This is a genomic window from Flavobacterium sp. LC2016-01, assembly GCF_009711135.1.
In the GTDB taxonomy this organism is placed as follows: Bacteria; Bacteroidota; Bacteroidia; order Flavobacteriales; family Flavobacteriaceae; genus Flavobacterium.
This window is the reverse complement of the sequence record NZ_WMIC01000001.1, coordinates 749,731-807,401: the sequence shown is the minus strand read 5'-3', so window position 1 is coordinate 807,401 and position 57,671 is coordinate 749,731. Positions and strand designations below refer to the sequence as shown.

The following is a 57,671-nucleotide window of genomic DNA, read 5'->3' as shown; positions in this document are numbered from 1 at the left end:
TTGTTCTGGATCTGTGGACAAAACAACTTCGTCTGCTCCAAGGTCTTTCGCTGCGTCGAATTTAGATAGAGACGTTGTAAAAACTACTACATGAGCGCCCATAGCTTTTGCTAATTTGATTCCCATATGTCCTAAACCGCCAATTCCAACGATTCCAACTTTTTGTCCAGGACCAACTTTCCAATGTTTCAAAGGAGAATAAGTTGTAATTCCTGCACAAAGCAGAGGTGCAACTCCGGCTAGATCAAGTTTATCAGAAATATGTAATACATAATTTTCGTCAACAACAATACTTTCCGAATAACCTCCAAAAGTATGTCCGCCTAAATGTTTGTCTGGAGAATTGAATGTCAAAATATTTCCTTCCTCACAGTATTGCTCTAAATCATTTTTGCAGTGCTCGCATTCTCTGCAAGAATCGACCATACAGCCAACACCAGCCAATTCACCCACTTTAAAGTTTTTTACGTGATCGCCCACTTTTACAACTCTTCCCACGATTTCGTGTCCTGGAACAATTGGATACATTGTGCCATGCCATTCATTTCTAGCCGAATGTAAATCAGAGTGACAAATTCCGCAGTACAAAATCTCGATTTCTACGTCATGTGCCTGAACTGCTCTTCTTTTAATATCTAAGGTTTGTAATGGTGCTTCGGCAGCTTCTGTACCAAAGGCTTTTATGTTTTTTGTTTCCATCTTTTATATTTGTTTCAGGTTTGTTTTTTTGTTTCAGGTTTCAAGTTTCTCCCGAAGCTTCGTGATTAGGTTTAACCGCAAAGGTTTACGCAAAGGAGATTCTTCCTTCGCTCTAAAAAACTTAGCATCTCACAGCCTTAGTATCTCAGAACCTTAGTATCTTAGTAACTCAATAAAAAATACTCTCCATCGGTTACTTTGTCTAGCCAGATTCCATGACCTTTATCAGCTTCTGTGATAATGGCAACGTAAGAAAATTTTTCAAATGGAGTTGCTCCGTACCAATGTTCTACTCCTGGTAAAATCGTAACCACTTCGTTTTTTTGAAGCATTCTCACTGCACTTCCTCGTTCCTGATAATATCCTGCTCCTTCTTTTGCAATAAGCATATGCAGACCTGCGTTGATGTGCCAGTTGCTTCTTGCGCAAGCTTCAAACGTAACTTCTTTTATTACAGTGTTTTCAGGATGAATATCGCTCGTTTGTTTTTTATAAGAAACGTCGCCTGTCATAAATGTATTCGGGACTTTTCCTTCTTCAATAACTGCTGAATAATTTGTTGACATAAATTTACTTATTTTTTTGAGATTGACTTTATTAAAAATCACTTATCTAATTCATTATCAGAATTATAAACTAAATTTTAGAAAGCTAGAATCCGCTTTATGAAGTAGTAATTTAGTTTGTCCAAAACTGATAAGTTATTTCAGCATTGTGATTTCAGGGCAAAATTAGATCAACTTTGCTTTCTGGAAATAACAATATTCAAACAAAAAATTAAGAAATTGAAACAATTTACATTCTTAACGATTTTGGAACCGTTCCTGTAAGTCTTTTAAAATAATTATTGAAATAACTCGGATATTCAAATCCGAGCGAATAACCAATGTCTGAAATACTCCAATCTGTATGATGCAGCAAAGCTTTTGCTTCATTAATTATTCTTTCGGTAATATGTGCTGTTGTTGGTTTTCCTGTCACTTCTTTTACAGAACGATTCAAATGATTCACATGTACAGCAAGGCTTTGCGCATAATCCTGAGGTGTTTTTAAAGTTAAAGGCTCATTTTTAGTTTCTATTGGAAATTGTCTTTCCAATAATTCTAAGAATAAAGAAGTAATTCTGGAAGAGGCATTTTTGTGTTTGAAGAAATTCTCTGAAGGCTGCATCTTCATCGATTCATGAATAATCAAGTTGACATAACTGCGCATCAAATCGTCTTTAAAAACATAATCGGTTTCGTATTCTTTGATCATTTTTTGAAACAAGGAATCTATAAAAACCTTTTGTTCAGCGTTTAAAGAAAAAATTGGCGTTCCTCCTATTTTAAATAAAGGTGATTCATGAAGTGTTTCTGATCGGTCTTTTGCTTTCAGAAATTCTTCGGTAAAGACACAAGCATAACCTTCGTATTCACCAGAAACAGTTTCCCATGAATAGGGAATAATCGGATTACCGAAAAACAGAATTGTTCCATCGGTTTCTATACCGCGGTCAGCGTATTGTATAATACTTTTACTGGTATTGATGCAGATTTTATAAAAATCCCTACGGCTGTAAACCGGAATTTTACTTATATCTCCGTTTATTTGGTATACTTTAAAACCTTTCAGCTTTAAATCTGAAGTAAAATCGCAATTCTGAGTATCTGTCTGATTATTCATTTTGCAAAGTTATGAAAATCAAACAATATTATTTTGTTATTTTTTTGTTTCAGGTTTCTCCCGAGGCTTCGGGATCAAGTTTTAACCGCAAAGCACGCAAAGATTTACGCAAAGGGCGCAAGGGAAAAGAAACTTTGCGTCTTCGCGACTTTGCGCGATTATTTCGTCCAGCTAAAAAAAAAAAACTTGCGATCCTTGCGTAAATCTTTGCGTGCTTTGCGGTTAAACCTCTAATTCTTTAAACTTGCAGATCGAAGTCCTTTCGCAGAAGCGGATAAAATAACTTCTTTGGCATTTTCGTCTTTTTGAATGATGATTTGGGCATAGCCATTAAAAAGTTTTCTTTTCCAAGGCCCTGCAGGCGTTATGACTTGAATAATTCCGGGATCTGTATTCATAATGTCCCAATCTTTTATTTTTTGCAATGGCGTTGCGATAATATGAATTATGTTTTTTCCTTCTTTTAAAATGGCACTATCCAAAACGTATTTTTGAGAATCTTCAGAGCTTGGCTGTACTTTATTTCCGTTAATGAAAACTGCCGTTTCAACTCCAATTTTCTTGTAAAAGAAACTTACAACATTTGATTTCGAAATAGTATTCAAATCAAATTCTCCTTTATAAATATAAGATGATGCCTGATTTTTATAATCACGGTCTTTAAAGGCTGTTTTCCAATCGTTTTCTGGATAGTTTTGTAATTCTTGAGACACATTAGCTGTCGTTCTTTTTTGTTCCTTAAAATGGGTTATTGCAACTAATTGCAAATCATCAATAAACTGGTCTTTTTCCAATGAAGTTGGGTCGCCGTTTCCTACGCCCAAAATTTTTCCTCCTTCTATTGAAAAAGAAATCTCGTCATTTGAAGTCGGAACATGTAAACCTTTTTTATCTGTTAATTCAACTGAAACAACAGTTACTTTAGAATTTGGAACGTTTTCTTTGTCTCCAGAAAGTTTAATATTCTCCGCTTTTCCTGTGGTTTTCCGGGTTTCGGTCAATATCTTTTTTCCGTTTTTATAACCAATCGCTTCCAGTGTTCCGGGTGCATAATTTACTTTCCATTCTAAATGGCTGTTTTGTTGCATTTTCTTTTTGCCTAAACTCTTTTTATTTAGGAAAAGTTCCACTTCATCACAATTTGAATACGCCCAGACATCAATTTCTTTGCCTTCCATTCTGCTCCAGTTCCAGTGTGGCATAATGTGCAAAACAGGTTTATTTCCCCACCATGATTTCAAATAGAAAACATTGTCTTTCGGAAAACCGCAGACATCCATCATTCCAAAATACGAAGTTACCGACGGCCAGCCATAAGGCGTTGGTTCACCGCGATAATCAAAACCGGTCCAAATAAACATTCCGGCCAAATAAGATCTTTCAGCATAGAATTTCCAGCCTTCTTCAATACTGTAAAAAGTTGGACGCGGTTTCTTATCATAAGCGCTTTGATAATGTTTGGCATCATCCGTAAAATAAATACCTCGCGTTGCAAAAGTTGAACCTTCCTCCGTTCCCATTCCGGGCTGCTTTTTGAATTCGTTTCTATGTGCATCGATGTCTCCGTTTCCAAGATAATTGTAACCCATAATTTCAACAACCGACGAAATACCGCTTTTAAATCCGCTGCTGATTCCAACTGTAACTGGTCTTGTTGAATCGATACTTTTTGCAAAATCCTGCATCACATTTGTTATGTGTTCGCCTACAATATTTCCTTCAATATTCCATTCTTCATTTCCAACCGACCAGCAAAAAACACTCGGATGGTTACGGTCACGTTCGATCATTCGCTTTAAATCATTTAGATGATAATCATTAATTCCCATTAATCGGGTTTCGTCAATTACCAGCATTCCAAGTTCGTCACACGCTTTCAATAATTCTGGAGTTGGCGGATGATGCGAACAGCGGTAGGCATTCGAACCCATTTCTTTCAATTTTTTAATTCGGTAATACTGAATTTCATCTGGCAATGCTGTCCCAATTCCGGCATGATCCTGATGGTTATTGGTTCCTTTTAACTTTAAAGGTTTTCCATTCAGAAAAAAGCCTTTTTCAGCATCAAATCTTATTGTTCTGATTCCGAAAGGCGTTTCAAAACTGTCAATCACTTTTCCGTTTTGCTTGATCTGAGTTTCTAAACGATATAAATTTGGCGAATCAATGTCCCACAAAAGCGGATTTTTGACATTTAATTTTGAGGTAAAAAAAGTCGTTTTATAAAATTCAGGAGCATTTCCATTTTCCGAAACACTTGCGATTTGTTTTCCCGAAGCATCAAAAATTGTCTGAATAATTTCAATCGCACCTTTATAATTTCCTTTGTTTTCAATTGAAACTTCGGCAGTAATTGCTGCATCATTATTTTTTATTTCCGAGATAACATAAGTTCCGTTTGTTGCGACATGAATTGGATTTGTTTTCTGCAGATAAACATGCCTGTAAATTCCTGCGCCTTCATAAAACCATCCTTCTTCCATTGAAGCATCGGCACGAACTACGATTGTATTTTCTCCGCCATAATTTACATAAGCCGTAACATCGTACTCAAAACCGTTGTAACCGCTTTCTTCTGTTCCCAGATAATAGCCGTTAAAAAACACTTTCGAATTTCTAAAAACGCCGTCAAATTTTAAGCTGATGATTTTGTCTTTATCTGTTTCCGGAATATTGATTTTTTTTCGGTACCAGCCAATACTTTTATCCGGAAAACCTTTTCCTGCGGTTTTAAATCCGTGACTGAAACTGCCATTTTCGCTAAAATCCTGTTCAACTGCCCAATCGTGCGGCAAATCGATTTTTCGCCAGGCACGATCATCAAAATCTTTGGAGGCAGGACCATCTCCAAAACCAGTTTTAGTTAAATAAGAAAAATATCCTGTTGCATGTCCAAAATCTTTTTCGGTATCATATAAATGACCGAATGAAAAATGCCAGTCTTTATCAATCAAAATCAATTCCCGGTCTGATTTGCTTTGGGCGAAAGCCAGACTTGAAATGGCAAAAATAAAAACCGAAAAGATTTTTTTTAGAAAAGAATTTCTCATGAAAATGGTTTGGAGATAGTTATAAAATATAAAATTAGGCTTTTGAAGGCATTAATTTTAATAGTATTTTATCAAAAACATAAACTATTATCCTTGTACACCCCGTAAAAAATGACTATCAAAATTTAGAATCATTCTATTGGCTATAGTTTTTAAAATGATTTTCTTTTGGTGTAATTTTATACTAAAATAAAAAAAAACAAAGACTATTATGAGTGTTATTAAAGATGAAAAAAAGCTTCTAAGCGCCATTAAACGTATCGATGAGAAGATCGATAAGAATAATGACCAAAAGATTCTTGCCTTTTTTGAATCTCTTGGATTAACTGAAAGAGAAGATGTTCCTCAGAATTTTCTGGACTGGGAAACGATTCTTATTGTCGTACCCGACCGGCATATTTCGCATGAACTGAAATACTATAAATTCTCTATATCAAGACTTTTTTTTGTAACCAATCCGTACGCAGACAAGATTCATATTTATGATTTTGAAGAATGGAAAAATGTTACGAGAAATAAAACACAATTCCAAATTAGAGAAATGATGAAAACGAGTTTTGGAGGCGTTAAAAAGGCGAATACAGAAAACGAATAATTAAAAAAAGTCCATTAGAAATGGACTTTTTTTTGTTTCAGGTTTTCTTTGTTTCAGGTTTCAGGTTTCAGGTTAGAAATTCCACATTGATTTTCTTATTCTGTAATCTCAAAAATCCTTATAAATTTTTTCTCTAATTTTTTCTTTTTTCTATTCTCCTTCCATCTGGAATAGAAAGTTATAAAAAGTAAAAACAAATTGACAATTGTAGAAGCTCTTCTTAACCCTTTTCCAAAAAAAAGAAAAAACAAATTAATTGCTACAATCAAAACTATCGGAAAATATTCCATCCAAATCGACTGGAGTTTACTATTTGGTTCAACAACATAATCCAATTTAAGTACATTACCAACAACTTTATATTTTCCTTTTAAAACGAAAATTGTTGATGATAATTCTGAATTCAACGTTAAACGAAAACTATTATCATCAAAAAGACCGTAAAAAGGTTTTGTTCCTCCAAATTTAGGAAATAATCTAAACGTGCTTAATTTTACTTTTAGAGAACCAATTTCTGTATTGGTCTTTAATCTTATTCTGAATTCAGATAAACTTAGTTTTGATTTCATTTTACTTTAAAATGTTGTTGTTAAAATTGCTTTATTTTAAAGTCAATGTTGTTTTTTTATTTATCAATTTCTTTTTATACAATCAATATTTAATGAAATTCCACTTTCTCCCAACCTTTTCGTTTCTTGTGGATTAAATGACATTGAGCATTGTTTTTCATATTCATAAAAAAGCCAAATAGTTATATCTTCTTGATAAATATTTAAATCCTTAAGTTTTTCGAAGTTTGGTTCCAGCAAATCTAAAAACGCATTTATATAATCAAAATACTCCTCTTCTTCATAAGTTACAACTTGATAAGTCCATATTTGAAAATCTTCTTCTTTTTTAGGATTTACATCTAAGAAATTAGTTATCTTTTGATAAACTTCAAAAGAGCCTTTCGTATCTATGCATAAATTATGAAATTTCATTTAATGATCTTTACTTAGTCAACAAGCTGTTAACCATATCTTCTAAAGCTTTTCCGTGAATATTTTTAGCTAAAATGATTCCGTTTTTGTCAATTAAAAAATTCAACGGAACAGATTGCAGCATGTAGGCGCTTACAACTGGCGAACTCCAGTATTTTAAATCGCTTACGTTTGTCCAAGGCAATTTTCCTTTTGCGATTGCAGCGGTCCATAAAGGCTTTTTTGTATCCATCGAAACACCATAAATAAATAATTTCTCTGGATAAGCATTATGCAATTTTAATAAGGCTGGTTGTTCTTTGATGCAAGGTCCGCACCAAGAAGCCCAAAAGTCAACTAACACTAAAGCGCCTCTAAATGAAGAAAGGGAAACGACATTTCCTTTTGTATCTGGAAGTTCAATTTCTGGAGCAATATCGCCAACATCAACACCTACCACTTGCGCTTTTGAACTGGTGATTACACAACATAAGAAGCCTAAAATAAGTAATGTTTTTTTCATAATTAAGTTTATTTAGATAAAATGGGGTCTTTTTCTTTGTAAGCAAATATAAATTTTCTTTAGTGAAATCTCCAATTTCTCCACCTTCAATCACAAAATTATCCTAAATATTTTTCTTTAAATTGGTATATCGGGAAAAGTCGATATATTTGCACCATGGAAAATATAGAACTTTTTAAAGCACTTTCTAACAAATCCAGGCTGCAAATGCTGGAATGGCTGAAAGAACCCGAAATCAACTTTCCAAGTCAGCTCGAACATGGCGGATTTGAACACGGTGTATGCGTGGGGCAAATTCAAGCCAAAGCCGGACTTACACAATCTACAGTATCTGAATACTTGTCTATTTTGCAGCGCGCTGGTTTTATCGAGGCCAAACGTGTTGGACAGTGGACTTATTATAAACGCAACGAAGGTGCCTTTGAAGCACTCAGTAAATTAATTCAATCTAATTTGTAAATTACTATGAGTACAAACAACCTTTTTTCGGAATTTAACTTAAAATCGTTAAACCTGAAAAACCGAATCGTAATGGCGCCTATGACGCGCTCTTTTTCTCCAAATGGAGTTCCAACTGATAATGTCGCTTCTTATTACCAAAAAAGAGCTGAAGGCGAAGTTGGCCTAATATTATCTGAAGGTACTGTGATTGACAGACCTTCATCATCAAATGATGCTAATGTACCGCATTTTTACGGCGACGCTTCTCTAAACGGATGGAAAAAAGTAATTGATGAAGTTCATACTGCTGGCGGAAAAATGGGCCCGCAGATCTGGCATATGGGAATTATGGATAATCATCATTCTGGATGGGTTCCTCCTGTTCCGTTTGAAGGTCCATCTGGATTAAATCGTCCAGATTTTAGAAATGGTGTTACCATGACCGAAAAAGATATTGAAGATACCATTCTTGCTTTTGGTAAAGCTGCTGCTGATGCTAAAAGATTAGGTTTTGACACTATCGAAATTCATGGCGCGCACGGTTATTTGATTGACCAATTTTTTAGAGCCGAAACAAACTTACGAGAAGATATTTACGGAGGAAAAACGTTGCCAGAACGTAACCGTTTTGCTATTGAAGTGGTAAAAGAAGTTAGAAAACAAGTTGGAAATGATTTCGCAGTTATCATGCGTTTTTCTCAATTCAAACCTTCTGATTACAATTATAAACTAGCTAAAAATCCACAGGAATTAGAAGCTTGGCTTACTCCACTTGTTGATGCCGGAGTTGATATTATACACGCTTCACAACGCAGATTTTGGGAACCAGAATTTGAAGATTCTGATTTGAACTTTGCTGGATGGGCTAAAAAAGTAACTGGAGCACCAACTATAACTGTTGGTTCTGTTGGGCTTTCTAGCGATTTCTTTGGTGCTTTTTCCGGAGAAAGTTCTGAGCCTACTTCTTTAGAAGAATTAAACAGACGTTTCGATAGAGGTGATTTTGATTTGGTTGCCGTTGGAAGACCTCTTTTATCAGATCCAAATTGGGTTACTAAAATTAAAGCTGGACAAACAGATCAATTGAAAGGTTTCAGCAAAGAGGCTTTAGGAGCTTTGGTTTTGGAATAATCTTTAAGATTCTGAGATGCTGAGATGCTAAGTTTTTCTATTCTTTACTTTTATCTTAGAATATCTTTAAATACAAAAGGGATGAAACTTTACGGTTTCATCCCTTTTTTCGAATATCTAAAACTAACAAATTAGAAATTCAATATTTTTATTTAAGTGTCAAAGTTGCAGAGTTACAAAGTGACAAAGGTTTTTCTCTAAACCTTTGTCACTTTGTTTCTTTGTCACTTAACTCAAAACTTTTTTCTTTTGAAACTTATTCTGAAGCCAGTTTCTAACCGGTTCATCGTATAATTTTAAACATACGAAAGCCAAAACAATACTTGCTACTAAAAGTGCAATTCCAGGAAGTAATCCGTCTGCCAACGAAACTTTATTGTTTACAACCCACGCTGTATACCAGTAAATCAGCGGGTAATGCGTGATGTAAATTGGATATGAAATATCGCCTAAAAGCTTGCAAATTTTAGCCGAAAAAGCACTTTTAATCTGTCCGCCAGCTCCGATAGCAACAATCAGCGGGAAAACTAAAATAATACAGAAAGATTCATACAAACCGTTCATCCATAATGAGTTTTCGTCTCCAAATCTTGGCAAACCCAAAACAATTATGATCAAAATACTGCAAATCCAGAAAGCGCCTTTCAGATGAATTAATTTCCCTAAACGGCAAAGTAAAACTCCAGCAAAAAACGGATACAATAATCGAGTAAATCCAATATTCATTTGCTCCAAATTCAATGACCAGCCTCCTATTACATCGCCTTTTGGACCAAAAACAGTATAATTAATTAACAGTCCGGCAAATACCAGTACGAAAACTGACAATACTTTGTTCGAAAATTTGCGAAAAAACAAGGCGTACAAGATATTCGCAATATATTCGAAAAAAAGTGACCATGCCGGACCATCTAAAGGATGCATTTCGCCCCAGCCTCTAATTTCTAATGAAGGCGGAATTGGCAATAAGGTAAAACCAATTACCATTGTTACAATCACTTTCCAAACCTCCATTCCTGCAATCTGAGGAAATAATATATCTGAAGCTTGAAAGTAGTAAAATATAGCGCCAATGATCATTCCCATAATTACCATGGGCTGTAAACGAATTAATCGGCGTTTGTAAAATTCCCATTGTGTCATTTTTCCCCAACGATCGTCATACGCGTAGGCAACAACAAAACCAGATAAAAGAAAAAAGAAATCTACGGCCAAATAGCCATGATTGATAATTTGTTTAAAACGGTTACCGCCAGCAAAAGTTTCAAAAATGTGAAACGTAACGACTAAAATAGCGGCAACGCCACGCAAGCCGTCCAAGATTTCGTAATGTTTTTTTGGTTTAATATCGGTCATATAATGGTTAATTGATAATTATAAATTGTGAATGGTTAATTGTGAATTTAATTAATAATTGATTAATTTATAATTCACAATTATTATTGGTGGTTTTTCAGCCATTCTAATCTTCTTTGATCTGGAAGATGTTTTACGGTGAAGTTTTCAAATTTAGCTTCAAACCCATTTCCATCAGGTGAAGCAGCCATTAATCCTACCATTACTGGTGTATTGTCCTGCAATGGCGCATTTCTCGTCATGATGTAGTTTTTATCATCAAAAGAATAAAATACTTCAACAGCATCTAATCTTCTCACTGCTTTTATCCAAATAAAAGGAGGTGATTTTTCAAGTGTAGTTACGCTCCAATCACTTTTTTCATGTGTTACAACCGTACTGATATTGAATTTTCCGTCAACAAATTCTACTCCAGTTTTAATGTAATTCTTCTCATCAATTCTAATCATCAATCCCATTTGATCAAAACGGGCGATATAATTTCCTGTAATTTTTACTTTAGCCTCAAATTCACCGCCATAAGTTGCATAGTAAAAAGGCGCATCGTCAACCGTAAAACCGTAATGTGAAATTCGCCAGTAGTCACTATTGGCAGTTACATTCATAATTAATGCATTGTTTTTAATTTCCCATTTTTCAGGTTCATTAAACCACTGCATTTTATTTAAACTCTGAGCCGATAGATTTTGAAACAAAAAAAAGGCAACAGTAAAGAGCAATAATTTTTTCATACTATTTTTATTAAAAACAAACTTCTGACAAACAACATTTTACTTCTAACTTTTTTATAAAGCAAAGCTGCAAATTTTTACACTTGCAGCTTTACAAACCAACCAATTTAGAAATAATGAAATTATTGAAGTGAGAAGCCCACTTTAGATTTAATATCTGCTGAAGATGCTCCAATTAAAGCTTCAAAAGCTCCTGGCTCAGCAACCCAGTCGTGTTTTTTATCATCAAAGAAACTTAAAGCTGTTTTATCAACTGTAAAAGTTACTGTTTTTTCTTCTCCTGCTTTCAGCGAAACTTTCTCAAAACCTTTTAATTCTTTTATAGGACGAGGCAAAGAAGATTTTAAATCGCTGATATAAAGCTGCACCGTTTCTGATCCTTCACGGCTTCCAGTGTTTTTTACAGTAACTGAGAATGTAATTTGATCTCCAGCTCCCATTTGTTTTTTGTCAGCAGTAACTTTTCCGTAAGCAAAAGTCGTATAGCTCAATCCGTGACCAAAAGGGAATAATGGTTTGATTTTTTGTTTGTCTGCCCAACGGTATCCAACAAAAATTCCTTCGTTGTAAACCACTTCGTCTCCACCTGGAAACTGACCTAATGCGTGCGCTCCGTTGTCCGTTAATTTTACTGGGAAAGTGAAAGTCAATTTTCCTGACGGATTCACATCTCCAACCAAAACATTTGCCAAAGCAGCTCCTGCCTCAGTTCCTAAAAACCATCCTTGAACAATTCCCGGTACTTCTTTTACCCACGGCATTGCCACAGCATTTCCTGAAATATTAATAAAAACAATGTTTTTATTTACTTTCGCTAATTGGCTGATTAATTCATTTTGTCCATAAGAAAGTTCCAATCCTTTACGATCGTGTCCTTCATCATCTTGATTTGGACTTTTATTTAAACCGCCAATGAAAAGAACAATATCAGCGTCTTTCGCAACTTTTAAAGCCTCAGCAGTCAATTCAGCAGGCGAACGTTTTTCTTCTAAACTTACTTTAGCTACAACTCCGTTATAGTTGCTTGTTGGATCTCCAACATAACCGCGGGCGTACACAATTTCAGCCTGATTGCCAATTCTCTTTTTTAAACCTTCAAGAGGTGTAATTTCGTATCTTGCTTTTAGAGAAGAACTTCCTCCTCCTACTGTCATCATTTTAATTGCATTTTCTCCAATAACCGCAATTTTCTTAGTTTTAGAAAGATTGATTGGCAGAATGTTATTGTTGTTTTGTAATAATACAATTCCTTCTTCGGCAATTTTACGACCTGCATCAGCGTGTTCTTGAGTTCCAAATGATCCAAAAGGACGATTTCTATCCATAGTTGTCAAGAAAGCCAAACGAAGAATACGGCGTACTTTTTCATCTAATTCTTTAGTTCCAATTTCACCTTTTCTAATCATTTCAGAATAAGGTTTTGCTAAATAATAATTATCATAAGCATTGCTCGTTCCCCAAGAAAGTCCGTTTGTCCAAGAACCAAATTCCATATCTAAACCATTATGAATAGCTTGTTTAGTATCATGAACACCGCCCCAGTCTGAAACTACAACGCCTTTGAAGCCCCATTCTTTGCGAAGAATATCGTTTAATAAATATTCATTATGACAACACTGCTGCCCTTTGTATTTATTGTAAGATCCCATAATTGCCCATGCGTCACCATCTTGCACCGCCGCTTTAAAAGCTGGAAGATAGATTTCATACAAAGCACGGTCGTCAACCACAACGTTTACAGTATTACGGTTTGTTTCCTGATTGTTTAAAGCGAAGTGCTTAACACAAGCTGCAACGCCATTTGACTGAACTCCTCTAATGTAAGGAACCACCATTTTTGAAGTTAAAAACGGATCTTCTCCCATATATTCGAAGTTTCTTCCGTTTAGTGGGCTTCTGTAAATATTTACACCAGGTCCTAATAGTACATTTTTATTACGAAAACGTGCTTCTTCTCCAATAGATTTACCATATAAAGAAGCCAATTCTTTGTTCCAAGTTGCAGAAAGTGCTGTAAGTGCCGGGAAAGCAATACAAGAATCATTTGTCCATCCGGCTTGATCCCATTCGTCCCATTTAACTTCGGTACGAATTCCGTGCGGTCCATCGGTCATCCAGTTTTCTGGAATTCCAAGACGTTTTACACCTGGAGAACTAAATTTAGACTGCGCATGAATCATGGCAATTTTCTCGTCGGTTGTCATTCTTTTAAGCGCATCTTCTACACGCTCATTAATTGGCTTTTTATCATCAAGATAAACCGGAACTTTATTTTGTGCATTCAATCCGAATGAACTCAATAAAACTAAAACAACGATTGTTTTAACGTTTTTAAACATAACTATTAATTATTTAGCATTCAATTTCAGTAAAGATACTTCTAGTAGTCATTTGTACCTTTTAATAATATTGTAAAACTAAAACGTTATAGTACATGTTATAATTTTAAACGAAAAAAAGTAGTGAATTAAAAAATCAAACAATTGATTTACAATTATATAACAAAAAATAAACAGTAAAAAAAGTAGTGATTTTAAAATATTTCTTTATGATTTCAAGGCCATTGAACCAATTTTCATTACCATTTCTTCGAAATCATTTCTAGAAACTGCCGCTTTATTTCGAGCTCTGGTTCTGTAATTGTAAATTGTGCTTAACGAGTAGCGAAGAAAAGCCGCAATCTTGACACTGTCTGTAATTCCAAGTCGGATCAAAGCAAAAATTCTTAATTCGGTATTAAGTAATTCGCTCTGCTTCAAAACAATTTGTTCCTCTGGAATCAGCAATGCATTAAAATCCTTTACGAAGGTTGGATATAAATTCAAAAAGATAATATCGAAGTTTTTATATAATTCTTCCAATTCATTATCCACTAGAGTTGTAGATTTCAGCATTTTATAAATTTCATCAAACTGTTTGGCAGCAGCTTTCTTATTTAAAATAATGCGATAGTTCTCTAATTTATTGATGTAAGTCGAACAAAGACTGAAAAAATGAGCAATATATTCTTCCTTAACATGATTTGATTCAGATAATTGTGAGTTTCTTTCCTGCAGCTGTTCATTGGTTTCGGTAATGTCTTTATTTAATTCGGCTAACTTCTGGCTAGTTTCATAGAGTTCTCCACGAATTCTCGAGACCTTTTTCATTTGTTTGTAAACGTAAATTATCGCCACAATTAAAAATACCGACAATAAACTGATGCACAGCAAATAAATCTGTAATTCCGTTTTTCGTTTTGCCTCTTTTTCCAAATAAACCGTATTGATAATCGAATAAACTTCTGACATTAAAAGCGTTCGAAACTGAACATTACAATAAAGTGCGTCTTCAATTGCTGATTGTGTGAGTTTATAAGCCATATCGACATCTCCAATTTCATAAAAAACTGAAGCTAACTCCTGAAGTGAAGCATTGTCTTTATTGGCATTTTTAAGATCTGATGTAGCCGAAAGGGCGTAGTATTTTTTTCGAAGTTCCAGATTATGAGTTGCTTCGTAAATTTTCCCTAATAGATAAGTAATAATGGCATATTGCGGATTATCTTCGGTCGTAGTTTTGAGTAAGTTTTCAAGCTTTTTCTGTGTATTGTCATATTTCTTATGAAAAATATCCTGTGTAAGCCTCGTGATTTGATAATCTAAAGTATTTGGTTTTAAGATCAGTAAAAGCGAATCACGATATTTTCCAATTTGCTGACGATACTCATCATTGTAACTGTTAGCCGCATAATGTTCGAAAAATTCGCGATGTGCAATGTAATAATTTGGCAATAAGTTTAAAGCCAATTTATTTTTGTTGATGCTTTTTAAAATAGCTTCAGATTCGCGGTATTTTCCAGAAGATGAATACAGCGTAACTAACTCTAATTGTGCTAAATTGAGAAGATTTTTATCCTGAAGCTGTTCACCAATTTTAATATTCTTTTTTACATAACGAATAGCCGAATCCGAATTGAATTTCTGATATTCTAAATATAAAGTTTTATTGTAATTGTATTCCTGTTCCGGCGTTAAGCTTTCCGATTTTATTTTTTTGAAGTTTAAAATTCGCTCTTCTTTAAGCTTTACATAATGCTGTTTATTTTTTAAGGCATCATTTAATTTAGCCAAAATAATATCTTCGCTATCCAAAGCAAATGTTGGAAAGCTAATTAAAAAAGCACAAAACAGTAAAAGGTTTTTCAATTTGGTGGTCGATAGTTTTTAGAAAAGCAAATATAAGGAGATACTAAGATTCTAAGTTGGTAAGGTTCTAAGTTTTTTTTATTCGCCACGAATTACACTAATTTCTACGCTATCTTAAATAATTATAATTCGTGGAAATTCGTGTAATTCGTGGCAAAAAAAAATTTTACAATGTTGCAATTGGCGCTGCCAAACAACTTTCTGGAATATCAAAAGCATTAACCAATGCAACCGCATCTGGACGAATATCCCAGCATAATTGATTCACAATTTTACGGATGGCTTTTGTTTTAACCGCTTCCATATAACCGTCTTCAAGATACCATGCTCTGTTTTTTTCTATCTGCGAAAGCGCAAATAACTGATATAATTTGGTCAATATTTGTTTTGAATTTTCGTCTGAAATTGCTTTTAAAGCTTCCTGAAACTGCTCTAAAACAATACGCTCCAAATACGCCTGCGCTACATCTATCATTTGATGCTGCACGACATTAAACGCATCATAAGCTTCTAATCCTCCGTCGACTAATTTCTTGATACGTCTCGCTGCCGAAGCCAAAATTGTTTTTTCTCTGTGTACAAAAGCCTGCAGATGAAATTCGGCATCAATTAAATGTTCGTCATCAGTTCTTCTGGTTGCAATTGGATTTTTTTCTGTAATGGCTGTTTTTGCATTTTCATAAACATAATTTATGATTCCGAGTGAACCCATTTCGCCAAACGATTTTCTGAATTCTGACAAGCGATTTTTGGCAACTAACTGCATTAAAACAGTATTATCGCCTTCAAAAGTGGTGTAAATTTCAGTATCATTTTTTAAAGCATCAATTCGGTTTTCAGATAAATACCCTTTTCCGCCGCATGCTTCACGGCATTCCTGTAGAATATCTCTTGTGCTCCAAGTTGAATACGATTTTAAGCCGGCCGCTAAAGCTTCAATTTCCTGCATTTCGGCTTCCGTTCGATTCAAAAATCTATTAGTAAGATATTGAAGCGCAAAATGAACGGCGTATGTTTTAGCTAAATTTGGCAATAATCTTCGCTGGTGCATTCTGTAATTTAAAATCGGAACTTCTGATCCGCCTTCTGGTCCAAATTGTCTTCTTTGATCGCTGTAACGAATCGCAATTGTCAATCCCGATTTGGCTGCTGCCAAGGCTGATCTCGGAATCCCGATTCTTCCTCCGACCAAAGTCCCTAACATTGTAAAAAATCGTCTATTATCACTCGGAATTGGACTTTCAAATTCGCCTTTATCGTTTACAGAAGCAAATCGATCGAGCATGTTTTCTTTTGGAATCACCACATTATCAAAGCTGATTGTTCCATTATCAACGCCGTTTAAACCCATTTTATGACCGCAATCGCCAATAGTAACACCATTTACAATAATTCCATTCGTATCGCGCAACGGCACAACAAAAGCATTTACACCATAATCGTGATCATCAATAATTAATTTAGCAAAAACAGTTGCCATTTGGCCGTGAACTGCTGCGTTGCCAATATATTCTTTCTGAGCGTTTTTGTTTGGTGTATGAATTGTAAAAGTTTGATTGCTGTGATTATAAGTCGCCGTTGTTTCTAAACCTTTTACATTTGATCCGTGATGCGTTTCGGTCATGGCAAAACAGCCCGGAAGTTTCAAGGAACCAATATCTTTCAAATATTTCGCATAATGTTTTTCGGTTCCCAGAGACTGAACGCTCATTCCCCAAAGTCCAAATTGAACGCCAAATTTGATTACCAAACTCAAGTCATGGTAACTCAACGTTTCCATGATCGCAAAATAATCTTCTACGTTGCCTCCTCCTCCATATTCCTTCGGATAAGCCATATTCCCTAAGTTTTCTTCAGCCAGAATTTTACACCAATTGTAAACTGTTTGACGAAAAACATTAATATCTGTTGAAGTTTCGTAAGCAAATTCAGGTCGGGAAATAATTGATTTTACTCTTTTGATGATTGGAGCTTCTTTTCCGTCTAGAAGTTCCGTTATTTTCTGAATATCAAAATTGCTTGTCGTTTGTGAATTTGCAGTAAACGAATCGGCTTTTGTTTTGAAGTTTTGAAGTGCTTCTTCGCCTAAAATTCCAAGATCATTTTCCAGTTTTTTGAAATCAGATGCTAAAACCGAAACATCAAGATCTTTTCCAGAAAGTGCCACTGCAATATCAAAAATGGATTTTATAGACGATTTATCCTGAATACTTTTTTCAATATCCAATTTCCATTGTGTGAGTTCATTTCGCGAAGGCGGATTTGAAATATCCACTTTTGAGAGAAGAAATTCTTTTTCATCTGAAGTTAATGCTGACAGCGAATTGATAAACTCTTTTAAAGTAATAAACTCTTTTTGTGTCAATAAATCATCAGACCACACTAAATAAAATAACGGAATAAAGGCTTGAAGTTTTGCTGGTTTCATATAATAGAGATTCGGTTTTATTTTTTTGCCACAGATTACACAGATTAAAAAGATTTTTTTTCATGAATTATTTAAAAAGCAAATCAAAATAATTCGTGAATTCGTAGCTGTTCTTTTTTTGCATAAAACAATTAATCCTTTTAATCTGTGTAATCTGTGGCCTATATTCAATTTACTGCATAAAAAAACAGGAACGAAAAATAATCATTCCTGTTTTAAAACCCTGTTAAGATTCTCGTAATTTTACTTTCTAAACCAATAAAAAATGTAAAATCAACTTATTGAGAATCTTTAGATGACAGGATATATTTTTGTTTTATTGCAAAAATATGATGTGAATTAAAAACTAACACCGCTATAAAAATGATGCTGTAAGCTGCAATCTGCAAAGTGCTTATTTGTTCGTTAAAAACAAAAGCAGCGAGCATAAAAGCAATCATAGGATTTATATTTAAAAGCATTCCAACAGTTGATGAAGGAAGCCCTGAAAGCGCATATAAATTCAGAAACAATGGAATTATAGTAAATGCAATTGCAATGGTTTCAATGAAGAAATAAAATTTAAATTCTGTTGGCACCGGTCCGCTGTAAGCAGGATAAAAAGGCAATAAAACCAATGCTGCCAAAGTAATATGAAACGTAAGCACGATAAATTTATCAAACCCTTTATTGATTCGCTGGCTCACCAAATAAGAAGCATATGTAAGTCCGATGATGATGCTGAAAAACATATCCATAATATCGGCATAAGACAACAGCAGACATCCCAGAATACTTAAACCAACTGCAAGCCATTGTGTTCTAGCCAGTTTTTCTTTCAATAAAAAATAGGCAAGTAAAGTGGTTAAAATTGGGCAAACCAAGTATGCGAGAGAAGTTGCTTTAACACTCACGTGATTCATTACATAAATAAAAGTAAACCAGTTTGCCATTAAAAAGAAGCTTCCGCCAATGTTCAGCAGAATTGCTTTTTTCTTTTCAGAAGAAGACAATGTTTTGAAAACCCCCACAGTTTCTTTGATTTTACTTCTTCTAAAAAGAAAAGCAATCAGAAGCATCAAAATGCTGCAGCTGAAAACTCTAAAAAATAATATATCGATAGATTGATAATCATGAATTGGCCTTAAAACCAAACTGAAAAATCCCCATACAGTATAAGCGGCGATGGCGGCGGTGTAATATTTTGTAGTCTTCATGATTTTGATCTCTTCTTTTAACTGAGACAAATTTCTTAAAAATAAAACAGCAATACAGATACAGTTTTTGTAAATTGCAGCATAACAGTTTATTTTATGAAAAGTTCCAATTACTTGTATTTACAGTTTGCAGATGTTATTGAAAAGCAGATAAAATCTGGTCTTTTAAATGTTGGTGATAAATTGCCATCCATAAGAGAAGTCTGTGCCGAAACGGGCTACAGCATGAGTACCGTGAGCAAAGCATATTATGAAGTGGAGAGCAGATCACTTATCGAATCACGTCCGCAGTCGGGTTATTATGTGAGTAATATTTCGGCAAGAGTGATTGCAGAACCTTCGGCAAGTACTCCTATTTTAAAAGTTGAAAATATTGACCGTGAAGATTTAGTTGATTTGGTTTATGGCGATATGAGAGTAAAAGATGTTACAATGCTTTCACTTGGTTTTCCTTCGAATGAACTTCTTCCTATTGCCAAATTGAATAAAGGAATGGTGCAGGCGATGCGTCAATTGCCCAATAGCGGTACAAGTTATGAGGAAATTCAGGGTAACAGCAACCTGCGTAAAGAAATTGCGCGCTGGTCTTTTACGTGGGGCGGTTCATTAACAGAAGAAGATATTATCACGACGCCCGGCTGTATTTCTGCGATTTCTGATTGTTTGCTGACTTTGACAAAACCGGGAGATACCATTATTACCGAAAGTCCCATTTATTTTGGTATTCTACAGCTGGCAAGATCTTTAGGTTTGTATGTTATGGAACTTCCCACAAATATGACTACGGGAATCGAATTAGAAGCGGTTAAAAAAACACTTAAAACCAATAAAGTAAAAGCTTGTGTTTTAATGAGCAATTTCAGCAATCCATCTGGAAGTATGATGCCGGCCGAACATAAAAAAGAAATTGTACGCTTAATGGATTTTTATAATGTTCCATTAATTGAAGATGATATTCATGGCGATTTGTATTTTGGCACAAGCCGGCCAACTAACTGCAAAACCTATGACGAAAGCGGTATTGTACTTTGCTGCAGTTCGGTTTCGAAATCATTGGCGCCTGGTTATCGCGTGGGTTGGGTTTCTCCCGGAAAATTTAAAAAAGAAATTCTACGTACTAAATTGTATCACACCATTTCGGCAACGACAATTACGCATGAAGTGGTTGGTGATTTCTTGAAAAATGGCCGATATGAAAATCATCTCCGAAAAATTCGTCAGATCTTAAATCAGAATTGTAATAATTATATCAATACTGTTTTGGAATCTTTTCCGGCTGGAACAAAGGTGAGTCAGCCTCAAGGCGGTTTTTTTCTTTGGGTTGAATTGGATAAAAAAATTGATACTGCGGCTTTTTATCATTTGGCTATGAAACACAATATCAGCATTGCGCCGGGAAGAATTTTCTCTTTTCAGGATCAATTTTCAAATTGTATGCGTTTGAGTTTTGGTCTTCCTTGGACAAATGAATTGCGCCAATCAATACAAACGCTAGGAAATTTGCTCAAAAAATATTCACTTTAAAATAAAAAACCAGACAGCGCCACTAATTAAAACGCTGCCTGGAACAAATTGAGAAACCAAGTCAATTACTTTTATAAAACATAATAGGCATCTTTGTCTGCCTTTTTTGGTACTTCGTTTAAATCAAATTCTTTCAGAATATCAAATTCGCTTTGGTACTCGTTCAGCATTTGCTTAATATTTTTTTCAATCGTATTTGCAATTGCAGTAACTGGCGTATCTGTAGGTCTGTTTTCAAACGGATCCTGCAAATGAATTGCCATTCTTTCAATCAAAAAGAAAGCGGCACCGATTGCTGTAATCAATGGAATTGCAAACCAGCTTAACACACTTGTCAGTCCAAACGGCAATAAAAGAATAAACAAACACAGCGTCAATCTGATATACATGCTGTAAGTCGTTGGGAAAATGGTATTTTTAATTCTTTCGCATTTACCCATTCCGTCACATAATCTTGACAATGTATTGTCTATTTCTACCTGCTGATACTTGTTGAATCGCTTGTCATTTTTAGCGTTTCTTAAATCTCGTCCGTGCAGCATCAAAATCGCATTTGGAATGTTTTGATGATTTTTAATGTATTTAATTTCTTCATCACTCATCAAACCTTCGAGCGGTTTTATAGCATCTTTATTTCTAAGCGCCTGCCCTAAACTATAACACCACGCAATTTGTCTTTTTGCGAAATTTTCTTTGAATTCGCTTGCTTCAACAGAAAAATCAGGATCTTTATAAAATGTCAAAACTTGACGAATTAATGTTCTGGAATCGTTCACAATAGCGCCCCAAACAATTCGAGCTTCCCACCATCTGTCGTACGCCTGATTTGACTTAAAAGCAAGCAATAATGATATAATTGTTCCAATCATTGTTGGAATTGCAATTGGAATATCTACAGGCAAATTGATAAAATAGTAATGAAAAATCTCAAATAAAATCGTGTACGCTAATACAAGTACAATTTCTACTTTAATTTTCCCGAGAACGTACTTCATTGGTATTCTTTTCTTTAATAACATATCTTCGGTTTTAATTAAATTATTTTTTAGTTTTGAGCGGCTCTTTTAAGCCAACTCTTCATACAATGAAAGAACAGGAAGTCCTAGTTTTTCATTGATACTTTCTTTTTTATTTTTTTTAAATTTGATTTTCTCGCCTTTTCGCGTTTCTACTACCAAATCAATGTCATATTTAGAAATCGCTTCAGATAAGTAAGGAGCTAGATTGTCGTAATCATCATCAATTTTAGAAGTCAGACTTACAATTTCATAGGAGAAATTTTCATTCAAAAATTGCTGTACATCTTTAACATGCATATTGGCTCTGCCATTTTCGATATAAAGTGCTTTTGTGAAATCTTCTTTTAAATTTTCATTTCCTAAATGCAGAATCGGACATTTTTGATTTCCAGCCAATTGAATTAAATATTGATGAATACGTTTTGTTTCCTGTTTATATGAATTAGTCAGAATAACTAATTTTACAGAGAAATGCTCAATAACGCGTTTGAAAATTGGAGATGAAAGTCCGTATTGGTTGTGTACTTTTATTTTGCAGTTTGGCGTATGTTCTACAATGTATCGGCAAGTTTCCAAAACTTCTTCTTGACTAATTGTAAGCCCTGTTTTCATTTCGCGCAAATAAAACGAAGAAGAAAACGAATCTGGAGTTTCGGCGGCCATAAACAAAATGATTTCACAGCCCGAATCTTTTGCTTGATTTACTGCAGATTTTACCGCGCAAATTGTGTCATCTTTTAAAGTAGTGGGTATAAGGATATTTTTCATATGTATAATCGTTTAGTTTATACATGCAAAATAACTCCCTGTAAATTAGAAGGGTCTTAATCTAAAATTAGAATTTTCTAAGATTCAACATTAGAATTTTTAATGTTGCTAATTTTTGTATTTGATTTATTAAAAATAAGGGTAACAATAGTTCCTTTATTTTGTTCCGACTGCACTTGAATTTCGCCGCCGTGCATGCGGATGATTTTTGAAGCCAAAGGAAGTCCTAAACCATAACCAATATATTTGGTTGCAATTTTTCCTCTAAAGAAAGGTTCATATAAATGCGGAATATCTTCAGGTGGAATTCCGATTCCAATATCGTTAATGGCGATTTTAATCGATTCTTTATTAGCAGAAAGCGTTACAAATACCTCATTATTATCTGAATATTTTACTCCGTTGGTAATAATATTGTTTATTGCCAATTCTAAAAGCGGTTTATTGCACGGAATTAAAAGCAAATTAGAATCTTTTGGTGCAAAATTAAGTTTGATGCTCACGCGATTATCCGGATAAATTTTATCTAAATCAGATTTTACGTCCAGCAATAATTCATCAATTCTGGCAATATCCAAAACCTGTTTTTTTCCGTCATAACCCGTTTGCGTCAATTTCAGCAGACTTTCGGTTAGATTTCCTAATCTTGACGCCTGACCATAAATATTCTGCAAAGATTCAATATACTCAGAAACCTGGCGTTCCTTTAGAAGCATAATTTCAGATTCGGCAATTATAGTCGTAATCGGTGTTTTTAATTCGTGTGAAGCATTATTTATGAAATTGGCCTGAATCTCAAAAGAGGTTTCCAGTCGGTCTAGCATATCGTTAAATGTAGCTGTAAGATCTGAGATTTCGTCTGAGTTTTTAACATCGGGCAATCTGTTATGAAGATTTGACGCACTTATTCTGTTTACTTCTTTAGTAATTCTCGCAACAGGATCGATAACTCGTTTTGCTAAAAACCGGCCTAAAAGGAAAGCTAAAAGCACGAATCCGATGCCGCCAAAAAGCAATATCTTTATAATATAAATGCTTGTCGTTTTTCCTCTTCGATCTCTCGCACCAACTATAACAATATATTTTTGATTGTCCTCAGTAAAAACCTGCCCTAAGTAATATTTACTGTTGACCTCAAAATAATCTTTTCCGGTACTTAAAATATTAGAATAAAATTCATTTGGCAAATTCAGTTTTGTATTATAATCAAAACTATTGGCGCTGTTTATTTTAAGAACATATTCTTCTTCTTCAATAAGTTCTTCCAGCCCATTTTTTTTAAGGTTGCTGTAGTATTTTATTTTTTCAGGGTCTTTTTGAAAATGAATTGAAGCTACAATTTTCGCACGATCTTCTAACCTTTTTAAGAAATGATAACGGTTATTTTCTCTAAATAAAACAAAAACAATAATACATAACAACAACGTACTAAAGGTCGATAAAGCTACATAAGTGAACGTAATTCTTTTTCTTATATCCATTTTATAGCTGTATAACATAACCTAACCCTTTCATGGTATGAATGAGTTTGGTTTTATAAGGTTTATCAATTTTCTTTCTCAAATAATTGATATAAACATCGACAACATTCGTGTTCATATCAAAATTAATATCCCAGACATTATCCAGAATTTGATCACGGGAAACAATTCGGCCTGCATTTCTGGCTAAATAATAAAGCAGCTTAAATTCTTTGGCCGTCAAAACAATTGCTTCTCCCGCCCTCTTTACAGCTTTGGCTTTACCGTCTATTTCTAAATCGCCAATTATAATTTTATCGATTTTTTCGTTATCCTGATTTGCTCTGCGATTTAAAGCATTTACTCTCGCATCAAGTTCACCAAATTTAAAAGGTTTAACCAAATAATCATCTGCTCCGGCATTTAATCCTGTTACAATATTTTCTGAAGTTCCTAGGGCCGTTAAAAGTAAAATTGGTACGAAGTTTTTGCTTGCGCGAAGTCTTCGGCAAATTTCGATTCCGTTAATATCCGGAAGCATTACATCTAAAACGACAACATCGAAATGGTAATTGTGGATCATTTCCATAGCTGTTTTGCCATCGAGTGCCACGCTTACTTCGTTGTTGTTTTCGGCAAATCCTTTGCGTAAAATGGACAAAAGATTTGGTTCGTCTTCGACTATTAGTAACTTCATCTAAATAGGGATATACAACAAAAATAGGGATTGACATTAAAAATGTAAATCAGAATAGTTAAAAATTATGATTTAATTATGAACATCCCGTTAGGTGCAAATAATTTAAACACATAGAAACATAGATTTTAAAACGGCATAAAGGCGTTTGACTTACATTAACAAACATAGAGCGCTATGTGTGAAAATCTAGATTTTCTCCAAACTCTTTTTTTAGAATTAAAATCTATGTTTCTATGTGTTGAAAAAAAATTACACCCAACCGTTTGTAAACAATAACTTTTTGCATTTAAAAATAACAGCTTGAAATTGTTAGAAAGTTTCGCCTGCATTTAAGTAAAAGCCTTTTGAATTATTTCCCCAAGCTAAATCTGCAATAAGATTGGTTCTTGTTGCTTTGTCGATTAAAATTCGAAGTCCGAAACCAAAAGCGGGCTGAACATATTGAAAAAGTTTTGTATTGGTATCTGGATTACTTGTTGTTACGAAGTTTGTAAAAACGGTTCCGCTGAACATTTGATCACAGGAAATCGGAAATCTGAATTCTGTTGCAAAATAAACCAAATTTGTTCCTCTAAATAATCCTTGTGTATATCCTTCTCCGCTTCGGCTGCGCTGATCCCAGCCAATTGCCGGTAAATTTAAATACGGAACTTTTCCTTTGGTAACAAATTGACCGTAAGTCCAAAGCGCCAGAATGTATCTTTTATCTTTTTGTGAAACGGGAATAAAATTTCGGTATTCCGCATACAAAACATTACTTACTTCTTGATTGTCAAATATTTCCGGATTAAAACGATAATTGATATTTGCAAACCATCCATGTGTTGCATTTACTTGATTATCTCTCGAATCGTAAACCAGATTAAGACTCATGCCGTTTAAAAAATATTCGGACTCATCGAATCCATATTTCTGATTATAATTATAGTGATACGTAAGTTTTCCATTTGCAACATCAAGTTCTTTATCAATAATACTCGAATACCAATCGATATTAATACCGCCGCCAACATAAAAATTTGGACGAATTTGAAAGGAAACCGACTGATGAAATTTAAAGTAATTGTAATCCATCGGTTCAGCGATAGAATCAATGCTGAAACCTGGCTCCTGATCGCGCCGAGGCGGAATAATATTTGTTCCTAAACCATAATTGGGCTGCGAAAATATATACAAACGATAATCACCGCTTAAGAATATCTTGTTATTTTTTAGCAGAATGTTGTTCTTTATATTGACAAGCCACTGTTTTTTTGTAGTGTATGTTATTCCAACATTGGCTATTGAATATTTATCTGCTTTTTCTTTTCCTTTAAAAGTATACTGTGCAACGGCGCCATAAAAAAAACCTGTAGCCGGCTGAGAACCTATTGCCGGAATAATTAAGAAAAAACTGTTTTTTATGGGTTTTACGACATAAATCGAATCCTTTTTTTTGAAGATTTCTAATATTGTTCTGGGCGGGCAAATTTTAGAACTGTCAATCTCGGTTTGAGCATTCAAATTATATTGAATAAAAAAGAGCAACCATAAGATTTTAAATTTATTCTGAAAATAATTATTTTTTAAAAATTTTACCATGTGAAAGTTTTAATTTTTTGAAACAATAATCAATTCATATGTAAATATATAGCTTATTTTCAACATTTTAGACTTAAACTTCAATAAAATTGAAATAAAAAAAACCGTCAAATAAATGACGGCTTGCTATTATATTTTTTATATGAAATCTATTTTGTGATAAATTTTGGATGGATCAAATTTTCTAATGAATAGATTTCATCCCATTTTTCTTGAGTAATCAGCTTTCTTTCTAAAACAGCAATTTGATGCACGCTTTTATTTGTTTTTAAAGCTTCTCCTGCAATACTTGCACTTTCTTCGTAACCAATAATTGGGTTTAACTGCGTTACAATTCCGATGCTGTTCATCACCATATTATAACAATGATCCACATTCGCTGTGATTCCGTTAATACATTTATCAATTAAAGTTTGAATGGCATTTGAAAGATAATCCAACGAAGTAAACATGGCAAAAGCAATAACTGGTTCCATTACATTCAGCTGTAATTGTCCCGCTTCTGCCGCCATAGTAACAGTCAAATCCTGACCAATTACATAAAAGCAAGTCTGATTTACAACTTCTGGAATTACAGGATTTACTTTCCCCGGCATAATTGATGAACCTGGCTGGCGCGCCGGAAGATTAATTTCGTTTAAACCTGTTCTTGGCCCAGAACTCAATAAACGCAAGTCATTGCAAATCTTCGAAATCTTAACTGCCGAACGCTTTAAAGTCCCCATTATCTGCACATAAGCGCCCGTATCAACTGTTGCTTCAATTAAATCTGGTGAAAGGGTTAAAGGAATCCCAACTTCTTTCGCCAAATACGCCACACAAATTTCAGGATAACCTTCAGGAGCATTTACTTTTGTTCCAATGGCTGTTGCACCCATATTAATTTCCAACAGTAATTCCTGAGCATTTTTTAAGCGCTGAATATCTTCACCAATTGTTGTGGCATAAGCTTTAAATTCTTGTCCTAAAGTCATTGGAACAGCATCTTGAAGCTGCGTTCTTCCCATTTTTAGAACTTCTTTAAACTCCTCGCCTTTTTTGGCGAAAGCGACTTCTAAACCTGCTAAAGTTTTAATAAAGCTTTCCATTTTTAAATACAAAGCAATTCTGAATGCTGATGGATAAGCATCGTTTGTTGACTGCGAACAGTTTACATGATTGTTTGGATGAAGAAAATTGTATTCGCCTTTTTTATGACCAAGATATTCCAATCCGATGTTTGCAATTACTTCATTGGCATTCATGTTTACAGAAGTTCCTGCACCGCCCTGAATCAAATCGCTGACAAATTCCTTATCAAATTTGCCCGAAATCACTTGATCGCTTCCATAACATATTGCTTCTGCAATTTTTGAATCGATTGCATTACAATCTTTATTGGCTAAAGCTGCCGCTTTTTTCACATAACCTAAAGCTTTTATGAACAAAGGTTCTTTTGAAATTGGAATTCCGGTAATATTGAAGTTTTCTACCGCTCTAAAAGTCTGAATTCCGTAGTATAAATGATTCGGAATTTCTAATTCTCCTAAAAAATCATGCTCTTTTCTTGTTGATTCCATATAATAAAATTGATATGTTTTTAGCTAAAAAAATAACAGTAAAGCTACATTATTTTTATGCGAAAGCGGATAGATTTTTAAAATGTTTTATGATTTTCGCCGAATATTTTACTGCAAATTATTACCTTTTCAGCCTCAAACAATTATCAAAATTAAGTTGAAAAAGGAAAGCGAATATTTTCTTGATAAAGAATACAATACCATTATTTACGCCAAAGACGATATTAATTTTAAGGATTTCGAATGCTGTGTCTTTAATAATTGTAATTTTTCGGCCTGTACTTTTTTAGCTGTTACTTTTATCGACTGCATTTTTAACGACTGTATTTTCAGCGAAGCCAAGATTAATTATGTTGCTTTTAGAACCGTAACCTTTAATAATTGCGAAATTAAAGAAGTGAATTTCGCCATGTGTGACAAACTAATTTTTGAAGTTCGTTTTAATGACTGTATTTTAGATTTTTCCAAATTTTATACTTTAAAAATAAAAGGAACGCCATTTACCAATTGCAGTTTAATCGCTGTAGATTTTATGTCGGCTGATTTAACGAATGTTATTTTTGACAACTGCGATTTATACCGATCTGAATTCGACAAAGCCATCGCCAACAGAACCGATTTTAAAGCAAGTTATAATTATACTATTGATCCTTCTAAAACGAAACTAAAAAAAGCTGTTTTTTCTTTAAAGGAAGTGAAAGGGCTATTGTTTAAGCATGATGTAATTGTGAGTTAAATGAAATAAAAAAGCCAGTCAAAAACTGGCTCTTATTATATTCTTGCTTTGGAGACTATCCAACTATTACATCACTTTTCATAATAAATAATTTTTAAATTAATTACATAACAATATTACAGAATATTAATACAGCTTGCAACTTATTATAGTTAAATATTATACAACTCCCAAATCATCTCCCGATTTGAATTTCTTGGTTGTAATGGCATCTTTAGAATAAAAATCTTTTACGAAAATATCTGTAAAACCAGACAGTGAATGCTTTGCTATTACTGTAAGTCTTATATAAGATGAAGCATCGCTCCAATTCATTTCAATATCTTCCACTGTTCTAACCCTCATTGCATGCAAACTATTATTATCACTCTTTCGCTTACATGGTATGTAGGAAATAAAATTATCTTTTAAAACAATATCTTTCCCCTGAATGTTCATTCCTCCAGCACCTCCAACTTGTTTATAAAAAGTAGGTTCGATTCGAATGTCAAATATTTCAGAATTTGTTTTATTAACGAATTTAAAAAAATAATTCGTCTGCCCTTCGAAAGTAACTTTACTTATATGTGCAGAAATTTCTATTTTAACTCTTTTCCTGTTTAGGAAATACATTAAAAATAGATATGATGAAATCACACCTGTAATAATACTAATTATTATACCTAAAAATACCTCTGCCATTCTTTACCTAAATTAAAAACGTAAAATTAGAACATTTTTAACAAGATAAAAACTACTTTTTAAATATTTTTCCCCATCACATAATCCTCCATCAAATACCCATTTCCAATTTCTATATCAACAGTTTCCTTTATCTCAAAACCAAGTTTTTTATAGAAATTTAAAGCCGCATTAAATCGGTTGACATTTAATAAAAGTTCCTTTGAATTATTTTCTGAAGCTAATTTTTCAATTGTTTCAAAAACAATTTTACCATAACCTTTTCCTTGAGTTTCTGGCAAAAGATAGATTTTGTGGATTTTAGTTACAGCTGTATTTTTATAATTGTGCTCAATTCCGATAAAACCAATTATGGATTCTGAATCTGAAATAAGATAAAACAATTGTTCTTTATTCTGAATTTGTTTTGAGAGCGCTTCATCAGAATAAATTAGATTCAACATATAATCTAATTGTTCTGTAGTTAAAATTTCGCCATATGTAATAGGCCAAGTTATGTTTGCAATTTCTTGAATTTTAGCAATATCTTCAATAAATGCTTCGGTAATCTTAATCATATTTATTTTTTAAAAACTTGATTTTCCTGCTCGCTTACGCGGATGAAAGTCGTTCGTTTAGTCAATTCTTTTAATCTTGAAGCTCCTACGTAAGTACACGTACTTCTGATTCCTCCTAATATATCTAAAACAGTATAAATCACTTCACCTTTAAATGGTACTTGAACTGTTTTTCCTTCGCTTGCTCGATATTCTGCAACGCCTCCAGCGTGCTTATCCATAGCGGTTTTCGAACTCATTCCGTAAAATTGTTTGAATTTTTCGCCTTTTACTTCGATTAGCTCGCCTCCGCTTTCGGTATGTCCGGCAAGCATTCCACCCAACATTACAAAATCGGCTCCAGCTCCAAAAGCTTTCGCAACATCACCCGGAGTTGCACAGCCACCATCACTGATAATATGACCGCCTAAACCATGAGCAGCATCAGCACATTCGATAATGGCAGAAAGTTGCGGATAACCAACACCCGTTTTGACACGTGTTGTACATACAGAACCCGGCCCAATTCCGACTTTCACTATATCAGCACCAGCCAATAAAAGTTCTTCAGTCATTTCTCCTGTGACTACATTTCCCGCAATAATAATTTTATCAGGATATTGTTTTCGCGTTTTCTTTAAAAACTGAACAAAATGCTCTGAATAACCATTTGCAACATCAATACAGATAAATTTCAAAAGCGGATTTGCTTCAATTATTTTTCCAATTTTATCAAAATCTTCTTTTCCTGTTCCTGTACTGACAGCAATATAATCGTAAAAATCAGGAGTTACATTTTGCAGAAAATTATTCCATTCTTCTACAGAATAATGTTTATGAATGGCTGTAAAAAGCTTTTCCTTTGCCAAAACCTGAGCCATTTCAAAAGTCCCAACCGTATCCATATTGGCACCCATAATCGGAATTCCGGTCCAAGATGCTGTGCTGTGCAAAAATTTAAAGTTTTGTTCTAGAGAAACTTCTGATCTGCTTTTGAGCGTTGATCGTTTTGGTCTAAACATTACATCTTTAAACCCTAATTTTAGGTCCATTTCTATTCTCATAATTCGAGATTTTGGTTACTCTCAAATATAAGAATTTTAGATCTTAGATTGCGGATTTTAGATTAAATCTAAACGTATAAATTATGACGCTGATAAAACTGATTCGCTATCGCAAAAACGCGGATTGAAACGGATTTTTCTGAAACTGAAATATACTGCGTGGGCTTCGACTTCGTTCAGCTTGACAAACGTAAAACTGAAAACTGCCACTGAGACTGAACACTAAAAAAAAAACCTGAACACTGAACACTAAAAAAACTACCCGTGAATCGTTTCTCCTTTTCCGTAGTTGCTAATAATTGATTCTTCAAATGCCAGCCATTCTCTCCAACGTTTTTCAACATCGATTCCTTTACCGTATTTTCTGGCGTAAGTAATAAATGTCGTGTAATGTCCCGCTTCGCTTTCCATTAATTCTCTGTAAAAAACAGCTAGTTCTTCGTCTTGAATATTTTCAGAAAGCACTTTGAAACGCTCACAGCTTCTGGCTTCAATCATAGCAGAAAACAACAATCTTTCTACAAGACCAGAAACACGGCTTCCATCACCGCTCTTCTTCATATATAAATACAACTCATTTACATAATCATCTTTACGTTCTCGGCCTAATTTTAATCCGCGCTTGATGATAATGTTGTGAACCTGCTCAAAATGATCAATTTCTTCTTTAGCTAAAGCCAATAAATCCTGAACTAAATCCTGATGTTCTGAATTATTAGTAATAATTGTAATCGCGTTTGTTGCTGCTTTTTGCTCGCACCAAGCGTGATCTGTCAAGATTTCTTCAATGTTTTTCTCAACAATATTTACCCATCTTGGGTCGGTTGGCAATTGTAATCTAAGTACGCCCATTTTTTTTAAGTCTTAAAGTTTGAAAGTCCAAAGTCTAAAGTCGAAAATAAAAAGTCTTAAAAGCAAAAATCGAAAGCCAAAAATAGACTTTTGACTTTCGACTTTAAAAACTTTAGGACTAATTTTTAGTAAGCAAAAATCGGTCTTTCGCTCATTAATTCGTTTACTTCTTCAGCAACTTCTTCAATAACGTCTTCGTTTGTATGATCAGCAAGAACTTTATCAATTAAAGCTACGATAGTTTCCATATCTTTTTCAACTAAACCACGAGTTGTGATTGCAGCTGTTCCAACACGAATTCCAGAAGTAACAAATGGTGATTTGTCATCAAAAGGAACCATGTTTTTGTTTACTGTGATTTCAGCTTTTACTAATGCATTTTCAGCTTCTTTACCAGAAATGTTTTTATTTCTTAAGTCAATAAGCATCATGTGGTTATCAGTTCCGCCAGAGATAATGTTGTAACCTCTTTTTACGAAAGCATCAGCCATTGCATTTGCATTTTTTTGCAATTGCATTGCGTAAGTAAAGAACTCATCTTTTAGTGCTTCACCAAAAGCAACTGCTTTAGCAGCAATAATGTGCATTAAAGGTCCGCCTTGATTTCCAGGGAAAACCGCTAAATCTAATAATGAAGACATCATTCTGATTTCTCCTTTTGGAGTTTTTAAACCTTGTGGGTTTTCAAAATCTTTCCCCATTAAGATCAAACCTCCACGCGGTCCTCTTAATGTTTTGTGAGTTGTTGTAGAAACAATATGACAATGTGGAATTGGATCGTTTAATAATCCTTTTGCAATAAGACCTGCAGGGTGAGAAATATCAGCAAATAAGATTGCTCCTACACTATCAGCAATTTGTCTGAAACGCTCAAAATCCATATCACGAGAATAAGCCGAAGCTCCAGCGATGATTAATTTTGGTTGTTCTTTAGTTGCAATTTCTTGGATTTTATCATAATCTAAACGGCCAGTTTCAGCATCTACACCGTAAAAAACTGGACGGTATAAACGACCTGAAAAGTTTACAGGTGAACCGTGAGTCAAGTGACCACCGTGAGATAAATCGAAACCTAAAATAGTATCACCAGGATTCAAACAAGCATGATAAACAGCAGTATTTGCCTGAGAACCTGAGTGTGGCTGTACGTTTGCGTATTCAGCACCAAATAATTCTTTAGCTCTGTCAATTGCAATCTGCTCAATAACGTCAACTACTTCGCAGCCTCCGTAATATCTTTTGCCAGGATAACCTTCAGCATATTTATTAGTTAAAACAGAACCAGCTGCCTCCATTACTTCGTCACTTACAAAATTCTCAGAAGCAATAAGTTCTAGTCCGTGAATTTGTCTTTCTTTTTCCTCTTGGATAAGATCAAAAATTTGTTCGTCGCGTTGCATTTTTTCGTTTTTCGTTAATTTGATGCAAAAATACAAAAAAACGTTTGTCATACAGTTAGATTATGATATATTTGACATGTAATTTTTCAACAAATAATTAACATCTAACATGCCGATAACCGCCAACGATACCAAAAGAAAATCATGGTTAGAAGTACCGCAAAATAGCGACTTCCCTATTCAAAATATTCCTTTCGGTGTATTTCTTACTAAAGAAAATGTCGTTACAGTAGGAACTAGAATTGGTGATTTTGCTATAGATTTAGGGGCTTTACAACAGTTAAACTATTTTGAGGGAATAGATTTAACCGATGATATGTTTATGCAGGACACGCTGAATGATTTTATTTCTGACGGAAAAAAAACATGGCGATTAGTCCGAAATCGTATCGCTGATATTTTCGACGAAAACAACCCACAGCTTAGAGATTCAACAAAAGACCGCGATATTGTTATTTTTAATATTGACGATGTCGAGATGCAATTGCCTGTTTTAATTGGCGATTATACCGATTTTTATTCAAGTAAAGAACACGCTACAAACGTAGGTAAAATGTTCCGTGATCCAGAAAATGCTTTATTGCCAAACTGGCTTCATATTCCGGTTGGATACCACGGAAGAAGTTCTACAATCGTTCCGTCTGGAATTCCGGTTCACAGACCAATGGGACAAACAATGCCTGCTGGTGGCGATTATCCTGTTTTTGGACCTTCTCGTTTAGTAGATTTTGAGCTTGAAACTGCTTTTATTACTACTGATGTAAATATTATGGGAGAAAACATCCCAACGTATGAAGCAGAAGATTATATTTTCGGAATGGTTTTATTGAATGACTGGAGTGCGCGCGATATCCAAAAATGGGAATACGTACCACTTGGACCATTCTTAGCTAAAAACTTTGCAACATCAATTTCTCCGTGGATTGTGACTATGGATGCTTTGGAACCTTTTAGAACAAAAGGACCAAAACAAGATCCGTCGCCGCTTCCTTATTTGCAGACTAAAGGAAAAAAAGCTTTTGATATTCATTTAGAAGTTTCAATAAAACCTGAAGAGGCTGAAGAAACTATTGTTTCGCAATCCAATTTTAAATATCTATACTGGTCAATGGCACAGCAATTAGCACATCATACTTCAAACGGATGTCGTGTAAATTCTGGTGACATGATGGGTTCAGGAACTATTTCAGGACCAACTCCGGATAGTTTTGGTTCGATGTTAGAATTGACTTGGGGAGGAAAAAATCCGCTTACCTTAAAAGATGGAAGCGAGCGTAAATTTATTGAAGATAACGATACGGTAATCATTAGAGGTTTCTGCGAAAATGCGGAAGTAAGAATTGGTTTTGGAGAAGTTGCAAGTCAGCTTTTACCTCCATTTATCAGACCGTGAAGAGCAAATAAAGTATCTGAAGAGATATAGAAATAAAAAAACCTTGGTTGTCGCCAAGGTTTTTTTTATGATTTATTTTGCCACAGATTAAAAGATTAAAATGATTCTCTAATCTGTGAAAATCATTTAATCTTTGGCTAATATTTTTTAAGCCGGAATCTGCTGGCTTAAGCAATGTAAAGTTCCGAATCCCCAGATGAAATCAATACAGCTTATTCCTATTACCTCTCGATCAGGGAAACATTCTGACAATATATTTAAAGCTACACGATCGTTGCTGTCGTTGAACGTTGGTACTAAAACGCAATTATTCAGAATTAAGAAATTAGCATAACTTGCCGGTAATCTTAAATCTTCAAAATCAACACGTTTTGGCATTGGTAATGCAACAATTGTTGGCGATTTTCCATCTTCTAATTTTGCGTTTTGCAAGCGTTTCAAGTTATCCTGAAGAGGTTTATAATTTGAATCGTTTTTATCTGTTTCAACAATAGTTACAATCGTATCTTCATTTACAAATCGGCATAAATCGTCGATGTGTCCGTGTGTATCATCTCCTTCGATTCCATCTCCAAGCCAGATAACATTGGTCACTCCAAGATATTCTTTAAAAACCGCTTCGTAATCTTCTTTAGTAAAACCTTGATTTCTAACCTGAATTGTCGGGTGCATTAAACATTCTTCAGAAGTCAACAAAGTTCCTCTTCCGTTTACATCAATTGCACCACCTTCGACGATTACCGGCTTTCCTTTATACATAACCTGCGTTAACGGAACATCAATAAAATCAGCCACTTTTCCCGGAACAAATTTATCTAACTGATAATTTTTATATTTTGCCCAGCCATTAAAATTGAAATTCAGCGCTTCTCTTTTTGAACCATTTTTTACAATAATCGGACCCGAATCACGCATCCAGCTTCTGTTGGTTTTGTGAATGATATAAGAAACGTTTTTGATATTTACACGAGCTCTTTCAAGCATTTCGGCAACTTTTTCTTTTAGTTTTTCATCGGCTACGACCAAAAAAACAGTTTCAAAAGTGGCTACTTTTTTAATAAATTCTACAAAAGCCCATTGAACAGCTTCATATTTTCCCGGCCAGTCATTGCCATTATGCGGAAAACACAATACAATTCCTTGCTGTTTTTCCCATTCTGCTGGAAATCTTCTATTATTTGTTGACATAAATAGGTTCTAATTTTGAAAGTGTACAAAGATAAGCATTCATTAGGATTTTGAAACATCTGCTTGAAAATCCTATGTAATTTCACAAAAAATATCTTGCAAAAATTAAGTTAAAGATTAAATAATGAAGGCTTAATATATAAAAAAGTTCTCCTATCTACTTTTGGCAGAACTAAAAACTATTAAAATGAAAAAATTAACTATCTCATTATTAACAGCTTTACTAATTATGACGAGCTGTAATAACGATGAAAATTCAAACAATGAACCTGAAGTTACTGTAAATGAAAATCCGGGAACTTTTAAAGAAATTGGTTCGATCACTATTGGCGGAGAAGCGGCGGCTGAGATTTCGGCTTACTGCGAAAAAACGAAAAGACTTTTTACAGTAAACAACAGTGGTGTAAATCAAATTGATATTATTGATATTGCTGACCCAACAAAACCAACTAAAATTGGTAAAATTGATTTAACTGCTTACGAAGGCGCTGCAAACAGTGTTTCGGTTTTTGACGGAAAATTGGCTGTTGCCTTAGAATCAACTGTTAACAAACAAGGAAACGGAAAAGTAGTAGTTTTCAACACATCAGATTATAGCTTAATAAAACAAGTTACTGTTGGTGCTTTGCCAGATATGATCACTTTTTCTGCTGACGGAAAATTTATCATGACTGCTAATGAAGGCGAACCAAATACCGACTATTCTCAAGATCCAAACGGAACAATTTCGATTATCGAAACAAGCACTTATGCGGTGACAACATTAGATTTCAGTTCTTTCAGCGGTCAGGCTGCAACTTTAGCAAAAGACGGTTTCAGAATTTCTAAAGTTGCTAAAAGCTTTGCTCAGGATATTGAACCAGAATACATTACTATTTCTGATGATTCAAAAACTGCTTGGGTAACTTTACAAGAAAATAACGGCGTTGCAAAAGTTGATTTAACTTCTAAAACTATTACAGCAATTTATCCTTTAGGTCTAAAAGATTATAATACTGCAGAAAACGCTATTGATGTGAGTGACCTTGATGACAAAATTGCTTTCAATCCGTGGAAAGTAAAAGGAATGTATATGCCAGATGCAATTAGTCATTTTACTTCTAATAACATTCCTTATTTTGTTACTGCAAATGAAGGCGATGCAAGAGAATATACAGCGAACACAGATATTAAGAGAATGAAAAGCTTTAAACTTGATGCAACAATTTTCCCAGATGCAGCTGCTTTAAAACTAGATCCTAGTTTAGGCCGATTAAATCTTGTTGCCGATATGGGAGATACTGACGGTGACGGAGATTTAGACGAAATGGTAAGTTTTGGTGCAAGATCTTTCTCAATTTGGAATGGAAATACAGGAAAAATTGTTTTTGACAGCAAAAATGATGTTGATAAAAAAACAAATGAATTAGGAACTTACGATGACAAACGAAGCGATGATAAAGGTTCTGAACCAGAAGCTGTTGTAGTTGCTAAAATGGGAAATCAAAACATTTTATTTGTAGGCCTTGAAAGATCTGATGCTTTTATGACTTATGACGTAACAAATCCTACTTCACCTCAATATTTACAAACTGTAAAAACAGGAGATGCCCCAGAAGGAGTTTTGTTTATTCCTGCTTCAAAAAGCCCTACTAAAAGAAGTTTATTAGTAGTAAGCAGCGAAGGTGACGGAAGCATAAAAATCTATCAGCCAGACTTAAAATAGATTTTACTTTAATAAAGAAGAAAAGGACAAAATATAAATTTTGTCCTTTTTTTTGCTTCATAATTTTGATTTCGTTAACGATTTTACATAATAAAAAGCCAAAAGGTGGAAATTATGTAACAGCAAATAGAACACATTCTAAAATCCACCGCATAATTTTGTCATGAGTTTAAAATGAAAACCAAACTAAATTTGAATATCATGAAAAAGAAATTATTTTCCCTGTCCTTTTTAATAGCAGCGTTTTCTGTAAGCGCCCAAAATATGACGACCACTACCGCCCCAACTGTTGATCAATCACAATACAACAAATGGTCTTTAGAATTAAATGGCGGAGTTAACAAACCAATGCGAGCAATGACGTCAGGTTATTCTACTTCAACATTAAATCCGTTTCATGCTGATTTGGGTGTTCGATATATGTTTAGTCCAAAGTTTGGTGTTAAGTTAGATGTTGGTTACGATCAGTTTAAAGAACGTGACAACACACCTGATTTTGAAAGCAGATACGTAAGAGCAAGTATCCAAGGTGTTGTAAATATTGGACGCGCTTTGAATTTTGAAACTTGGACCAATACCATTGGCGTTTTAGCACACGGAGGTTTTGGGGTTTCTCAAATCAGCACTGAAACCGGCCCAGGAGGTCAGGATTATATGGGACATGGAATTCTTGGTTTAACGGGACAAATCAAATTAAGCAATAGAGTTGCTTTGACTGGTGACCTTACCGGAATTGTAAACGGAAGACAAAACTGGAACTTTGATGGAATGGGAAATACAACTACCGGTTCATTAGACGGAGTTTTATTAAATGCTTCAGTTGGTCTGACTTTCTACTTAGGTAAAAATGAAAAACATGCTGACTGGGTTGGCGAAGAAGACAGAATCAGTGAGCTTGAAAAAAGAGTGGACTTAGTTGAAACTGGACTTTTAGACACTGACAAAGATGGTGTTGCTGATTTATATGATTTAGAGCCAAATAGTATTGCAGGCGTCGCTGTTAACACAAAAGGTCAATCTATTGATACCAATCAAAATGGTGTACCTGATGAGCTGGAAAGCTACTTAGACAAAACTTACGAAAAGAAAGGTGCTGGAACTGCTACAAACAATACAGTTGAAGAATTGATCAACGGAGGTTATGTTAATGTTTATTTCGATTTTAATTCGGCTAAACCTACGAATGCTTCATTGTCTGGAGTTGATTTCTTAGTGAAATATTTGAAAAACAATCCGGGAAAATCAGCAGATATTATTGGTTATGCGGATGAAATTGGAAGTTCAAACTACAACACTGAATTATCAAGAAAAAGAGCTGAAGCGGTGAAAAAAGTAGCTATAAATGCTGGAATCGATGCTTCTAGACTGAATGTAATTGCTAACGGAGAAGACACTTCGGTTAACAAAAATTCTAAAGAAGCACGTCAAATCGTGAGAAGAGTTACTTTCCAAGTGAAATAAACTTCATAAAAATATTTTAAAAAAGCGGTTTCAAAAATCTTGAAATCGCTTTTTTTTGATCCTAAATTTAAAATAATTGCTATCGCCTTTTTCAGATATTTTTTCACACAGAAAACAATAAAAAAACCTTTGTTTCGTTTATACCTAAAATGATTAAAATTGAGATTTTTTGTATTTTTAAAACCTTTAAAAAAAAGTGACAGTTCTGGGAAAATTGGTTCATTATCTTCTTAAAAAAGATCTTTTTAATCGAATTTTATTAATTATATGCAGCGAATAAACACCTATCGCTAGCACACTTATGTAAAAAAAGAAATATTATTCTTACCAATAAAAGCGTAAAAAAAGAAAAAAATTAACATTTTTTTCTTTTTTTTTTAAGCTATCTACCTAATTTTAACTTATTTACGTTAAAAACTACAAAAAAAAAGAAAATATATTACTTTTTTTTAAAGCTATTATTTGCTTCAACTTCTTATTTTTGCACCGACTTTAAACTAAATATAATTATAATTATAAATTTAATACGATGAAACAAAAATTAGCATCTATCTTACTTTTAGGTCTATCATTTGCAGCAAATGCGCAAAATGCTAGTACCTCAGAAAAGTCTCCTGCGACAGAAACTTATAATAAATGGTCTATTGAAGTTAATGGAGGAGCAAATAAGCCAATTAGAACATTTACTAAAGGTTACTCTACTGAAACAGTAAACTTTTTTCACGCTGACTTAGGTGCAAGATATATGTTTAATACAAAATTTGGTTTGAAATTAGATTTTGGTTACGATAAATTTCAAGAACGCAATAATACTCCTAATTTCGAAACTACTTACTTAAGAACTGACCTACAAGGAGTTATAAACTTAGGAAGAGTTTTAAATTTTGAAACTTGGACAAATAGTATTGGTTTATTAGCACATGGTGGTTTTGGAATTTCTAAATTTAATTCGAAAGACGGTTACGATCAAGACGACTATCTAGTAAATGGAATTGCAGGTTTAACTGCACAGGTTAGACTAAGCAATCGTGTAGCTTTAACTGGAGATCTTTCAGGAATTATTCACGCTTCACAAAACCAAAGCTGGGATGGAATGAGTAATGCAAGAGTTGCTACTATTGACGGAATCTTATTTAACGCATCTTTAGGTTTAACTGTTTATTTAGGTAAAAGCGAAAAGCATGCTGACTGGGCTGCTGAAGTAGATACTAAATACAATTCTCTAGAGCAAAGAGTTGCTACAATTGAAAGCGGTCTTTTAGATAGCGATAAAGATGGTGTAGCTGATTTTTACGATTTAGAGCCTAACTCTATTACAGGTGTTGCTGTAAATACAAAAGGACAATCAATTGATAACAACAAAAATGGTGTTCCTGACGAATTAGAAAGCTATCTAGAAAAAACATACGGACAAAACGGAAAAACTGTACCAAACAGCACTCTTGAAGATTTAATTAACGGAGGTTACGTAAATACATATTTCGACTCTAATTCATCTAAACCAACATATACTTCATTATCTGGTGTAGATTTCTTAGTAAAATACTTGAAAAACAACCCAAGCAAATCAGCTGATATTATTGGATATGCTGACGAAATTGGAAATACTGAATATAACCTTGAATTATCTAGAAAAAGAGCTGAGGCTGTTAAAAGCATAATTGTAAGCGCTGGAATTGATGCTTCAAGACTTAATGTAGTTGCTAACGGAGAAGATACATCTGTTAACAAAGATTCTAAAGAAGCACGTCAAATCGTGAGAAGAGTTTCTTTCAGAGTGAAATAATCTTTACAACACAAATTAAAAAGGGCGGTTTCGGAAAAATTCTGAAACTGCCCTTTATTTTTTTTTTATAGTAAAACCTAAAATGATTATCATTTGCTCTTGCAATTAAAGCACAATCATAAATTCTTATTGGCTCTGAAAAAACCAACTTAAAAATCATTTTCCTACCAATAAAACATTTACACGAGCATTTTACTATAACTAGTATATATTCGAAGCTAAGTAATCTTAAAATTAAAAAGGCGAGTTCATCAATTTGAACTCGCCTTTTTAATTTATTTAAGATAAAATTTAATTATCTATCTATTGCTCTTTTTGTAATATCTCCAAAAGCATCAATTCTTCTATCTCTAAAGAATGGCCAATTTTGACGAACATTTTCCTGTAAATCTAAATCAACTTCAGCAATTAAGATTTCTTCTTTATCGTGTGAAGCCTGAGCTAAAATTTCTCCTTGTGGTCCAGCAATAAACGATGCTCCCCAAAATTGAATTCCCTCAGTTCCTTCAAGATATTTTTCAAGACCAATTCGGTTTGCTGCTGCAACGAAAACGCCATTTGCTACTGCATGACCTTTCATTACGTTCATCCAAGCTCCATATTGGTTTTCTCCGTATTGTTCTTTTTCTTTTGGATGCCATCCAATTGCTGTTGGATAGAATAAAACTTCTGCTCCTTTTAAAGCTGTTATACGTGCCGCTTCTGGATACCATTGATCCCAGCAAATTAAAGTTCCAACAGTTCCTTTTTTAGTTTCTATTGCCTGAAAACCTAAATCACCTGGCGTAAAATAGAATTTTTCATAAAAATGTGGATCGTCTGGAATATGCATTTTACGGTATAAACCAGCTTCTGTTCCATCTGTATCGATGATATAAGCACTGTTATGGTAAATTCCAGCCATTCTTTTTTCGAAGAAAGGAACAATGATTACTACTCCTAGTTCTTTTGCCAATTCGCTGAAAGCTATAAACGAAGTGCTGTACAAAGGTTCTGCTAATGCAAAATTGTCAACATCTTCACTTTGGCAGAAATAATGGCTGCTATATAATTCAGGAAGCAAAATAACTTCAGCACCTTGGCTTGCAGCATCTCTTACCCAACTGATACATTTTTTTAAATTGTTTTCGGCAACATCATTCAGATTTAACTGAATAACCGATATTTTATATTTTCTTTTCGGCATGACATAAAATTTAGAGTGCAAAAATAATACTTTTTAAAGGATTGGCAAAGTCTATAACTTTTATATAACACAGAAGAAGCAATGCAATGAATCAAAACAAAAACCATTTCACATCAATTTAAAATTTAAACTTTTGCAAAATGGCTTTCAACCTAAAAAAATATCAACTAAGAAGGTTGTTATTCGATCACTACTTTTTGAGTAAGGAATTCAGTTTCTGATTTTCTGAATTTAATTTCGATAGTTCCTTTTGCAGTTGCTTTGAATTTGTAAACTGTCTTTTTAGGATCTGGAACTTGTTGTGTGCACAATTCAGATGGATATTTTGCTACAACTTGTAATCCTTTTGTTTCGCCAATTGTAGTTTCAGCAATTTTATCGAATTCTCCACAAGCATTATCTACTAAATACGTAACGTCATAACTCAATTCGTCGTTTACTTTTCCTGTTGCAGGACCTTCAATTTTAGTAACAAATGCCGTTTTTGTTTTAACTGTCGATTCTGCGTTGTCATCGTCGTTGCTGCAAGAAATTAATACAGTTGATAAAAATAATACTACTAAAACTGATTTTAATCTAAACCTTTTCATATAAAATAATAATTAATTGTTAATTACTATGAAGATGCGGCATAGTTGCAAAGGTTGCTTGGGCGAAATGTTAAATAGTTTTATTAAAAACTCAAACAATTGTAAATCAAAAGCTTATTCTTTGAAAATATTTTTAAAAAAGACCTATATTTCTTATGAAAATATAAATTTCTCGCTTAGCCCCGATAGCAACGACATCCTTTTATGGTGGGGTTCACCATAAAAGATATAGTGGATAGCGGGACATAAGTTGTTTTGAAAAAAGATATTTCTGCTGCAAAAAAAAAACACCAGCCTCGAGACTGGTGTTTTTATATTTTTGAATGCAATAACTAAACTGCTGGTTCTTTCTTTTTAAATATTTTTTTGAACAGATTTACGATTCCTAAAACAACAAAACCTAGAATAAGTCCGATTGCGAACTCTTTTATTATCGATGGAAAATTAGGCAGTAAATGGTGGAAAAATTCAATATTATGTACAAATAATCCTCCAGCCACTAAAATCAAAGCAATTGTCCCGATTACGGTTAAAGCTTTGATAACTTTTGGAAGCGCCTGAACTAAAATATTTCCAACAAATTTTAGAATTCCGTTTTCTTTTTTACTGATCTGTATTAGTTTAAAACCTGCTTCATCCATACGGACAATAAGTGCAACGATGCCATAAACGCCAATTGTAGCAATTACTGCGATGATTGAAACTACTATTATTTGCTGTGAAATAGGTTTTCCGATTACAGTTCCCAGCGCAATGATTACGATTTCGACAGACAGAATAAAATCGGTTAAAATTGCTGATTTAATTTTTCCTTTTTCGGCTTCTAAAATTTCTTCTTCGGTAAAAGTTTCATTTGTAATTCCTTCTGATTCTTCGTGTGAATGCGGAAAAATAAATTCATATATTTTTTCGGCTCCTTCATAAGCTAAAAATAATCCCCCAAGAACCAGAATTACCATAATTGCTATGGGAAAAAAAGCACTTAAAAGAAATGCAATTGGCAAAATAATGATTTTATTCAATAAAGATCCTTTGCTGATTGCCCACAATACAGGAAGTTCTCTAGATGATGCAAATCCAGAGGCTTTTTCGGCATTTACAGCCAAATCGTCTCCTAAGATTCCAGCTGTTTTTTTAGCTGCAACTTTACTCATTACTGCAACATCGTCCATAATTGCTGCGATATCATCTAATAGTACAAAAAACCCTGATGCCATTCTGTTTTATTCTTTTAATTTTTAGTTGTGCGAATCTAACACTTTTTATCCTAATTTCTTAGCTGAAAATTGGATTTAATTCTAATGGCATTGTCCTAATAACGCCCATATTATTACAAAAATAAGTATTGTACTGAAACAACCTCCACCTAACTTTTTTGCGCCATATCCTGCGATTAATCCTCTAAAAATATTGTTCATCGTTTTTTGATTTTAAGTTACTGTAAATTTGAGAATTATAGTTTAGATTTTATTTATAATACTTTTAAAAAAAGTTTCAATATTTATAGATGGAAACAAAAAAACACCAAATCATTTCTGACTGGTGTTTTTTGAACATTAAAATATTTAGAAATTTATTCTGCTGTGTGGTTGTGTGTCTGATTTCTGAAAACCAGATTTCCATCAAAGGCATCAATTAAAATAATGCTGTCTGTAGTTATATTTCCAGCCAGAATTTCTTTTGACAACTGATTAAGTACTTCTCTCTGAACCACACGTTTTACTGGTCTTGCTCCAAATTGAGGATCATATCCTTTGTCTGACAAATAAGCAATTGCTTCTGGAGTTGCATCCATTGTAATGCCTTGAAGCGCCAGCATTTTTGTAACGCTCTTCAATTGAAGGCTCACAATTCTTGAAATATTTTCCACAGTAAGCGGTGTAAACATCACGATTTCGTCAATACGGTTTATAAATTCCGGACGGACAGTTTGTTTTAATAATCCTAAAACTTCTGTTTTGGCCGCTTCTGTTGCTGCTTCTACTCCACCTTTTAGATTTTCAAATTTTTCCTGAATAATCTGGCTTCCCATATTAGAAGTCATGATGATAATTGTGTTTTTGAAATCGGCAAGACGACCTTTGTTGTCTGTCAATCGGCCTTCATCAAGAACCTGCAACAAAATATTGAACGTATCTGGATGCGCTTTTTCGATTTCGTCTAACAAAATAACAGAATATGGTTTTCTGCGAACGGCTTCAGTCAATTGACCGCCTTCATCGTAACCTACATATCCTGGAGGCGCACCAACTAAACGGCTCACACTGTGGCGTTCTTGGTATTCACTCATATCGATACGCGTCATGGCATTTTCATCATCAAAAAGATATTCGGCCAAAGCTTTTGCTAATTCGGTTTTACCCACTCCTGTTGTTCCTAAGAATAAGAATGTTCCAACTGGTTTTTTCATATCCTGTAAACCAGCACGGCTTCTGCGAACAGCATCACTCACCGCTTCAATTGCTTCTTCCTGACCAACTACACGTTTGTGCAATTCATCTTCCAAATGCAATAGTTTTTCTCTTTCTGTCTGAAGCATTTTCATAACCGGAATTCCTGTCCATTTTGCTACAACTTCTGCAATATCTTCTCTAGTTACTTCTTCTTTAATTAAAGAATTACCCGATTGGAATTCCTGCAGTTGTTTTTGCAAAGCGTCTTGACGTTCCTGCGCTTCTTTTATTTTTCCGTAACGAATTTCGGCAACTTTTCCATAATCACCATCACGCTCTGCACGTTCTGCTTCGTATTTAAAGTCTTCTATTTCTAGTTTTACAGCCTGAATTCCGTCAACGATATCTTTTTCAGATTTCCATCTTGCGTAGATTTCGTTGCGTTCTTCTTTTACGTTCGCCAAATCCATTCGAAGGATTTTCAGCTTGCTTTCTTCATTCTCACGTTTAATAGCTTCAATCTCGATTTCCAGCTGCATGATTTTACGATCCAAAACATCTAATTCCTCCGGTTTTGAATTGATTTCCATACGCAGTTTTGAAGCCGCTTCGTCCATTAAATCGATCGCTTTATCTGGTAAAAAACGGTTTGTAATATAACGTTGTGAAAGTTCAACAGCCGCAATAATCGCTTCGTCTTTGATCTGAACTTTATGATGCGTTTCGTACTTTTCTTTGATTCCACGCAAAATTGAAATCGCACTTTCAGTATCAGGTTCGTCGATTAGAACCTTTTGAAAACGTCTTTCAAGCGCTTTATCTTTTTCAAAATATTTTTGATATTCATCTAAAGTTGTAGCACCAATTGCTCTTAACTCACCACGAGCCAAAGCTGGTTTCAGGATATTAGCAGCATCCATTGCGCCTTCACCTCCACCCGCACCTACAAGCGTGTGAATCTCATCAATAAAAAGTACAATATCTCCTTCTGCAGATGTTACTTCTTTTACAACCGATTTTAAACGCTCTTCAAATTCTCCTTTGAATTTCGCTCCAGCAATCAAAGCTCCCATATCTAATGAGAAAACGATTTTATCTTTTAAGTTTTCTGGAACGTCTCCATCCACAATTCTGTGCGCTAAACCTTCTGCAATTGCTGTTTTACCAACTCCAGGTTCACCAATTAACATTGGATTATTTTTTGTTCTACGAGTCAAAATCTGCAATACACGTCGAATTTCTTCATCACGGCCAATAACAGGGTCCAATTTTCCTGTACGTGCTAATTCATTCAGGTTTTTAGCGTATTTGTTTAGAGAATTGTATGTTTCTTCAGCTGAAGTTGATGTTACTCTTTCGCCTTTACGTAATTCTTCTATAGCTGCTTTCAGACCTTTTCCGGTAACGCCCTGATCTTTTAAGATCTGAGAAACTTTACTTTTTGAGTCAAAAATTGCTAGAATTAAATGCTCGATCGAAACGTATTCGTCATTCATTTTCTGAGCGATAATCTCCGCTTCGTTTAAAGCTTTATTTGCATCTCTGGAAAGCAAAATATCACCTCCTGAAACTTTTGGAAAACTCTGAATTGTACTGTCTAAAATTTGCAAAAACAATGGCACATTTACATTTAATTTTTTTAAAATAAACGGCGCTACGTTTTCATCAACTTCAAAAATTGCTTTGAAAATGTGTTCATTTTCAATTTGCTGCTGGCCATTTCGCTGTGCTAATTGTTGCGACAACTGAATGGCTTCCTGCGATTTAATAGTAAATTTGTTAATATTCATATTTTTTCGATTTGATTGATTTTAATTGTTTGATATTCAATAAGATTAAAGTTACGATTTATAGAGCTACATTTTTAACTCAAATAATCTAACTTTGTAATCGAATAGACAAATTATATTCCACAGTAAAAACAAAGACAAAATGACCTGAAAATCATGATTTTTATCAGATTTAGCTGTCAAAAAGTCATAAAACAAGCCAAATATGAGTTTTTTTAATTCAATCTTCGGAAGTTCAGAGAACTCAGAAGCTCCAAAAAGTAAAATGAACTGGACAGAATTAACAGATATTCTTCAATTAATGGAAATTGAAGCGATCTCTAAGGAAAAACCAGTTGTGATTTTTAAGCACAGCACAAGATGCAGTATCAGCCGAATGGCGCTGAAACAATTTGAAAGAGAATTTGATCTTGAAGAAGTTGTTGATGCTTATTTTTTAGATTTAATCGCGCATCGTGATATTTCAAACGAAATTGCGAATCGATTTGGTGTTTATCACGAATCTCCACAATTAATTTTAATTAAAGATGGAAAAGCTGTTTACGATGTTTCACACAGCGATATTGATGCTGAAGCGTTGAAAAGCAAAGTGTAAATTATTTTGTTCCAAAATGATTTATTGTAAAATGTGAGATGCGAGTGTAAAACTATGCATCTCACATTTTACATTTATAATTCATAATTAACAATTTATAATTACTAAAAATTTCCTTCTGATCCGCCTCCGCTAAAACCTCCGCCTCCAAATTCCATTGGCGAATCTTGTGGTTTTACTTCTGGCTTCATTCCAAAAGTTGAAGCTACAACCAAAGCTTCTGCGTTTAAAAGTGCATCTGAATGATTTATTCTATCTGGTTTAAAGGTTAAACCGCTTTCTTTTTCTTTTAATTTTTTAATTGAAAAATACGCTATTGCGAATAGTACAAGTCCGCCAAGAGTCAACGCTACTTCAATTGGCAATACCGCATAATAAAATCGAATTGTATAAATAGAAAATCCAATTGCTAAAAAGCTGATCCAAAGCATAATTCTATCTTTAACTCTTAAAGCTTGCACTAAATAAATAATTGGAACAATAAAAGTAAAGGCATAAAAGAAAAACGCAAATGGAATATCTGTTCCTGGTTTTACTTCAGTTCCCAAAAGTGAAGCCGAAAGTTCTCTTACCACCAAATAATTACAGGATAGATAAAACAATATCAGACAAAAACTATTCGCTAATAAAAGCCCGTTATAATAATAACTTTTGGTTAATTTATTTATCAATTTCTTGGTCAAAAAATAACAAATCACTGCAAAAATCATCGCTGTGAATGGTAAAACAGCTTTTCCAATTTCACCAAATTCAAACATTTGAAAGAATAAAAACGCGGTAATTGAAAAACAAAAAACCAGCATTGAAAGCAAATGCAGGTATCTTAAAAACATATAGATTGAGGCTGTTGCCATAAAAAAAGCTATAACAGACTCGTAGCCGTCGGTAGTAATTCCGATAGCAAATCCAATATTTAAAATGGCACCTAAGATAAATGCATCATCTAATCCATGATTATGATAATTTTGTTTTGCCAGCAATTCTGAACCTGCAAAACCAATAGCAGCAAAAATATAACAGCATATATTAAAATAAGCATTCTCGGCATGCATTCCAAAAATAGAAATAGCACCGCAAATCGAACCATATAAAAAACTGCCTAACAAAAAGAATCCAATTCTAACTAGAATATTATCCTGGCTTTTAAATACAGGCAATTCCTTTTTTATAAATTTCTTTTGTTCATTACTTATAAAACCGCCTTTGCATAAGGCAGCAGCTTCATCGACCAAAATTTCATTATCTAACATTTTTGTATCGTACACTATCATTCTGCAATTTGTTTATGAAAGTTTTTAATTAATTTAATGAACATTACGATTGACCCTATAAAATAAATTGGTAATAAAAAGACAAATAATTCCCAAATATCAGAGAAATCAACATTCTCAAAAAGCCTTGCCAAAAATATATTAGCGCCAATATAACCGTAAACAATCATAAAAACGTAGAGAGACATTGCCTTAAATTGGTAACTAATTTTATAAAAATAAAAAGTTGAACACGCTAAAACACACGCAAAAATCATCCAAATTAAAATATCATGATGCAATAAATTACTTATTGCTGCAATACTTATTATATGCAAAGCAAAGGTCAAAAAGATTAAACTAAAATGAGTTTTAAGGGAAATTCGGTTACTGTAAATTGTCCATAGAATCAGTACAACTCCAAGCATAACTGCACAATAACTCAAACTCTCACTGGAATAAAAATCATTGTTTTTTAATAAATCCTGAGGCGTTACAGAAAGTCCGACATAAGCCGCCAATCCTGTCACAGCAATCGTTAAGACACTTTTATTATCAAAATAATAAGCACAGAAGAAACTCACTATTGTCGGCACCAAAGTGGCTAACCCATAATGCTCTCCAAAAGGTTTGTATTGAAACTGAAGATAGCCGATAAAAATACAGGTAAGAATATTAGCTGCTAATACTAAATATTCTAAAACAGGATGATCAAAAGTTGTTTCTGTTTTTTGAAAACCTTTAGCGTTTTTAAAACAGTAATAAAAGCAGACAGCAATTACAATTAAAAGAAGGGAAAGAATTGCAATATGGCCAATACTATCTATATTTTTATAGATCAATACTCCAATTCCCGAGGTGAAAAGCAAAACAGATAAATACAGGAAAAACTTCAACTCTGCATTTAAGGAAAAAATAGTCAGCCCACGATAGGCAGTTATTTCCTCATATTGATTTTCAGTAATCAGCTTCTTATCCAGAAGCTGTTTTGTATTCTCGCTGTCAAACTTATTCATGGGCAGTTATATAAAAGTACATTTCAAAAATAGTGTTTTTTTGATTCAATAAAATTATACTTGTAAAAATAATCTCGCTAAAAACAAGATCTTCCCTTTATTATAAAAGACACCTAATTTACCACGAACTTGAATTCTCTAAACAAAAAAACAGTTTAAATTTTAATTAATTACATTTATGTAATCGATTACATTTTATTATATATTTGCAATACGAAACCACCTTAACAAACCACAAAAAATGAAATCAAAATTAATTGTATTATTTCTAATAGCTAGTGTGAATCTTATTTCGGCACAAAACTATTTTATGACATCACCTGAAGGATTTGGCGCCAATGCAACCGGCGGTGGAAATGCTACTCCTGTAACCGTTTCAACTTATGCCGATTTGACTGCAAAACTCAAATTAACCACTCCACAGGTTATTTTAGTTTCGGGAACCATAAATTTTACGTACACCAGTTTATTGATTAACGACAAAACCATTATTGGCCTCCCGGGAGCAAGATTAGTGAGCACGGATCAAACCGCTGCAGGCTCTGGAATTTTAAGTATAAAACCGGGATCAAATAATATTATAATCCGAAATTTAATATTCGAAGGCCCTGGTGCTTACGACGTTGACGGCCATGATAACCTTACTTCCGAAGCGACAAATTTATGGGTTGATCACTGCGAATTTCAAGACGGCATGGACGGCAACTTCGACAACAAAGGCGCAGCAGACAATGTGACTATTTCTTGGACGAAGTTTACTTATTTAAAAGCTCCAAAATCTGGCGGTTCTGGCGGAGCCGATGATCACCGATTTACCAATCTAGTGGGTTCAAATAAAAGCGATGCACCTGCTGACGGCCATTACAGCATTACTTTTAAAAACTGTTATTGGGCAGAAGGATGCAAGGAAAGAATGCCAAGAGGCAGAAATGCCGAACTTCATATTTTAAATTGTTATTACAATACTTCAGTTTCAGGTTCTTTAGCAATTGGTTTAGGCGGAGGTGATAAAAATTCGACTTGTTACGTTGAAGGAACTGACTTCGCTAAAATTGGAACCGCTTTTAAAAACTACATCAGTACCGATGGTGGAACTGTTGGAATCACGTTTGTCAATTCTTTAAAAGCTTCAGCAGATTATGGTGATGCTGTTGCAAAACCTTCTTATAGCTACACCACAATTCCTGCTGCTGATGTTGCTGGTTATATTACTAATACCTCTTGTGGAGCCGGTGCAACGCTTTTGGTTGGTGCAGATGGAAAAATATCTTCAAGTTGTACAAATTTAGGACTGGGTGAAAAAAAAAGTCCAGACGTAAATCTTGACTATTATCCGACCGTTATAGACAGCATTTTAAATATCAAATTTTCAAGTTCAGAAAATGGAACGGCTTCTATAAATGTGTTTTCTTCGAATGGAGCAAAAGTATTTACAAAATCAAAAAGCATCACTCCTGATGAAAAGCTGGAATTAAATCTGGGAAATCTTGCAAAAGGAACTTATGTCTGTAAAATTCAAATTGAAAACAGAACAAAAACTTTTAAGATCATCAAAAATTAAATTCATAAAAAAACCGATTTGTATTTGATACAAATCGGTTTTTAAATTTTAGCAATTCTTTTTAAAAAACTGCTTTCATTTTGTCTTTAATAGCATCAAGGCATAAATTATTAATACTGCCTTCATGTGTGTGTTTTGTTTCTTTTGGCGATTTATATGTTCCTGCTTCCAATTGTTCAGCAACGGCCTTGTATGCATCTCTAAACGGCATTCCTTCAACAACCATTTCATTTAAAGTATCAACTGTAAACAAGTAATCGTATTTTTTATCTTTTAAAATATTATCTTTTACGGTAATATCTTTTACAGAGAAAATCGCAATATCCAGACAAGATTTTAAGGTTTGAATTGCCGGAAACAATCCTTCTTTTAAAAGCTGTAAATCTCTGTGATAACCGCTTGGAAGATTATTGGTAATTAAAGTGATTTCGTATGGAAGCGCCTGAATCTTATTGCATTTTCCTCTGATTAATTCGAAAACATCTGGGTTCTTTTTATGAGGCATAATGCTTGAACCTGTTGTAAGATGTGCAGGCAAGCCAATAAAATCAAAGTTTTGGCTCATATACAAACAAACGTCCATGGCGAATTTTGATAACGTTCCAGCCACACTTGTCATCGCAAAAGCTACTGTTTTTTCTGCTTTTCCACGGCTCATTTGTGCAGCAACAGCATTGTATTTTAAGGTTTCGAAACCTAACTCCTGTGTTGTAAATGTTCTGTTGATTGGGAATGAACTTCCGTAACCTGCAGCTGATCCTAACGGATTCTGATCTACAATTTTAGAAGCTGCATTTAACATCGTAATATCATCAATCAAACTTTCAGCGTAAGCAGAAAACCACATTCCGAATGAAGATGGCATGGCGATTTGCAAGTGCGTATAACCTGGCAATAATACATTTTGATGCTTTTCTGCCGATTCCATTAACAAGTCAAACAATGTTTTTACCTGTTCTTTTATCGCTTTTAATTCGTCTTTTAAATACAAATGAACATCCACTAAAACCTGATCGTTACGAGAACGAGCGGTGTGGATTTTCTTTCCTGCATCGCCTAGTTTTACTGTTAAAAGATATTCGATTTTAGAATGTACGTCTTCGAAACTGTCTTCGATTTCGAAATTTCCAACTACGATATCAGCGATGATTTCGTTTAGGGCTTCAACCAAAGAAGTAGTTTCTTCTGAAGTTAATAATCCAATTTGCCCTAACATTTTGGCGTGCGCGATTGAACCTAAAGCATCATATTTTGCTAAAACTAAATCCAGTTCACGGTCATTTCCAACGGTGAATTGCTCGATTTGTTTATCTGTTGGTATTCCTTTTTCCCAAAGTTTCATAGGTCATGTTTTTTTTCGCCACGAATTCACGAATTATTTTTTTCGAATCTTTGCGATTATTTTTTTTGAATTAATTCGAATTAATATTTCGTTTAAATAATAAAAAAACAATTCGTGAATTCGTGGCGGTTTTTCTTTTTTATAATTTAAAGAAATCGCTTAGTATTTTGATATACAAATCGACTCCTTCTTCAATTTCATTTACAAAAATAAATTCGTCTGCTGAATGCGAACGTAACGTTTCTCCTGGCCCTAATTTCAAAGACTGACAGCTTAAAACTGATTGATCTGAAAGTGTTGGCGATCCGTATGTTGTTCTTCCTAAAGCAATTCCGGCCTGAACCAAACCGTGCGCAACGGGAATAGACGATGCATTTAAATGCATAGATCTTGGCGTTACTTCTGCGTTTACATTGGCTTTAACCACTTCCAAAATTTCAGCATTTGTATAACGGTCTGTTACACGAATATCTACTACCAAATCACATTCTGACGGCACGACATTATGCTGTTTTCCCGCATTAATCTGCGTTACGGTCATTTTTACAGGACCTAAAACGTCTGAAATTTTGTCGAATTTATAGTTTTTAAACCATTCCATTACCGGAATTGATTTGTATAAGGCATTATCATCATTTTGGTGCGCGGCGTGGCTTGCGGTTCCTTTTACTTTTACATCTAAAACCAATAAACCTTTTTCGGCAACGGCTAATTGCATTAATGTTGGTTCGCCTACAATAGCGCAATCTAGTTCTGGTAAATGTTGTAAAACGCTGTTTAAACCATTTTTCCCACTGCTTTCTTCTTCGGCGGAAGCCACAATAACAATATTATGTGACAAATTTTGATTTTCGTAAAAATGAACAAACGTTGCTAATAATGAAACCAGACATCCTCCAGCATCATTACTTCCTAATCCGAATAATTTACCGTCTTTTTCAATCGCTTTAAACGGGTCGTTGGTGTAAGCCTGATTAGGTCTTACGGTATCGTGATGTGAGTTTAGCAAAAGTGTTGGCTTATTTTCGTCGAAATATTTGTTGAAAGCCCACACATTGTTGTTTTCTCTTTTGAAAGGAATCTCGTTTTGATTGAACCAATTTTCGATTAACAGAGCCGTTTGGTCTTCTTCACTTGAAAATGAAGGGGTTTCGATTAGGCTTTTTAATAAACTAATTGCTTCTTGGGTAAGCGCTGCAATATTTTTCATAGTTATGGTTTCTTTGCCACGAAGGCTCGAAGTCACAAAGTTTTTTAATTAAATGTGACATTTTTTATTTGCGCAAATTTCTAAAATTAAAATTTAAAAGTACTGCACAGCTCTCTTTTTTTGCCACTAATTGCACGTATTTCACAAATTATTTTTTTATCTCAAATTTAAAATCAAAATAAACTTTTTAATGTACGTCTAAAATTATTTTCTCTTTTAACAGAGAAAATAAGTGTCAATTCGTGGCAACATTTTTTATAATGTAATCGTTGTATGCAGAACATCTGGATTTTGAAGCATTTTATGATGTCCAATTTTGATTTTCTGTACGCCTCTTGATAAACTATTGAAACAGTTATCCAGTTTTGGAATCATTCCAGAATGGATTACTTTTTCTTCTTTTAGTTTATGGTATAATGCTTCGTTTATTGCTGTTATTACAGATGAATCGTCTTCTGAATCTTGCAAAACGCCTTGTTTTTCAAAACAATACGTCAGCGTCACATCAAAAACTTCAGATAATGCAATTGATAATTCGCTTGCAATTGTATCTGCATTTGTGTTTAACAATTGTCCGTTTTTATCGTGTGTAATCGCGCAGAAAACAGGAACAACTCCAGCTTCTAATAAAGTTGCCAGTAATTTGGTGTTAACTTGCTTTACATCGCCTACAAAACCATAATCGATTGTCGGGTGATTTCTTTTTGTTGACTGAATCAAATTTCCGTCAGCTCCAGAAAAACCAATTGCATTGTTGTCTTTTGCCTGCAATTGTGCTACAACATGTTTGTTGATTTGTCCTGCATAAATCATGACCACAACGTCAAGCATTGGAGCATCTGTAATGCGGCGTCCGTCAATCATCTGCGGAACTAAACCAATACTCTGCGCCATCTTTGTAGCTGATTTTCCACCGCCGTGAACTAAAACTTTATAGCCTTCAATTTTAGAAAAATCGGTTAAGAATTGTTCTAACTCTGCTGGATTATCGATGATGTTTCCACCTATTTTTATTACGGTAACTTTCTTCATAAGATTCTAAGGTTCTGAGATTCTAAGATACTAAGTTTTTGCGCAAAGTTTCTTAGCATCTTAGTAGCTTAGAATCTTAGCAACTTTAAAAAATTTATATTTTTTTCAAAATCTTCTGTAAAACTAATTGTGCTGAATACGTTCTGTTATTCGCCTGTTCGATTACGATTGAATTTTCTCCGTCTAGAACTTCATCGCTTACAATTACGTTACGACGAACTGGAAGACAGTGCATGAATTTTCCATTGTTGGTTAGCGCCATTTTTTCGGCTGTAACGGTCCAATTTGGATCGCTGTTGGTTACTTTTCCATAATCGTTGAAGTTGCTCCAGTTTTTTACGTAAACGAAATCGGCATTTTCGAAAGCTTTGTTTTGATCGTATTCGATTTTGCAGTCTTTTGTGATTTCTGGGCTTAATTCGTAACCTTCAGGATGTGTAATTACAAAATCCATATCTTTTTGCATCTGCATCATTTCTACGAAAGAATTGGCCACAGCCTGAGGCAATGCTTTTGGATGCGGCGCCCACGAAAGTACCACTTTTGGTTTGTGTTTTGTTTTGTGTTCTTCCATCGTAATCGCGTCTGCCAACGACTGCATCGGATGACGAACGGCACTTTCCATGTTTACAATTGGCACCGTTGCATATTTCAAAAATCCTGAAATAACGGTTTCCGCATAATCTTTTTCTTTGTCAACCAAACCTGCGAAAGCACGAATAGCGATAATATCACAGTATTGTGAAACGACTTCTGCCGCTTCCTTAATATGTTCTGAAGCACCAGAATTCATTACTGCTCCGTCTTCAAATTCTAAAGTCCATCCTTCGTTGGTAAAATTCATTACCATAACGTTCATTCCTAAATTTAAAGCCGCTTTTTGAGTACTCAAACGCGTTCTTAAACTTGGATTGAAGAATAACATTCCTAAGGTTTTGTTCTTTCCTAAACTTTGATTTTTAAGCGGATTCTTTTTGATTTTAATCGCACTTTTTACCCATTTTGATAATGAGTCGATATCTTTTATTGAAATATAATTCATGTCTTTTTTAATTAATTTAGATAATGTGATAATTAGAAAATTGGATAATTGTGCATTATCTAATTAACTAATTTTCTAATTGACTCATTTAGATTATTTTCGTAAACGGAATTTCGTTTTTTAATGCCTTTAAAATAAAATTATCATTTAATCCATTTACAATCCAGGTTTCGATATTGGCTGCTTTTGCTATTCCAGCTGCTTCAATTTTGGATTGCATTCCTCCTGTTCCGTGTGATGATTTTGATTCACCTATTTCTTTTTCTAAAACTTTTAAATCGTTTACCAGTTTAATTGTTTCCGGAATTTCATCGTGAATCGAATCTTTCGTATAGATTCCGTTTGTATTGGTAGCAATGATCAGAATATCAACATTTAATAGAACCGCTGTTAAAGCCGCTAATTTATCATTATCACCAAACCGAATCTCATCTGTGGCAACGGTATCATTTTCATTGATAATCGGAATGTAATTATTTTTAACTAATACATTAATGGTATTGACAATGTTCTTTTTGGTCTGCTCTTTTTCGAAATCAGAATAAGAAAGTAAACACTGCGAAGTATTTAAACCTAAATCCTTAAAATTTTCATTGTAAATCCGCATTAAATGGGGCTGTCCGATAGAGGCCAAAGCCTGTTTCACGAAAACATCTTTATCCTGATTATCCAGTTTTACAAATTGTTTTGCTGCCGCAATTGCTCCTGAACTCACTATGATAAACTCATATTCGTCGTTTAAAGCCGCAATCTGTATTCCCAGGTCTTCAATCTTTCCCCGCGAAATATGATTGGTTTCCTTGGTTAAAGTATTACTTCCTATTTTTAATAAAATCCTTTTTTTTGACATGTTATCTTTTTTAACCGCAAAGGGCGCAAGGTTTTTTTATATTGCTCGTGTTTACAAACGCTAAGTTCGCAAAGCTATATCTTTAAATAAATTCCAATTTTCAAAATCCAAATTCCAATAATCTGAAATTAAAAATCGTTAATCATCAATCTAAAATTCTAAGAAGTCTAACAATCTAAGAAAGTCTAACTATCTAATCTGTCCTTCTCCGTAAACGTACCATTTGTTCGTCACCAGATGCTGAAGGCCGATTGGACCTCTTTGATGCAATTTATCGGTGCTTATTGCTAATTCTCCGCCTAAACCAAATTGTCCGCCGTCAGTGAAGCGGGTTGAAGCATTTTGGTACACTGCAGCTGCATCTATCGCTTCCATAAACTGCTGTGCAACTTCGCTATCTCTGGTAATAATGGCTGCAGAATGTCCTCCACAATATTTATTGATCATTTCGATGGCATTTTCCTGAGAATCGATGGTTCCAATAACAATTTTATAATCCAGAAATTCTTCGTACCAAATATCTTCGTTTTGAAGTGTTTTGGTATTTTCGAAATTTGCTAAAGATTGATCCACAATAACTTCTACTTTTGCTTCTATTAAAGCTTCAATCAGCATTGCTGTGAAGCCTTCAAAATTGGGCAGTTTAGAATCTATTAAAACTTTATCCAAAGCATTACAAGCCGATATTTTAGCTGTTTTAGCATTTAAAATTACTTTTAAAGCCAAATCAGTGTCTGCTTTTTCGTGAACGTAAACGAAATTGTTTCCGCGTCCGCTTATGATTACGGGACAAGTTGCATGCGCTTTTACAAACTCAATTAATTTTTCTCCACCTCTTGGAACTATTAAATCGACTTTTTGAGTTGGTTTTTCTAGAAAAGCCTGAGTTTCTGTTCTGTTATAATTCAGATATTCCACCCAGTCTTTCGAAACTCCATTTTCTTCTAAAGCTTTATGCCAAAGACTTACGATTTTCAAATTTGATTTTAACGATTCTTTTCCGCCTTTTAATAAAATCTTATTTCCAGATTTAAAAGCGATGCCGCCAGCTTCAATTGTAACATCTGGTCGAGATTCGTAAATAATTAAAATCGTTCCGAAAGCAGCAGTCTTATTTATAACTTTTATTCCATTATCATGAGTAAAATGAAAACGCTCAACACCAACCGGATCTTCCTGAGACGCCAATTGGTTTAATGATAAAATCATTTCGTCAACTTTTTTATCATCTACTTTGAGGCGTTCTTCCATCGCTAAATCTGACCCATCGTAATCAGCAAGATCTTCCTGATTGGTCAAGATAATCTGATTCCGCTCCTGCTCGACCAGCTTTGCCATAGACCGCAAAACCAGATTGCGTTTTTCAATTGATAATGGATTCATTTTTTTGGTTTAATTGGTTAATTCGTTTAACTGGTTAATCGTTAATTCGTTTAA

Annotated in this window: 49 protein-coding genes (1 of these 49 running past the window's edge); 12 read left to right on the top strand and 37 right to left on the bottom strand. The window is 34.1% G+C overall.

The window, feature by feature from the left end; genetic code table 11:
• The 3 genes from GKZ88_RS03615 to GKZ88_RS03605 all read right to left on the bottom strand — a co-directional run.
• On the bottom strand, window positions 1-699 hold the 5' portion of the coding sequence (locus tag GKZ88_RS03615; protein WP_155101027.1) for an NAD(P)-dependent alcohol dehydrogenase. Its footprint begins 354 nt before the window's first position; 699 of the gene's 1,053 nt are visible here — the first part of the coding sequence; its start codon is at window positions 697-699; its stop codon lies off the left edge, out of view.
• Window positions 700-860: 161 nt separating this feature from the next.
• Window positions 861-1,265: a cupin domain-containing protein gene (locus tag GKZ88_RS03610; RefSeq protein ID WP_155101026.1), complete on the bottom strand. Its 405-nt coding sequence runs from the start codon at window positions 1,263-1,265 to the stop codon at window positions 861-863.
• Between the two features lie 229 nt (window positions 1,266-1,494).
• Window positions 1,495-2,364 (bottom strand): helix-turn-helix domain-containing protein, encoded by an 870-nt coding sequence (locus GKZ88_RS03605; RefSeq protein ID WP_155101025.1) that lies wholly within the window; start codon window positions 2,362-2,364, stop codon window positions 1,495-1,497.
• 11 nt (window positions 2,365-2,375) lie between these two features.
• On the opposite strand from GKZ88_RS03605, the gene GKZ88_RS03600 reads away from it, so the two are divergent.
• Window positions 2,376-2,567 (top strand): hypothetical protein, encoded by a 192-nt coding sequence (locus GKZ88_RS03600; RefSeq protein WP_155101024.1) that lies wholly within the window; start codon window positions 2,376-2,378, stop codon window positions 2,565-2,567.
• A gap of 27 nt (window positions 2,568-2,594) precedes the next feature.
• Here GKZ88_RS03600 and galA read toward each other — a convergent pair whose 3' ends face one another.
• On the bottom strand, window positions 2,595-5,414 hold the full coding sequence (gene galA, locus GKZ88_RS03595) for a beta-galactosidase GalA (RefSeq protein WP_155101023.1): 2,820 nt from the start codon (window positions 5,412-5,414) through the stop codon (window positions 2,595-2,597).
• A gap of 211 nt (window positions 5,415-5,625) precedes the next feature.
• Here galA and GKZ88_RS03590 point away from each other — a divergent pair, with 211 nt between their 5' ends.
• A complete protein-coding gene (locus tag GKZ88_RS03590) occupies window positions 5,626-6,009 on the top strand; it encodes a hypothetical protein (protein WP_155101022.1) in 384 nt (127 codons plus the stop codon).
• 95 nt (window positions 6,010-6,104) lie between these two features.
• Here GKZ88_RS03590 and GKZ88_RS03585 read toward each other — a convergent pair whose 3' ends face one another.
• The 3 genes from GKZ88_RS03585 to GKZ88_RS03575 all read right to left on the bottom strand — a co-directional run bounded on the left by GKZ88_RS03585 (window position 6,105) and on the right by GKZ88_RS03575 (window position 7,494).
• The gene (locus GKZ88_RS03585; RefSeq protein WP_155101021.1) at window positions 6,105-6,578 is read right to left on the bottom strand and encodes a hypothetical protein; all 474 of its coding nucleotides are present in this window, start codon (window positions 6,576-6,578) and stop codon (window positions 6,105-6,107) included.
• A 63-nt stretch (window positions 6,579-6,641) separates the two neighbouring features.
• Complete coding sequence (locus tag GKZ88_RS03580) at window positions 6,642-6,992, bottom strand: hypothetical protein (protein ID WP_155101020.1); 351 nt, start codon at window positions 6,990-6,992, stop codon at window positions 6,642-6,644.
• A 10-nt stretch (window positions 6,993-7,002) separates the two neighbouring features.
• Window positions 7,003-7,494 carry a TlpA disulfide reductase family protein gene (locus GKZ88_RS03575; RefSeq protein ID WP_155101019.1) on the bottom strand — a complete coding sequence of 164 codons (492 nt, stop codon included), beginning with the start codon at window positions 7,492-7,494 and terminating at the stop codon, window positions 7,003-7,005.
• Between the two features lie 156 nt (window positions 7,495-7,650).
• Between GKZ88_RS03575 and GKZ88_RS03570 the strand changes: the two genes are divergently transcribed.
• Together GKZ88_RS03570 and GKZ88_RS03565 are read left to right on the top strand one after the other, a co-directional pair.
• Window positions 7,651-7,953: a metalloregulator ArsR/SmtB family transcription factor gene (locus GKZ88_RS03570; protein ID WP_035644774.1), complete on the top strand. Its 303-nt coding sequence runs from the start codon at window positions 7,651-7,653 to the stop codon at window positions 7,951-7,953.
• Between the two features lie 6 nt (window positions 7,954-7,959).
• Window positions 7,960-9,066: an NADH:flavin oxidoreductase gene (locus GKZ88_RS03565; RefSeq protein ID WP_155101018.1), complete on the top strand. Its 1,107-nt coding sequence runs from the start codon at window positions 7,960-7,962 to the stop codon at window positions 9,064-9,066.
• A 228-nt stretch (window positions 9,067-9,294) separates the two neighbouring features.
• Here GKZ88_RS03565 and GKZ88_RS03560 read toward each other — a convergent pair whose 3' ends face one another.
• The 6 genes from GKZ88_RS03560 to GKZ88_RS03535 form a co-directional block, all read right to left on the bottom strand.
• Complete coding sequence (locus GKZ88_RS03560) at window positions 9,295-10,422, bottom strand: acyltransferase (RefSeq protein ID WP_155101017.1); 1,128 nt, start codon at window positions 10,420-10,422, stop codon at window positions 9,295-9,297.
• Window positions 10,423-10,505: 83 nt separating this feature from the next.
• Window positions 10,506-11,153, bottom strand: coding sequence for a DUF1349 domain-containing protein (locus GKZ88_RS03555; protein ID WP_155101016.1), 648 nt, complete (start codon window positions 11,151-11,153; stop codon window positions 10,506-10,508).
• 122 nt (window positions 11,154-11,275) lie between these two features.
• Entirely contained in the window at window positions 11,276-13,492 is a 2,217-nt protein-coding gene (locus GKZ88_RS03550) for a glycoside hydrolase family 3 C-terminal domain-containing protein (protein WP_155101015.1), read from the bottom strand.
• Window positions 13,493-13,699: 207 nt separating this feature from the next.
• Entirely contained in the window at window positions 13,700-15,340 is a 1,641-nt protein-coding gene (locus GKZ88_RS03545) for a DUF6377 domain-containing protein (protein ID WP_155101014.1), read from the bottom strand.
• A gap of 166 nt (window positions 15,341-15,506) precedes the next feature.
• The gene (locus GKZ88_RS03540; protein ID WP_155101013.1) at window positions 15,507-17,768 is read right to left on the bottom strand and encodes an acyl-CoA dehydrogenase; all 2,262 of its coding nucleotides are present in this window, start codon (window positions 17,766-17,768) and stop codon (window positions 15,507-15,509) included.
• A gap of 278 nt (window positions 17,769-18,046) precedes the next feature.
• A complete protein-coding gene (locus tag GKZ88_RS03535) occupies window positions 18,047-18,964 on the bottom strand; it encodes an EamA family transporter (protein WP_155101012.1) in 918 nt (305 codons plus the stop codon).
• Between the two features lie 96 nt (window positions 18,965-19,060).
• On the opposite strand from GKZ88_RS03535, the gene GKZ88_RS03530 reads away from it, so the two are divergent.
• On the top strand, window positions 19,061-20,488 hold the full coding sequence (locus tag GKZ88_RS03530; RefSeq protein WP_155101011.1) for a PLP-dependent aminotransferase family protein: 1,428 nt from the start codon (window positions 19,061-19,063) through the stop codon (window positions 20,486-20,488).
• Window positions 20,489-20,559: 71 nt separating this feature from the next.
• On the opposite strand, the gene GKZ88_RS03525 is transcribed toward GKZ88_RS03530, so the two are convergent.
• From GKZ88_RS03525 to aspA, 6 genes are all read right to left on the bottom strand, one after another.
• Entirely contained in the window at window positions 20,560-21,507 is a 948-nt protein-coding gene (locus GKZ88_RS03525; RefSeq protein ID WP_155101010.1) for a bestrophin family ion channel, read from the bottom strand.
• A 45-nt stretch (window positions 21,508-21,552) separates the two neighbouring features.
• Window positions 21,553-22,275 carry a hypothetical protein gene (locus tag GKZ88_RS03520; protein WP_155101009.1) on the bottom strand — a complete coding sequence of 241 codons (723 nt, stop codon included), beginning with the start codon at window positions 22,273-22,275 and terminating at the stop codon, window positions 21,553-21,555.
• Window positions 22,276-22,352: 77 nt separating this feature from the next.
• Window positions 22,353-23,756, bottom strand: coding sequence for a HAMP domain-containing sensor histidine kinase (locus GKZ88_RS03515; RefSeq protein WP_155101008.1), 1,404 nt, complete (start codon window positions 23,754-23,756; stop codon window positions 22,353-22,355).
• Between the two features lies 1 nt (window position 23,757).
• On the bottom strand, window positions 23,758-24,432 hold the full coding sequence (locus GKZ88_RS03510) for a response regulator transcription factor (RefSeq protein WP_155101007.1): 675 nt from the start codon (window positions 24,430-24,432) through the stop codon (window positions 23,758-23,760).
• A gap of 312 nt (window positions 24,433-24,744) precedes the next feature.
• Window positions 24,745-26,016 carry a BamA/TamA family outer membrane protein gene (locus GKZ88_RS03505; protein ID WP_155101006.1) on the bottom strand — a complete coding sequence of 424 codons (1,272 nt, stop codon included), beginning with the start codon at window positions 26,014-26,016 and terminating at the stop codon, window positions 24,745-24,747.
• Window positions 26,017-26,165: 149 nt separating this feature from the next.
• A complete protein-coding gene (aspA, locus tag GKZ88_RS03500; RefSeq protein WP_133524277.1) occupies window positions 26,166-27,575 on the bottom strand; it encodes an aspartate ammonia-lyase in 1,410 nt (469 codons plus the stop codon).
• Between the two features lie 157 nt (window positions 27,576-27,732).
• Here aspA and GKZ88_RS03495 point away from each other — a divergent pair, with 157 nt between their 5' ends.
• Window positions 27,733-28,311 (top strand): pentapeptide repeat-containing protein, encoded by a 579-nt coding sequence (locus GKZ88_RS03495; RefSeq protein ID WP_155101005.1) that lies wholly within the window; start codon window positions 27,733-27,735, stop codon window positions 28,309-28,311.
• A gap of 159 nt (window positions 28,312-28,470) precedes the next feature.
• Here the strand turns inward: GKZ88_RS03495 and GKZ88_RS03490 are convergent, their stop codons facing one another.
• The 5 genes from GKZ88_RS03490 to glyA form a co-directional block, all read right to left on the bottom strand.
• A complete protein-coding gene (locus GKZ88_RS03490; RefSeq protein WP_155101004.1) occupies window positions 28,471-28,992 on the bottom strand; it encodes a hypothetical protein in 522 nt (173 codons plus the stop codon).
• 59 nt (window positions 28,993-29,051) lie between these two features.
• Entirely contained in the window at window positions 29,052-29,549 is a 498-nt protein-coding gene (locus GKZ88_RS03485) for a GNAT family N-acetyltransferase (protein WP_155101003.1), read from the bottom strand.
• A gap of 2 nt (window positions 29,550-29,551) precedes the next feature.
• Entirely contained in the window at window positions 29,552-30,592 is a 1,041-nt protein-coding gene (locus GKZ88_RS03480; protein WP_155101002.1) for a GMP reductase, read from the bottom strand.
• Window positions 30,593-30,850: 258 nt separating this feature from the next.
• A complete protein-coding gene (locus tag GKZ88_RS03475) occupies window positions 30,851-31,444 on the bottom strand; it encodes a tRNA-(ms[2]io[6]A)-hydroxylase (protein WP_155101001.1) in 594 nt (197 codons plus the stop codon).
• 125 nt (window positions 31,445-31,569) lie between these two features.
• Window positions 31,570-32,844 (bottom strand): serine hydroxymethyltransferase, encoded by a 1,275-nt coding sequence (glyA, locus tag GKZ88_RS03470; RefSeq protein ID WP_155101000.1) that lies wholly within the window; start codon window positions 32,842-32,844, stop codon window positions 31,570-31,572.
• Window positions 32,845-32,953: 109 nt separating this feature from the next.
• On the opposite strand from glyA, the gene fahA reads away from it, so the two are divergent.
• Entirely contained in the window at window positions 32,954-34,237 is a 1,284-nt protein-coding gene (fahA, locus tag GKZ88_RS03465) for a fumarylacetoacetase (protein WP_155100999.1), read from the top strand.
• A 147-nt stretch (window positions 34,238-34,384) separates the two neighbouring features.
• On the opposite strand, the gene GKZ88_RS03460 is transcribed toward fahA, so the two are convergent.
• Window positions 34,385-35,425 (bottom strand): agmatine deiminase family protein, encoded by a 1,041-nt coding sequence (locus GKZ88_RS03460; RefSeq protein WP_155100998.1) that lies wholly within the window; start codon window positions 35,423-35,425, stop codon window positions 34,385-34,387.
• Window positions 35,426-35,612: 187 nt separating this feature from the next.
• On the opposite strand from GKZ88_RS03460, the gene GKZ88_RS03455 reads away from it, so the two are divergent.
• The 3 genes from GKZ88_RS03455 to GKZ88_RS03445 all read left to right on the top strand — a co-directional run bounded on the left by GKZ88_RS03455 (window position 35,613) and on the right by GKZ88_RS03445 (window position 40,377).
• Complete coding sequence (locus tag GKZ88_RS03455; protein WP_155100997.1) at window positions 35,613-37,130, top strand: choice-of-anchor I family protein; 1,518 nt, start codon at window positions 35,613-35,615, stop codon at window positions 37,128-37,130.
• 201 nt (window positions 37,131-37,331) lie between these two features.
• On the top strand, window positions 37,332-38,591 hold the full coding sequence (locus GKZ88_RS03450; RefSeq protein WP_155100996.1) for an OmpA family protein: 1,260 nt from the start codon (window positions 37,332-37,334) through the stop codon (window positions 38,589-38,591).
• A 529-nt stretch (window positions 38,592-39,120) separates the two neighbouring features.
• Window positions 39,121-40,377: an OmpA family protein gene (locus GKZ88_RS03445; RefSeq protein ID WP_155100995.1), complete on the top strand. Its 1,257-nt coding sequence runs from the start codon at window positions 39,121-39,123 to the stop codon at window positions 40,375-40,377.
• 295 nt (window positions 40,378-40,672) lie between these two features.
• Here GKZ88_RS03445 and GKZ88_RS03440 read toward each other — a convergent pair whose 3' ends face one another.
• From GKZ88_RS03440 to clpB, 4 genes are all read right to left on the bottom strand, one after another.
• The gene (locus GKZ88_RS03440) at window positions 40,673-41,563 is read right to left on the bottom strand and encodes a carbon-nitrogen hydrolase (RefSeq protein ID WP_155100994.1); all 891 of its coding nucleotides are present in this window, start codon (window positions 41,561-41,563) and stop codon (window positions 40,673-40,675) included.
• A 179-nt stretch (window positions 41,564-41,742) separates the two neighbouring features.
• Complete coding sequence (locus GKZ88_RS03435) at window positions 41,743-42,153, bottom strand: hypothetical protein (RefSeq protein ID WP_155100993.1); 411 nt, start codon at window positions 42,151-42,153, stop codon at window positions 41,743-41,745.
• 332 nt (window positions 42,154-42,485) lie between these two features.
• Window positions 42,486-43,370 carry a DUF808 domain-containing protein gene (locus tag GKZ88_RS03430; RefSeq protein WP_155100992.1) on the bottom strand — a complete coding sequence of 295 codons (885 nt, stop codon included), beginning with the start codon at window positions 43,368-43,370 and terminating at the stop codon, window positions 42,486-42,488.
• Window positions 43,371-43,726: 356 nt separating this feature from the next.
• On the bottom strand, window positions 43,727-46,336 hold the full coding sequence (gene clpB, locus GKZ88_RS03425; RefSeq protein ID WP_155100991.1) for an ATP-dependent chaperone ClpB: 2,610 nt from the start codon (window positions 46,334-46,336) through the stop codon (window positions 43,727-43,729).
• A 205-nt stretch (window positions 46,337-46,541) separates the two neighbouring features.
• Between clpB and ytxJ the strand changes: the two genes are divergently transcribed.
• A complete protein-coding gene (ytxJ, locus tag GKZ88_RS03420) occupies window positions 46,542-46,931 on the top strand; it encodes a bacillithiol system redox-active protein YtxJ (protein ID WP_155100990.1) in 390 nt (129 codons plus the stop codon).
• Window positions 46,932-47,035: 104 nt separating this feature from the next.
• On the opposite strand, the gene GKZ88_RS03415 is transcribed toward ytxJ, so the two are convergent.
• Both GKZ88_RS03415 and GKZ88_RS03410 read right to left on the bottom strand, forming a co-directional pair.
• Window positions 47,036-48,202 carry a hypothetical protein gene (locus GKZ88_RS03415; protein WP_155100989.1) on the bottom strand — a complete coding sequence of 389 codons (1,167 nt, stop codon included), beginning with the start codon at window positions 48,200-48,202 and terminating at the stop codon, window positions 47,036-47,038.
• Window positions 48,199-49,197: a DUF2157 domain-containing protein gene (locus GKZ88_RS03410; protein ID WP_155100988.1), complete on the bottom strand. Its 999-nt coding sequence runs from the start codon at window positions 49,195-49,197 to the stop codon at window positions 48,199-48,201. The genes GKZ88_RS03415 and GKZ88_RS03410 overlap by 4 nt, the downstream gene beginning before the upstream one ends.
• 241 nt (window positions 49,198-49,438) lie before the next feature.
• Here GKZ88_RS03410 and GKZ88_RS03405 point away from each other — a divergent pair, with 241 nt between their 5' ends.
• Complete coding sequence (locus GKZ88_RS03405) at window positions 49,439-50,758, top strand: T9SS type A sorting domain-containing protein (RefSeq protein WP_155100987.1); 1,320 nt, start codon at window positions 49,439-49,441, stop codon at window positions 50,756-50,758.
• Between the two features lie 61 nt (window positions 50,759-50,819).
• On the opposite strand, the gene argH is transcribed toward GKZ88_RS03405, so the two are convergent.
• The 6 genes from argH to GKZ88_RS03375 all read right to left on the bottom strand — a co-directional run bounded on the left by argH (window position 50,820) and on the right by GKZ88_RS03375 (window position 57,617).
• Complete coding sequence (gene argH / locus GKZ88_RS03400) at window positions 50,820-52,100, bottom strand: argininosuccinate lyase (protein WP_155100986.1); 1,281 nt, start codon at window positions 52,098-52,100, stop codon at window positions 50,820-50,822.
• 139 nt (window positions 52,101-52,239) lie between these two features.
• Complete coding sequence (locus tag GKZ88_RS03395; RefSeq protein ID WP_155100985.1) at window positions 52,240-53,310, bottom strand: M20 family metallo-hydrolase; 1,071 nt, start codon at window positions 53,308-53,310, stop codon at window positions 52,240-52,242.
• A 255-nt stretch (window positions 53,311-53,565) separates the two neighbouring features.
• On the bottom strand, window positions 53,566-54,342 hold the full coding sequence (gene argB / locus GKZ88_RS03390; RefSeq protein ID WP_155100984.1) for an acetylglutamate kinase: 777 nt from the start codon (window positions 54,340-54,342) through the stop codon (window positions 53,566-53,568).
• A 94-nt stretch (window positions 54,343-54,436) separates the two neighbouring features.
• Window positions 54,437-55,384: an N-acetylornithine carbamoyltransferase gene (locus GKZ88_RS03385; RefSeq protein ID WP_155100983.1), complete on the bottom strand. Its 948-nt coding sequence runs from the start codon at window positions 55,382-55,384 to the stop codon at window positions 54,437-54,439.
• 88 nt (window positions 55,385-55,472) lie between these two features.
• The gene (proB, locus tag GKZ88_RS03380; protein WP_155100982.1) at window positions 55,473-56,234 is read right to left on the bottom strand and encodes a glutamate 5-kinase; all 762 of its coding nucleotides are present in this window, start codon (window positions 56,232-56,234) and stop codon (window positions 55,473-55,475) included.
• Between the two features lie 189 nt (window positions 56,235-56,423).
• A complete protein-coding gene (locus tag GKZ88_RS03375; protein ID WP_155100981.1) occupies window positions 56,424-57,617 on the bottom strand; it encodes a glutamate-5-semialdehyde dehydrogenase in 1,194 nt (397 codons plus the stop codon).
• Window positions 57,618-57,671 lie beyond the last annotated feature (54 nt).

Bases quoted from the DNA above. Each gene is read 5' to 3' on its own strand.
- GKZ88_RS03540 (WP_155101013.1), bottom strand. From the start codon at position 17,768: ATGAAACCAGCAAAACTTCAAGCCTTTATTCCGTTATTTTATTTAGTG.
- GKZ88_RS03575 (WP_155101019.1), bottom strand. From the start codon at position 7,494: ATGAAAAAAACATTACTTATTTTAGGCTTCTTATGTTGTGTAATCACC.
- GKZ88_RS03475 (WP_155101001.1), bottom strand. From the start codon at position 31,444: ATGGGCGTACTTAGATTACAATTGCCAACCGACCCAAGATGGGTAAAT.
- GKZ88_RS03510 (WP_155101007.1), bottom strand. From the start codon at position 24,432: ATGAAGTTACTAATAGTCGAAGACGAACCAAATCTTTTGTCCATTTTA.
- ytxJ (WP_155100990.1), top strand. From the start codon at position 46,542: ATGAGTTTTTTTAATTCAATCTTCGGAAGTTCAGAGAACTCAGAAGCT.
- argB (WP_155100984.1), bottom strand. From the start codon at position 54,342: ATGAAGAAAGTTACCGTAATAAAAATAGGTGGAAACATCATCGATAAT.
- GKZ88_RS03535 (WP_155101012.1), bottom strand. From the start codon at position 18,964: ATGAAGACTACAAAATATTACACCGCCGCCATCGCCGCTTATACTGTA.
- GKZ88_RS03405 (WP_155100987.1), top strand. From the start codon at position 49,439: ATGAAATCAAAATTAATTGTATTATTTCTAATAGCTAGTGTGAATCTT.
- GKZ88_RS03600 (WP_155101024.1), top strand. From the start codon at position 2,376: ATGAAAATCAAACAATATTATTTTGTTATTTTTTTGTTTCAGGTTTCT.
- GKZ88_RS03610 (WP_155101026.1), bottom strand. From the start codon at position 1,265: ATGTCAACAAATTATTCAGCAGTTATTGAAGAAGGAAAAGTCCCGAAT.
- GKZ88_RS03585 (WP_155101021.1), bottom strand. From the start codon at position 6,578: ATGAAATCAAAACTAAGTTTATCTGAATTCAGAATAAGATTAAAGACC.
- galA (WP_155101023.1), bottom strand. From the start codon at position 5,414: ATGAGAAATTCTTTTCTAAAAAAAATCTTTTCGGTTTTTATTTTTGCC.
- GKZ88_RS03560 (WP_155101017.1), bottom strand. From the start codon at position 10,422: ATGACCGATATTAAACCAAAAAAACATTACGAAATCTTGGACGGCTTG.
- GKZ88_RS03530 (WP_155101011.1), top strand. From the start codon at position 19,061: ATGAAAAGTTCCAATTACTTGTATTTACAGTTTGCAGATGTTATTGAA.
- GKZ88_RS03505 (WP_155101006.1), bottom strand. From the start codon at position 26,016: ATGGTAAAATTTTTAAAAAATAATTATTTTCAGAATAAATTTAAAATC.
- GKZ88_RS03445 (WP_155100995.1), top strand. From the start codon at position 39,121: ATGAAACAAAAATTAGCATCTATCTTACTTTTAGGTCTATCATTTGCA.
- GKZ88_RS03485 (WP_155101003.1), bottom strand. From the start codon at position 29,549: ATGATTAAGATTACCGAAGCATTTATTGAAGATATTGCTAAAATTCAA.
- glyA (WP_155101000.1), bottom strand. From the start codon at position 32,844: ATGCAACGCGACGAACAAATTTTTGATCTTATCCAAGAGGAAAAAGAA.
- GKZ88_RS03480 (WP_155101002.1), bottom strand. From the start codon at position 30,592: ATGAGAATAGAAATGGACCTAAAATTAGGGTTTAAAGATGTAATGTTT.
- GKZ88_RS03375 (WP_155100981.1), bottom strand. From the start codon at position 57,617: ATGAATCCATTATCAATTGAAAAACGCAATCTGGTTTTGCGGTCTATG.
- GKZ88_RS03550 (WP_155101015.1), bottom strand. From the start codon at position 13,492: ATGTTTAAAAACGTTAAAACAATCGTTGTTTTAGTTTTATTGAGTTCA.
- GKZ88_RS03440 (WP_155100994.1), bottom strand. From the start codon at position 41,563: ATGCCGAAAAGAAAATATAAAATATCGGTTATTCAGTTAAATCTGAAT.
- GKZ88_RS03410 (WP_155100988.1), bottom strand. From the start codon at position 49,197: ATGAATAAGTTTGACAGCGAGAATACAAAACAGCTTCTGGATAAGAAG.
- fahA (WP_155100999.1), top strand. From the start codon at position 32,954: ATGCCGATAACCGCCAACGATACCAAAAGAAAATCATGGTTAGAAGTA.
- GKZ88_RS03415 (WP_155100989.1), bottom strand. From the start codon at position 48,202: ATGATAGTGTACGATACAAAAATGTTAGATAATGAAATTTTGGTCGAT.
- GKZ88_RS03520 (WP_155101009.1), bottom strand. From the start codon at position 22,275: ATGAAAAATATCCTTATACCCACTACTTTAAAAGATGACACAATTTGC.
- GKZ88_RS03455 (WP_155100997.1), top strand. From the start codon at position 35,613: ATGAAAAAATTAACTATCTCATTATTAACAGCTTTACTAATTATGACG.
- clpB (WP_155100991.1), bottom strand. From the start codon at position 46,336: ATGAATATTAACAAATTTACTATTAAATCGCAGGAAGCCATTCAGTTG.
- GKZ88_RS03605 (WP_155101025.1), bottom strand. From the start codon at position 2,364: ATGAATAATCAGACAGATACTCAGAATTGCGATTTTACTTCAGATTTA.
- GKZ88_RS03570 (WP_035644774.1), top strand. From the start codon at position 7,651: ATGGAAAATATAGAACTTTTTAAAGCACTTTCTAACAAATCCAGGCTG.
- GKZ88_RS03490 (WP_155101004.1), bottom strand. From the start codon at position 28,992: ATGGCAGAGGTATTTTTAGGTATAATAATTAGTATTATTACAGGTGTG.
- GKZ88_RS03590 (WP_155101022.1), top strand. From the start codon at position 5,626: ATGAGTGTTATTAAAGATGAAAAAAAGCTTCTAAGCGCCATTAAACGT.
- GKZ88_RS03460 (WP_155100998.1), bottom strand. From the start codon at position 35,425: ATGTCAACAAATAATAGAAGATTTCCAGCAGAATGGGAAAAACAGCAA.
- GKZ88_RS03385 (WP_155100983.1), bottom strand. From the start codon at position 55,384: ATGAATTATATTTCAATAAAAGATATCGACTCATTATCAAAATGGGTA.
- GKZ88_RS03435 (WP_155100993.1), bottom strand. From the start codon at position 42,153: ATGAAAAGGTTTAGATTAAAATCAGTTTTAGTAGTATTATTTTTATCA.
- GKZ88_RS03580 (WP_155101020.1), bottom strand. From the start codon at position 6,992: ATGAAATTTCATAATTTATGCATAGATACGAAAGGCTCTTTTGAAGTT.
- GKZ88_RS03565 (WP_155101018.1), top strand. From the start codon at position 7,960: ATGAGTACAAACAACCTTTTTTCGGAATTTAACTTAAAATCGTTAAAC.
- GKZ88_RS03430 (WP_155100992.1), bottom strand. From the start codon at position 43,370: ATGGCATCAGGGTTTTTTGTACTATTAGATGATATCGCAGCAATTATG.
- GKZ88_RS03395 (WP_155100985.1), bottom strand. From the start codon at position 53,310: ATGAAAAATATTGCAGCGCTTACCCAAGAAGCAATTAGTTTATTAAAA.
- GKZ88_RS03450 (WP_155100996.1), top strand. From the start codon at position 37,332: ATGAAAAAGAAATTATTTTCCCTGTCCTTTTTAATAGCAGCGTTTTCT.
- aspA (WP_133524277.1), bottom strand. From the start codon at position 27,575: ATGGAATCAACAAGAAAAGAGCATGATTTTTTAGGAGAATTAGAAATT.
- GKZ88_RS03525 (WP_155101010.1), bottom strand. From the start codon at position 21,507: ATGTTATTAAAGAAAAGAATACCAATGAAGTACGTTCTCGGGAAAATT.
- GKZ88_RS03555 (WP_155101016.1), bottom strand. From the start codon at position 11,153: ATGAAAAAATTATTGCTCTTTACTGTTGCCTTTTTTTTGTTTCAAAAT.
- argH (WP_155100986.1), bottom strand. From the start codon at position 52,100: ATGAAACTTTGGGAAAAAGGAATACCAACAGATAAACAAATCGAGCAA.
- GKZ88_RS03515 (WP_155101008.1), bottom strand. From the start codon at position 23,756: ATGGATATAAGAAAAAGAATTACGTTCACTTATGTAGCTTTATCGACC.
- proB (WP_155100982.1), bottom strand. From the start codon at position 56,234: ATGTCAAAAAAAAGGATTTTATTAAAAATAGGAAGTAATACTTTAACC.